The 55,943-nt window shown below is 71.4% G+C and carries 53 protein-coding genes, 2 pseudogenes and 2 riboswitches (1 of these 57 running past the window's edge); of the genes and pseudogenes, 36 read left to right on the top strand and 19 right to left on the bottom strand.

Annotated features, from left to right (window positions below; translation table 11 throughout):
- Positions 1 to 147 precede the first annotated feature (147 nt).
- From AZE13_RS30405 to AZE13_RS30455, 10 genes are all read left to right on the top strand, one after another.
- Positions 148 to 756: a CDP-alcohol phosphatidyltransferase family protein gene (locus tag AZE13_RS30405; RefSeq protein ID WP_066939172.1), complete on the top strand. Its 609-nt coding sequence runs from the start codon at positions 148 to 150 to the stop codon at positions 754 to 756.
- A 121-nt stretch (positions 757 to 877) separates the two neighbouring features.
- Positions 878 to 3,373 (top strand): mannose-1-phosphate guanyltransferase, encoded by a 2,496-nt coding sequence (locus AZE13_RS30410; RefSeq protein ID WP_066939174.1) that lies wholly within the window; start codon positions 878 to 880, stop codon positions 3,371 to 3,373.
- A gap of 75 nt (positions 3,374 to 3,448) precedes the next feature.
- The gene (locus tag AZE13_RS30415) at positions 3,449 to 4,381 is read left to right on the top strand and encodes a DUF881 domain-containing protein (RefSeq protein WP_181690498.1); all 933 of its coding nucleotides are present in this window, start codon (positions 3,449 to 3,451) and stop codon (positions 4,379 to 4,381) included.
- Positions 4,378 to 4,710: a small basic family protein gene (locus tag AZE13_RS30420; RefSeq protein WP_003984969.1), complete on the top strand. Its 333-nt coding sequence runs from the start codon at positions 4,378 to 4,380 to the stop codon at positions 4,708 to 4,710. Before AZE13_RS30415 ends, AZE13_RS30420 begins: the two co-directional genes overlap by 4 nt.
- 5 nt (positions 4,711 to 4,715) lie before the next feature.
- Positions 4,716 to 5,726 carry a DUF881 domain-containing protein gene (locus AZE13_RS30425; RefSeq protein ID WP_258528085.1) on the top strand — a complete coding sequence of 337 codons (1,011 nt, stop codon included), beginning with the start codon at positions 4,716 to 4,718 and terminating at the stop codon, positions 5,724 to 5,726.
- Between the two features lie 70 nt (positions 5,727 to 5,796).
- On the top strand, positions 5,797 to 6,693 hold the full coding sequence (locus AZE13_RS34710) for an FHA domain-containing protein (protein WP_079124533.1): 897 nt from the start codon (positions 5,797 to 5,799) through the stop codon (positions 6,691 to 6,693).
- A gap of 17 nt (positions 6,694 to 6,710) precedes the next feature.
- Positions 6,711 to 7,460: a MerR family transcriptional regulator gene (locus AZE13_RS30440; RefSeq protein WP_066939180.1), complete on the top strand. Its 750-nt coding sequence runs from the start codon at positions 6,711 to 6,713 to the stop codon at positions 7,458 to 7,460.
- A 53-nt stretch (positions 7,461 to 7,513) separates the two neighbouring features.
- On the top strand, positions 7,514 to 7,987 hold the full coding sequence (locus tag AZE13_RS30445) for a bifunctional nuclease family protein (protein WP_006606439.1): 474 nt from the start codon (positions 7,514 to 7,516) through the stop codon (positions 7,985 to 7,987).
- A 196-nt stretch (positions 7,988 to 8,183) separates the two neighbouring features.
- A complete protein-coding gene (locus tag AZE13_RS30450) occupies positions 8,184 to 8,789 on the top strand; it encodes a MerR family transcriptional regulator (RefSeq protein ID WP_066939183.1) in 606 nt (201 codons plus the stop codon).
- Positions 8,790 to 8,867: 78 nt separating this feature from the next.
- Positions 8,868 to 10,370 (top strand): DNA polymerase IV, encoded by a 1,503-nt coding sequence (locus tag AZE13_RS30455; RefSeq protein ID WP_066939186.1) that lies wholly within the window; start codon positions 8,868 to 8,870, stop codon positions 10,368 to 10,370.
- Positions 10,371 to 10,504: 134 nt separating this feature from the next.
- Here the strand turns inward: AZE13_RS30455 and AZE13_RS39385 are convergent.
- A pseudogene (locus AZE13_RS39385) lies at positions 10,505 to 10,714 on the bottom strand (PRC-barrel domain-containing protein); the annotation flags it as partial.
- 63 nt (positions 10,715 to 10,777) lie between these two features.
- A riboswitch (glycine riboswitch) is annotated at positions 10,778 to 10,875 on the top strand.
- 186 nt (positions 10,876 to 11,061) lie between these two features.
- Here AZE13_RS39385 and gcvP point away from each other — a divergent pair.
- Positions 11,062 to 13,947: an aminomethyl-transferring glycine dehydrogenase gene (gene gcvP, locus AZE13_RS30460; protein WP_066939189.1), complete on the top strand. Its 2,886-nt coding sequence runs from the start codon at positions 11,062 to 11,064 to the stop codon at positions 13,945 to 13,947.
- A gap of 117 nt (positions 13,948 to 14,064) precedes the next feature.
- Here gcvP and AZE13_RS30465 read toward each other — a convergent pair whose 3' ends face one another.
- Entirely contained in the window at positions 14,065 to 14,259 is a 195-nt protein-coding gene (locus tag AZE13_RS30465) for a DUF5999 family protein (RefSeq protein ID WP_066939193.1), read from the bottom strand.
- Between the two features lie 337 nt (positions 14,260 to 14,596).
- Complete coding sequence (locus AZE13_RS30470; RefSeq protein WP_066939196.1) at positions 14,597 to 15,184, bottom strand: hypothetical protein; 588 nt, start codon at positions 15,182 to 15,184, stop codon at positions 14,597 to 14,599.
- Positions 15,185 to 15,791: 607 nt separating this feature from the next.
- Between AZE13_RS30470 and AZE13_RS30475 the strand changes: the two genes are divergently transcribed.
- Both AZE13_RS30475 and AZE13_RS30480 read left to right on the top strand, forming a co-directional pair.
- Entirely contained in the window at positions 15,792 to 17,348 is a 1,557-nt protein-coding gene (locus tag AZE13_RS30475; protein ID WP_066939199.1) for a glutamate-cysteine ligase family protein, read from the top strand.
- 214 nt (positions 17,349 to 17,562) lie between these two features.
- Positions 17,563 to 18,420 carry a CPBP family intramembrane glutamic endopeptidase gene (locus AZE13_RS30480; RefSeq protein ID WP_079124534.1) on the top strand — a complete coding sequence of 286 codons (858 nt, stop codon included), beginning with the start codon at positions 17,563 to 17,565 and terminating at the stop codon, positions 18,418 to 18,420.
- A gap of 51 nt (positions 18,421 to 18,471) precedes the next feature.
- On the opposite strand, the gene AZE13_RS30485 is transcribed toward AZE13_RS30480, so the two are convergent.
- A complete protein-coding gene (locus AZE13_RS30485) occupies positions 18,472 to 19,293 on the bottom strand; it encodes a PhzF family phenazine biosynthesis protein (RefSeq protein WP_066939202.1) in 822 nt (273 codons plus the stop codon).
- Between the two features lie 187 nt (positions 19,294 to 19,480).
- Here AZE13_RS30485 and AZE13_RS30490 point away from each other — a divergent pair, with 187 nt between their 5' ends.
- Positions 19,481 to 20,119, top strand: a complete 639-nt coding sequence (locus AZE13_RS30490) for a PadR family transcriptional regulator (RefSeq protein ID WP_066939205.1) — start codon at positions 19,481 to 19,483, stop codon at positions 20,117 to 20,119.
- Positions 20,120 to 20,388: 269 nt separating this feature from the next.
- Positions 20,389 to 20,919 (top strand): Clp protease N-terminal domain-containing protein, encoded by a 531-nt coding sequence (locus tag AZE13_RS30495; protein ID WP_066939208.1) that lies wholly within the window; start codon positions 20,389 to 20,391, stop codon positions 20,917 to 20,919.
- A gap of 75 nt (positions 20,920 to 20,994) precedes the next feature.
- Here the strand turns inward: AZE13_RS30495 and AZE13_RS30500 are convergent, their stop codons facing one another.
- The gene (locus tag AZE13_RS30500) at positions 20,995 to 21,657 is read right to left on the bottom strand and encodes a pyridoxamine 5'-phosphate oxidase family protein (RefSeq protein WP_066939210.1); all 663 of its coding nucleotides are present in this window, start codon (positions 21,655 to 21,657) and stop codon (positions 20,995 to 20,997) included.
- A 35-nt stretch (positions 21,658 to 21,692) separates the two neighbouring features.
- Between AZE13_RS30500 and AZE13_RS30505 the strand changes: the two genes are divergently transcribed.
- The gene (locus tag AZE13_RS30505) at positions 21,693 to 23,024 is read left to right on the top strand and encodes an aminotransferase class I/II-fold pyridoxal phosphate-dependent enzyme (protein ID WP_066939213.1); all 1,332 of its coding nucleotides are present in this window, start codon (positions 21,693 to 21,695) and stop codon (positions 23,022 to 23,024) included.
- 134 nt (positions 23,025 to 23,158) lie between these two features.
- On the opposite strand, the gene AZE13_RS30510 is transcribed toward AZE13_RS30505, so the two are convergent.
- A complete protein-coding gene (locus tag AZE13_RS30510; protein WP_066939216.1) occupies positions 23,159 to 23,581 on the bottom strand; it encodes a MarR family winged helix-turn-helix transcriptional regulator in 423 nt (140 codons plus the stop codon).
- 210 nt (positions 23,582 to 23,791) lie between these two features.
- On the opposite strand from AZE13_RS30510, the gene eno reads away from it, so the two are divergent.
- Positions 23,792 to 25,108 carry a phosphopyruvate hydratase gene (gene eno / locus AZE13_RS30515; protein ID WP_066939219.1) on the top strand — a complete coding sequence of 439 codons (1,317 nt, stop codon included), beginning with the start codon at positions 23,792 to 23,794 and terminating at the stop codon, positions 25,106 to 25,108.
- On the opposite strand, the pseudogene AZE13_RS30520 reads toward eno, so the two are convergent.
- From AZE13_RS30520 to AZE13_RS30530, 3 genes and pseudogenes are all read right to left on the bottom strand, one after another.
- Positions 25,095 to 25,921, bottom strand: a pseudogene (locus AZE13_RS30520) (APH(3'') family aminoglycoside O-phosphotransferase). The gene eno and the pseudogene AZE13_RS30520 sit on opposite strands and share 14 nt — an antisense overlap.
- A gap of 9 nt (positions 25,922 to 25,930) precedes the next feature.
- Entirely contained in the window at positions 25,931 to 27,391 is a 1,461-nt protein-coding gene (locus AZE13_RS30525) for an acyl-CoA synthetase (protein ID WP_066939225.1), read from the bottom strand.
- Positions 27,392 to 27,609: 218 nt separating this feature from the next.
- A complete protein-coding gene (locus AZE13_RS30530) occupies positions 27,610 to 28,089 on the bottom strand; it encodes a pyridoxamine 5'-phosphate oxidase family protein (RefSeq protein ID WP_066939228.1) in 480 nt (159 codons plus the stop codon).
- Between the two features lie 140 nt (positions 28,090 to 28,229).
- Here AZE13_RS30530 and AZE13_RS30535 point away from each other — a divergent pair, with 140 nt between their 5' ends.
- Positions 28,230 to 28,904, top strand: a complete 675-nt coding sequence (locus tag AZE13_RS30535) for a cysteine hydrolase (RefSeq protein ID WP_066939231.1) — start codon at positions 28,230 to 28,232, stop codon at positions 28,902 to 28,904.
- Between the two features lie 108 nt (positions 28,905 to 29,012).
- Here the strand turns inward: AZE13_RS30535 and AZE13_RS30540 are convergent, their stop codons facing one another.
- On the bottom strand, positions 29,013 to 31,232 hold the full coding sequence (locus AZE13_RS30540; RefSeq protein ID WP_258528088.1) for a prolyl oligopeptidase family serine peptidase: 2,220 nt from the start codon (positions 31,230 to 31,232) through the stop codon (positions 29,013 to 29,015).
- Positions 31,233 to 31,584: 352 nt separating this feature from the next.
- Between AZE13_RS30540 and fabG the strand changes: the two genes are divergently transcribed.
- The 5 genes from fabG to AZE13_RS30565 all read left to right on the top strand — a co-directional run bounded on the left by fabG (position 31,585) and on the right by AZE13_RS30565 (position 35,788).
- On the top strand, positions 31,585 to 32,346 hold the full coding sequence (gene fabG / locus AZE13_RS30545; protein WP_066939237.1) for a 3-oxoacyl-ACP reductase FabG: 762 nt from the start codon (positions 31,585 to 31,587) through the stop codon (positions 32,344 to 32,346).
- Positions 32,347 to 32,376: 30 nt separating this feature from the next.
- Positions 32,377 to 33,147, top strand: coding sequence for an SDR family oxidoreductase (locus AZE13_RS30550; RefSeq protein ID WP_066939239.1), 771 nt, complete (start codon positions 32,377 to 32,379; stop codon positions 33,145 to 33,147).
- A 148-nt stretch (positions 33,148 to 33,295) separates the two neighbouring features.
- Positions 33,296 to 33,976, top strand: coding sequence for a uracil-DNA glycosylase (locus AZE13_RS30555; RefSeq protein ID WP_398780266.1), 681 nt, complete (start codon positions 33,296 to 33,298; stop codon positions 33,974 to 33,976).
- A gap of 283 nt (positions 33,977 to 34,259) precedes the next feature.
- A complete protein-coding gene (locus tag AZE13_RS30560) occupies positions 34,260 to 34,736 on the top strand; it encodes a hypothetical protein (RefSeq protein WP_258528095.1) in 477 nt (158 codons plus the stop codon).
- A gap of 143 nt (positions 34,737 to 34,879) precedes the next feature.
- A complete protein-coding gene (locus AZE13_RS30565) occupies positions 34,880 to 35,788 on the top strand; it encodes a Gfo/Idh/MocA family protein (RefSeq protein ID WP_066939242.1) in 909 nt (302 codons plus the stop codon).
- On the opposite strand, the gene lnt is transcribed toward AZE13_RS30565, so the two are convergent.
- The 4 genes from lnt to AZE13_RS30585 all read right to left on the bottom strand — a co-directional run bounded on the left by lnt (position 35,757) and on the right by AZE13_RS30585 (position 41,747).
- Positions 35,757 to 37,319 carry an apolipoprotein N-acyltransferase gene (gene lnt, locus AZE13_RS30570; RefSeq protein WP_066939245.1) on the bottom strand — a complete coding sequence of 521 codons (1,563 nt, stop codon included), beginning with the start codon at positions 37,317 to 37,319 and terminating at the stop codon, positions 35,757 to 35,759. The genes AZE13_RS30565 and lnt overlap by 32 nt on opposite strands.
- A gap of 125 nt (positions 37,320 to 37,444) precedes the next feature.
- On the bottom strand, positions 37,445 to 37,930 hold the full coding sequence (locus AZE13_RS30575; RefSeq protein ID WP_066939248.1) for a nuclear transport factor 2 family protein: 486 nt from the start codon (positions 37,928 to 37,930) through the stop codon (positions 37,445 to 37,447).
- A 97-nt stretch (positions 37,931 to 38,027) separates the two neighbouring features.
- Entirely contained in the window at positions 38,028 to 39,968 is a 1,941-nt protein-coding gene (locus tag AZE13_RS30580) for an ABC transporter ATP-binding protein (protein WP_066939251.1), read from the bottom strand.
- A gap of 180 nt (positions 39,969 to 40,148) precedes the next feature.
- The gene (locus tag AZE13_RS30585; protein WP_309302248.1) at positions 40,149 to 41,747 is read right to left on the bottom strand and encodes a GAF domain-containing protein; all 1,599 of its coding nucleotides are present in this window, start codon (positions 41,745 to 41,747) and stop codon (positions 40,149 to 40,151) included.
- A gap of 290 nt (positions 41,748 to 42,037) precedes the next feature.
- On the opposite strand from AZE13_RS30585, the gene AZE13_RS30590 reads away from it, so the two are divergent.
- Positions 42,038 to 42,379: an STAS domain-containing protein gene (locus AZE13_RS30590; RefSeq protein WP_309302249.1), complete on the top strand. Its 342-nt coding sequence runs from the start codon at positions 42,038 to 42,040 to the stop codon at positions 42,377 to 42,379.
- Between the two features lie 76 nt (positions 42,380 to 42,455).
- Here the strand turns inward: AZE13_RS30590 and AZE13_RS30595 are convergent, their stop codons facing one another.
- On the bottom strand, positions 42,456 to 44,093 hold the full coding sequence (locus AZE13_RS30595) for an FAD-dependent oxidoreductase (protein ID WP_066939254.1): 1,638 nt from the start codon (positions 44,091 to 44,093) through the stop codon (positions 42,456 to 42,458).
- A 271-nt stretch (positions 44,094 to 44,364) separates the two neighbouring features.
- Here AZE13_RS30595 and AZE13_RS30600 point away from each other — a divergent pair, with 271 nt between their 5' ends.
- The 7 genes from AZE13_RS30600 to AZE13_RS30630 all read left to right on the top strand — a co-directional run bounded on the left by AZE13_RS30600 (position 44,365) and on the right by AZE13_RS30630 (position 49,698).
- Positions 44,365 to 45,477, top strand: a complete 1,113-nt coding sequence (locus AZE13_RS30600) for a SchA/CurD-like domain-containing protein (protein WP_079124539.1) — start codon at positions 44,365 to 44,367, stop codon at positions 45,475 to 45,477.
- A gap of 77 nt (positions 45,478 to 45,554) precedes the next feature.
- Positions 45,555 to 45,989 carry a cupin domain-containing protein gene (locus AZE13_RS30605; RefSeq protein WP_066939259.1) on the top strand — a complete coding sequence of 145 codons (435 nt, stop codon included), beginning with the start codon at positions 45,555 to 45,557 and terminating at the stop codon, positions 45,987 to 45,989.
- Positions 45,986 to 47,254, top strand: a complete 1,269-nt coding sequence (locus AZE13_RS30610) for a beta-ketoacyl-[acyl-carrier-protein] synthase family protein (protein ID WP_066939262.1) — start codon at positions 45,986 to 45,988, stop codon at positions 47,252 to 47,254. The genes AZE13_RS30605 and AZE13_RS30610 overlap by 4 nt, the downstream gene beginning before the upstream one ends.
- Entirely contained in the window at positions 47,251 to 48,501 is a 1,251-nt protein-coding gene (locus AZE13_RS30615) for a ketosynthase chain-length factor (RefSeq protein ID WP_066939265.1), read from the top strand. The genes AZE13_RS30610 and AZE13_RS30615 overlap by 4 nt, the downstream gene beginning before the upstream one ends.
- Before the next feature lie 15 nt (positions 48,502 to 48,516).
- Positions 48,517 to 48,801, top strand: coding sequence for an acyl carrier protein (locus AZE13_RS30620; RefSeq protein WP_066939268.1), 285 nt, complete (start codon positions 48,517 to 48,519; stop codon positions 48,799 to 48,801).
- Position 48,802: 1 nt separating this feature from the next.
- Complete coding sequence (locus tag AZE13_RS30625) at positions 48,803 to 49,276, top strand: SRPBCC family protein (protein WP_066939270.1); 474 nt, start codon at positions 48,803 to 48,805, stop codon at positions 49,274 to 49,276.
- Between the two features lie 95 nt (positions 49,277 to 49,371).
- Positions 49,372 to 49,698: a TcmI family type II polyketide cyclase gene (locus AZE13_RS30630; RefSeq protein WP_066939273.1), complete on the top strand. Its 327-nt coding sequence runs from the start codon at positions 49,372 to 49,374 to the stop codon at positions 49,696 to 49,698.
- Positions 49,699 to 49,780: 82 nt separating this feature from the next.
- Here the strand turns inward: AZE13_RS30630 and AZE13_RS30635 are convergent, their stop codons facing one another.
- Entirely contained in the window at positions 49,781 to 50,809 is a 1,029-nt protein-coding gene (locus AZE13_RS30635) for a methyltransferase (protein WP_066939276.1), read from the bottom strand.
- 35 nt (positions 50,810 to 50,844) lie between these two features.
- Positions 50,845 to 51,915 carry a nitrous oxide reductase family maturation protein NosD gene (locus AZE13_RS30640; RefSeq protein ID WP_066939349.1) on the bottom strand — a complete coding sequence of 357 codons (1,071 nt, stop codon included), beginning with the start codon at positions 51,913 to 51,915 and terminating at the stop codon, positions 50,845 to 50,847.
- Positions 51,916 to 52,296: 381 nt separating this feature from the next.
- Here AZE13_RS30640 and AZE13_RS30645 point away from each other — a divergent pair, with 381 nt between their 5' ends.
- A complete protein-coding gene (locus AZE13_RS30645; protein WP_258528090.1) occupies positions 52,297 to 52,557 on the top strand; it encodes a hypothetical protein in 261 nt (86 codons plus the stop codon).
- Between the two features lie 31 nt (positions 52,558 to 52,588).
- The gene (locus tag AZE13_RS30650; RefSeq protein WP_066939280.1) at positions 52,589 to 53,038 is read left to right on the top strand and encodes a GNAT family N-acetyltransferase; all 450 of its coding nucleotides are present in this window, start codon (positions 52,589 to 52,591) and stop codon (positions 53,036 to 53,038) included.
- A 133-nt stretch (positions 53,039 to 53,171) separates the two neighbouring features.
- Here the strand turns inward: AZE13_RS30650 and AZE13_RS30655 are convergent, their stop codons facing one another.
- Together AZE13_RS30655 and AZE13_RS30660 are read right to left on the bottom strand one after the other, a co-directional pair.
- Positions 53,172 to 53,927 (bottom strand): CbtA family protein, encoded by a 756-nt coding sequence (locus AZE13_RS30655; protein WP_066939283.1) that lies wholly within the window; start codon positions 53,925 to 53,927, stop codon positions 53,172 to 53,174.
- Between the two features lie 14 nt (positions 53,928 to 53,941).
- Positions 53,942 to 54,157, bottom strand: coding sequence for a CbtB domain-containing protein (locus tag AZE13_RS30660; RefSeq protein WP_066939286.1), 216 nt, complete (start codon positions 54,155 to 54,157; stop codon positions 53,942 to 53,944).
- 63 nt (positions 54,158 to 54,220) lie between these two features.
- A riboswitch (cobalamin riboswitch) is annotated at positions 54,221 to 54,306 on the bottom strand.
- 157 nt (positions 54,307 to 54,463) lie between these two features.
- On the opposite strand from AZE13_RS30660, the gene AZE13_RS30665 reads away from it, so the two are divergent.
- The 3 genes from AZE13_RS30665 to AZE13_RS30675 form a co-directional block, all read left to right on the top strand.
- Positions 54,464 to 55,036: a histidine phosphatase family protein gene (locus tag AZE13_RS30665; RefSeq protein WP_066939290.1), complete on the top strand. Its 573-nt coding sequence runs from the start codon at positions 54,464 to 54,466 to the stop codon at positions 55,034 to 55,036.
- Positions 55,037 to 55,170: 134 nt separating this feature from the next.
- Positions 55,171 to 55,614, top strand: coding sequence for an SPW repeat protein (locus AZE13_RS30670; RefSeq protein WP_066939293.1), 444 nt, complete (start codon positions 55,171 to 55,173; stop codon positions 55,612 to 55,614).
- Positions 55,615 to 55,842: 228 nt separating this feature from the next.
- Positions 55,843 to 55,943 carry the start of an alkyl/aryl-sulfatase gene (locus AZE13_RS30675; protein WP_066939296.1) on the top strand. The gene runs 1,744 nt beyond the window's last position, so only the first 101 of its 1,845 coding nucleotides appear in the window; its start codon is at positions 55,843 to 55,845; its stop codon lies beyond the right edge, outside the window.

The raw sequence follows: 55,943 nt of genomic DNA on the forward strand, positions 1-55,943 counted from the left end.
AAATTTTGAGAGAAGCCCTGTGGGAATGTCAGTTCCCACAGGGCTTCTCTGCGTTGTGGGGATCTTGGGACCCCCGGCGCGGCGCGGTCGGCGGGGCGGGTAAGGTCGAGGGACATCGTAGGCACATTTCCCACAGGAGGCCCCCGCGTGGAGGTCCAGGAGACGCGGGTCCAGACGGATCGAGTTCTCACCATCCCCAATATCCTGAGCATGGCTCGCCTGGCCGGCGTACCGCTGTTCCTGTGGTTGATCCTCTGGCCGAAATTCGGTGGTCCGAATGCGGACGGCTGGGCCCTGTTGGTACTCGCGCTGAGCGGCGTGAGCGACTACCTGGACGGTAAGCTCGCCCGCCGCTGGAACCAGATCAGCAGTCTGGGACGGATCCTCGACCCGGCGGCCGACCGCCTGTACATCCTGTCCACCCTGGTCGGTCTCACCTGGCGCGAGATTCTTCCGCTCTGGCTCACCGCGGCCCTGCTGGCGCGCGAACTGATGCTGCTGATCGCGGTGGGATTCCTCGGCCGTCACGGATACGGTCCTCCCCAGGTGAACTTCCTGGGCAAAGCGGCTACGTTCAACTTGATGTACGCCTTCCCGTTGCTCCTCCTGAGCGGCGGGGACAGCTGGCTTCGTATGCTCGCTACTGTTTTCGGATGGGCGTTCGCCGGATGGGGTACAGCGCTGTACTGGTGGGCAGGGATCCTCTACGTGGTCCAGGTCCGCCGGATCATCAAGGCGGACACCACAGCCGACTGAACTCTCCGAACCGGCATGTTCTGCCAAGGCCCATCGCCTGTAGGTGAGAACCGGAACAGTGGGCGATCTGGATAGGTGAAGTCGGCAAGACCGTCGTCTCCCAGAGGAGGACGCTTCCGACATGAAGGCCGTCGTGATGGCCGGCGGCGAAGGAACACGCCTTCGCCCCATGACGTCCAGCATGCCCAAGCCGCTGCTTCCCGTCGCCAATAGACCGATCATGGAGCATGTCCTGCGGCTGCTGAAACGGCATGGTCTCAACGAGACCGTCGTGACCGTGCAGTTCCTTGCCTCGCTCGTCAAGAACTATTTCGGTGACGGGGAAGAGCTCGGCATGGAGCTCACCTACGCAAATGAGGAAAAGCCGCTCGGCACCGCCGGGAGCGTCAAGAACGCCGAGGAGGCCCTCAAGGATGACGCCTTCCTCGTCATCTCCGGTGATGCCCTCACGGACTTCGATCTCACCGACCTGATCCGGTTCCACAAGGAGAAGGGCGCACTCGTCACGGTGTGCCTGACGCGGGTACCCAATCCGCTCGAGTTCGGCATCACCATCGTCGACGAGGGTGGCCGGGTCGAACGTTTTCTGGAAAAGCCCACCTGGGGCCAGGTCTTCTCGGACACCGTCAATACCGGCATCTACGTCATGGAGCCGGAGGTCTTCGACTACTTCGAGCCCGATGTCCCGGTGGACTGGTCCGGTGATGTCTTTCCGCAGCTCATGAAGGAAGGCAAGCCGATCTACGGCTATGTCGCCGAGGGCTACTGGGAGGACGTCGGCACCCACGAGAGCTATGTGAAGGCCCAGGCCGATGTGCTCGAAGGCAAGGTCGATGTGGAAATCGACGGCTTCGAGATCTCGCCGGGCGTGTGGGTCGCCGAGGGCGCCGAGGTCCACCCCGACGCTGTGCTGCGCGGGCCGCTGTACATCGGCGACTACGCCAAGGTCGAAGCGGGTGTGGAGATGCGTGAGCACACCGTGGTCGGCTCCAATGTCGTGGTGAAGAGCGGGGCTTTCCTGCACCGGGCCGTGATCCACGACAATGTCTATCTCGGCCAGCAGAGCAATCTGCGCGGCTGTGTGATCGGCAAGAACACCGATGTCATGCGGGCCGCCCGGATCGAGGACGGCGCGGTGATCGGCGATGAATGCCTCATCGGTGAGGAGTCGATCGTCCAGGGCAACGTCCGGGTCTATCCCTTCAAGACCATCGAGGCCGGCGCGTTCGTCAATACCTCGGTGATCTGGGAATCCCGTGGCCAGGCACATCTGTTCGGTGCCCGGGGCGTGTCCGGAATCCTCAATGTGGAGATCACCCCGGAACTCGCCGTACGGCTCGCGGGCGCGTACGCCACCACGCTCAAGAAGGGCTCCACGGTCACCACCGCGCGCGACCACTCCCGAGGCGCGCGGGCGCTCAAGCGCGCGGTGATCTCCGCGCTGCAGGCCAGCGCCATCGACGTACGCGACCTGGAGAACGTCCCACTGCCCGTCGCCCGCCAGCAGACCGCCCGGGGCAGCGCCGGCGGCATCATGCTGCGGACGACGCCCGGAGTGCCGGACTCCGTCGACATCATGTTCTTCGACGAACGCGGCGCCGACCTCTCGCAGGCGGGGCAGCGCAAGCTCGACCGGGTCTACGCCCGGCAGGAGTACCGGCGCGCCTTCCCCGGAGAGATCGGCGATCTGCGCTTCCCGGCCAGCGTCTTCGACTCGTACACCGGAGCGCTGCTGCGAGCCATGGACACCACGGGCATCGGCCAAGCAGGGCTGAAGGTCGTCGTGGACGCCTCCAACGGCAGCGCGGGCCTGGTGCTGCCCAGCCTTCTGGGGCGGCTCGGTGTCGACTCGCTGACGATCAACCCCGGGCTCGACGAATCCCGCCCGACCGAGACCGCCGACGCCCGGCGCTCCGGGCTGGTCCGGCTCGGGGAGATGGTGGCCTCCGCGCGGGCCGCCTTCGGGGTGCGCTTCGACCCCGTGGGCGAGCGGCTCTCCCTCGTGGACGAGCGGGGCCGGATCATCGAGGACGACCGTGCGCTGCTCGTCCTGCTGGATCTGATCGCGGCCGAGCGGCGCACCGGGCGGGTGGCGCTGCCGGTGACCACGACCAGGATCGCCGAGCAGGTGGCGGCGTACCACGGCACGCAGGTGGAGTGGACGACGACCTCGCCGGACGATCTGACCCGGGTGGGGCGTCAGGAAGGCACGGTCTTCGGCGGCGACGGCCGGGGCGGATTCATCATCCCGGAGTTCAGCAGCGTCTTCGACGGCGCGGCCGCGTTCGTCCGGCTGATCGGCCTGGTGGCCCGTACCCAGCTCACCCTCAGCCAGATCGACGCCCGGATCCCGCGGGCGCATGTCCTGCGCCGGGACCTGGCCACCCCCTGGGCCGTCAAGGGCCTGGTCATGCGGCATGTCGTCGAGGCGGCCGGCGACCGGGAGGTCGACACCACCGACGGCGTGCGGGTGGTGGAGGCCGACGGCCGCTGGGTCCTGGTGCTGCCGGACCCGGCCGAGGCGGTCACCCACTTGTGGGCGGAGGGGCCGGACGAGGCCTCCGCCCAGCAGCTGCTGGACGAGTGGTCGGCCGTGGTCGACAGCGCGGGGCGCTGACCCGGATCCCACCGGCGGGCCGCTGATCGGCACGCCGGTGGGGCCATTGGGAGACCGCGCGGCCGACGTGGGACGATGTGCGGCATGTCGCAGCAGCGCCCCGACCGGAGCACCCCGAACACGTCGGCCGCGCGTCCCGATGCGTCCATGTCGCTGCTGACCAACGTGATGGATCACAGCCTCGACGATGGGTATGCCGAGGCAGCCGCGCGGAAGGCCGAGGCCGGCGTACGGGGTCTGCCGCGTACCCTTCGGGCGAAGTTGGGCCTCGCGGCCGGTCTGGTGCTGGCCGCGCTCGTGGTGACGGTGGGGGCGGCCCAGGCGCAGAAGTCCGCACCGACGCTCGCCAAGGAGCGGGAAGAGCTGATCAACCGTATCCAGAAGGGCACCGGGGAGGCGGACCGGCAGCAGCAGCGGGTCGACGCCCTCCGGGACGACGTCAGCCGGATGCAGCGAGAGGCGCTGCGGGAGGACGGCGCCGGCAAGGCCGAACTGCTCGCCCTGCTCGCCGGTTCGACGCAGGTCACCGGGCCCGGTGTGAAACTCGTCGTGGACGACGCCAAGGGCGCGGAGTCCCACGGCGGCGGGCCGCGCGAGGGGAGCGGCTTCTCGGACACCGGACGGGTCCGCGACCGGGACATGCAGCGTGTGATCAACGGCCTGTGGGAGTCCGGCGCGGAGGCCGTCGCCGTCAATGGGCAGCGGCTCACGTCGCTCTCGGCGATCAGGGCCGCGGGAGACGCCATACTGGTCGACAACAAGCCACTGGCGCCGCCCTACACGGTGCTGGCGGTGGGGGACGGGCAACGGCTGAGCACCGCGTTCCAGGGCAGTGCCGACGGCCGGTATCTGCACGGACTGCAGGAGAACTTCGGGATCAGCACCAGGATTTCCGCCGAGAGCGAGGTCACGCTGCCGCCCGCGCCGAGTTTGATCGTACGTACCGCAAAGCCGCAGACCGGTCCCGCCACGTCGGGCGGCGCCGACAAGGGGAAGGGCACATCGTGATCGCCGTACTGGGCCTCATCGTGGGAGTCGTGGTCGGACTTGTCGTCCGACCCGTGGTGCCGACGGTGGTCGAGCCCTACCTGCCGATCGCTGTCGTGGCGGCGCTGGACGCCGTGTTCGGCGGACTGCGGGCCATGCTGGACGGGATCTTCGACGACAAGGTCTTCGTGGTCTCCTTCCTGTCCAACGTCGTCGTCGCCGCGCTGATCGTCTTCCTGGGCGACAAGTTGGGCGTCGGCGCTCAGCTCTCCACCGGCGTGGTCGTGGTGCTGGGCATTCGGATCTTCTCCAACGCCGCGGCGATCCGTCGGCATGTCTTCAGGGCGTGAGGCGGATGGCGACGGACGAGACCCCCGAGCCCAGGACGGCACCGGAGCCCGAGCGGAAGCCGGAGCGGGAGCAGCGGCCGGACCGGCCGGAGCAGCCGGAGCCGGGCCCGGCCGGGCGGCGGCCGATGCCGCCGGAGAGCCCGCGCGTCGCTGAGCGGGTGCCGTCGGCGGACCGGGCCGAAACCGGAACCCCGGAACCGGACAGCGCTGGACAGAAGCCCCGTAAAGCGGCAGACTCCTCGGCCCCGGACGTGGTCGTCGGTGACGGGAGCGGCAAGGGAAATGACGAACGCCCGAAGACGGGTCGGGAGCGGCTCGTCGCGAGCCTGTGGCCGCCGCGGCTGACGCGGGCTCAACTGATTGTCGCGCTGCTCCTGTTCATCCTCGGCCTCGGCCTGGCGATTCAGGTACGTTCCACAAGTGACAGCAGTGCGCTGCGGGGTGCGCGCCAGGAGGATCTGGTACGCATTCTGGACGAGCTGGACAACCGCTCCCAGCGGTTGACGGATGAACAGCGGCGCCTGGAAGGGCAGAAGACCGAGCTGGAGAACAGCTCGGACCAGGCCGAGGAGGCCCGTAAGCAGACCGTGGAGAAGGAACAGCAGCTGGGCGTGCTGGCCGGGACCGTCGCGGCACAAGGGCCCGGCATCAACCTGACCATCGACGACCCGACGCACTCCGTGAAGGCGGACAAGCTGTTGGACGCCATCCAGGAACTGCGTGCGGCCGGCGCCGAGGCCATCCAGGTCAATGATGTCCGGGTGGTCGCGAGCAGTTACCTCTCGGATGTCCAGGGCGGAGTGGAGATCGACGGCAGGCGCGTCGCGCAGCCGTACCGCTTCAAGGTCATCGGTAAGCCCCGGGACCTGGAGCCGGCGCTGAACATCCCTGGCGGAGTGGTCCAGACACTGGAAAAGGAGCAGGCCAAGGTGTCTGTGGCCCGTGAGGAGAAGATCATTGTGGATGCCTTGCGGGAGACGAAGCGGCCTGACTACGCTCGGTCGTCATCGCAGTGAGGCGTCCAGGTATGGCGAATGCCCGGAGAGGGCATGAGGTAGCGGGGGGTCGACGCACCGTGCGTGTGGTGTGTGGTGGAAACTGTCTGAAGGCCACGGACGTTCACAGGATGTCCGGACTGGCCGGTGTGTGCATCGAGGGTTCGTCCTGCCCCACGGGCGGGTCTGTTTCGTTCAAGGGGAATCGCCCGTGAAGTTGTTTGCAAAGCTGTTCGGCAAGCGCGCACGCCAGGAGGGCGGCAGCGGCACCGCACGGCACCGTGCTCCGCGCCAGCCCGCCGAGAGCGGTGCCGCGCAGGAGCGTCCGCTCTTCCGTGATGAGGTCGGCGGTCCGTCCGAGGGGCACGGCGCGGGTTCCGTTGACCGCTCCGGTTCAGGCCCCATAGGTTCTCAGGGACCGTCGGCCTCGGACACGGCTGGAGGGCAGGCCCTGCCGGTGTGTACGAGGTGTGGGCACCGGAACGCCGAGGCGAGCCGGTTCTGCTCCAACTGCGGTACGCCGCTGCGCGCGGGGGCCCAGGCCGAGCGGGCGTCCGAGACGACCTCGACGATCTCCATTTCGGGGCTGGAGGCCTACGACTCGGAGACGACGGGCCAGACTCCGTTGCCGTCGCTGTCCCCGGAGGCCCAGGCGGCGGTGGACGCCCTCCCGCTGGGTTCGGCGCTGCTGGTCGTCCGCCGGGGTCCGAACTCGGGCAGCCGCTTCCTGCTGGACGGCGAGCTGACCACCGCGGGCCGGCATCCGCAGGGCGACATCTTCCTCGACGATGTGACGGTCTCGCGTCGGCATGTGGAGTTCCGCCGCGGCCCGGACGGACTCTTCACGGTCGCCGATGTCGGCAGTCTGAACGGCACCTACGTCAATCGTGAGCGGATCGACTCCGTCGTGCTCGCGAACGGTGACGAGGTGCAGATCGGCAAGTACCGCCTGGTCTTCTACGCGAGCCAGCGAGGCGCCGGGATCTGATCGGCCAGGGAAGGCATATGTGCCATACACCGAAAGGCGGTGCCGGTGCCGCCGGCGCCGCCTCCTCGGGCGGCAAGCCGGTGAGTATCGGCACGGTGCTCAACGCGCTGCGTGAGGAGTTTCCCGAGGTCACCATCTCCAAGATCCGTTTCCTGGAGGCCGAGGGGCTGGTCGAGCCGAAGCGCACGTCTTCCGGATACCGGAAATTCACCCCGGCCGACGTCGAGCGGCTCGCCAGCGTCCTGCGCATGCAGCGGGACCACTACCTTCCGTTGAAGGTCATCCGGGAGCATCTGGACGCCGTGGAGCGGGGGGAACAGGTACCGCTGCCCGCCCCGGCCGCGCCCTCCGGGGAGCTGGTCGACGCCGTGCCCGGCCTCTGTGAGGACCACCCGGCGGCCGCCCGGATCGGCCGGGCCGAGCTGCTGGCCGCCGCGGAGGTGGACGAGGCGGCGCTCGCCGACTGGGAGTCGTACGGTCTCATCGTCCCTCATGCGGACGGCGCATACGACATCGAGGCCGTCACGGTCGCCAAACTCGTCGCGGACCTGGGCCGCTTCGGTCTGGAGCCGCGGCATCTGCGCGTGGTGAAGGCGGCCGCCGAACGCGAGGCGGACCTGGTCGAACAGGTCCTGGCACCCCTTCGGCGGCACCGTAACCCGCAGACCAGGGCACATGCCGAGGGCACTGCCAAGGAGCTGGGGACCCTGACCGTCCGGCTGCACGCGGCGCTGCTCCAGGGCGCTCTGCGGGGCCGGCCTCAGTGAGCAAACGAGTGCCCGACTACCCAAACCTGCCGGGCACGTCCTAGGGTTGCTGTGTGAACGAGCTCGACGTCGTGGGTGTCCGGGTGGAAATGCCTTCCAGCCAGCCGATCGTGCTCCTGCGGGAGGTGGGAGGCGATCGCTACCTGCCCATTTGGATCGGGCCGGGGGAGGCCACGGCCATTGCCTTTGCCCAGCAGGGCATGGTCCCCGCCCGGCCGCTGACGCACGACCTTTTCAAGGACGTGCTGGAGGCGGTCGGCCAGGAGCTGACGCAGGTCCGGATCACGGACCTGCGCGAGGGGGTTTTCTACGCCGAACTGGTCTTCGCCAGCGGGGTCGAGGTCAGCGCCCGTCCGTCCGACGCGATAGCGCTGGCGCTGCGCACCGGAACGCCGATCTTCGGTACCGACGGGGTGCTGGACGACGCGGGGATCGCCATCCCGGACGAGCAGGAGGACGAGGTGGAGAAGTTCCGCGAGTTCCTCGACCAGATCTCGCCCGAGGATTTCGGTACCAACAGCCAGTAGCGTGCGGCGCCGGGCCAGACGGAGCGAATGATTCCAGCCAAACTTCTGAGACATTCCCCGCGCGAGGTCACGAGAAACCACTCGTAGGGTGATTATCACTCGGCGTGGCGAGCGCGGCGATCGTTGACGCACCCCGAGCGACTGCATACCGTCGATGTGGCAGGTCCCGTCCGGGACGTGGAGGACGGAGGGCGGCGTGGCAATCACCGGCGACGGTACGGCGGCGGAAGGGGCGTTGCCGCTCCACACGAGCACAGCAGCGCACCGCGCACCGGCACCGGCCGCGGCGGCGCCGGGGGACCGCGAGGCCCAGAACATCGGCTACCGCGGCCCGACCGCCTGTGCGGCAGCGGGCATCACCTACCGGCAGCTCGACTACTGGGCCCGTACAGGCCTGGTCGAGCCCAGCATCCGGCCCGCGTACGGTTCCGGCACCCAGCGGCTCTACAGCTTCCGGGACGTCGTCGTCCTGAAGATCGTCAAGCGGCTGCTGGACACCGGGGTCTCTCTGCAGAACATCCGCACCGCCGTCCAGCACCTCCGCTCGCGCGGGCTGGCGGACCTGACGCGGATGACGCTGATGAGCGATGGCGCCACGGTCTACGAGTGCACCTCGCCCGATCAGGTCGTCGACCTGCTCCAGGGGGGCCAGGGGGTCTTCGGTATCGCCATCGGCGTGGTGTGGCGGGACGTGGAGAGCGCTCTGTCACAGCTCCATGGAGAGCGCGTGGACACCGGCGAGACACTGATCGGGCAGAACCCGCACGACGAGCTGGCCCGGCGGCGCAACCGCGCCGGCTGATCCGCACGACGCGCGGGCATCCGCGGCCCCGGCCCGGCGGCGGGCCGGTTGTCAGTGCCATGCGGCAGCATCGGAGATGTGAGACCCGCCCCGACGATCCTGCATCTGGACATGGATGCGTTCTACGCGGCCGCCGAGCAGGCGGCCAAGCCGAGCCTGCGCGGGAAGCCGGTGATCGTCGGCGGGATCGGGCCGCGCGGGGTGGTCGCCACGGCGTCGTACGAGGCCCGGGTTTTCGGCGTCCGCTCCGCGATGCCCACGGCCCAGGCGCGCAGGCTGTGCCCCAATGCCGCCTATCTCAGTCCTCGTTTCACCCTGTACCGCCAAGTGAGTGACACGGTGATGGATCTGCTGCGCGCGCTGTCGCCCCTGGTGGAGCCGCTCAGCCTGGACGAGGCGTTCGTGGACCTGGAAGCGGGCGGCGTACCGGCCGAGACGGCCGCCGCACGGGCCGTGGGGGAGCGGCTGCGGCGTGACATCCGGGAGGCGACTGGGCTGACGGGCTCGGTGGGGCTCGCCGGCGCCAAGATGCTGGCGAAGATCGCCTCCGAGGCGGCCAAGCCGGACGGCCTGGTGGTGATCGAGCCCGGCACGGAACGGGAGCTGCTGGGGCCGATGCCGGTACGGACACTGCCCGGTGTGGGGCCGGCGACGGCCGAGACGCTGCGCAGGGCGGGGATCCACACCGTGGCGGAGACCGCGGAGGCCGGTGAGGCCGAGCTGGTGCGGCTGCTGGGCAAGGCTCACGGCACGGGGATCCACGCCATGGCGCTGGGCCAGGACGACCGCCCTGTGGTGGCCGAGCGGGACGCGAAGTCCATCTCGGTCGAGGACACCTTCGAGGTCGATCTGACCGACCGGACGCGGGTACGGACCGAGCTGCTGCGGCTGGCCGACCGCTGCGTCCAGCGGCTGCGGGAGTCCGGGCGCTCCGGGCGCACGGTAGTGATCAAGGTCCGTAACTACGACTTCTCGACGCTGACGCGCTCCGAGACGCTCCGCGGGCCCACGGACGACCCTGTGGTCATACGGGAGGCCGCGGTACGCCTGCTCGACATGGTGGACACCACGGGCGGGGTGCGGCTGCTGGGTGTGGGGGTCAGCGGGCTGGCCGACTTCACACAGGAGGATCTCTTCGCCCAGTTCGCGACGGAGCGGGAGGCCGCGGAGCCGGCCGGGCCGGAGCCCGAGACGGACGGGGGCGAGACCGGCGGGGACCGTCCCGAGGACGAGCGGCCGCGGCGCTGGCATCCGGGCCTGGACGTGGTGCACGACGAGTTCGGCGCCGGGTGGGTGCAGGGGAGCGGGGTGGGGCGAGTGACCGTACGCTTCGAGACGCCATGGTCCGCACCGGGCAGGGTGCGGACCTTCGCCGTCGACGACCCGGCGCTGCGGCCGGGGGAGCCCCTGCCGCTGGTCGGCGGGGGACCGGAAGGCGCTCAGTCCTCCGAGCCGGCGATCTTGCCGAAGTCCTTGTCGCCGGAGCGGGAGCCGGAGCCGGGGCGGGAACCCCGGCCGGAGCCGCCCGTGTCGTCGGAAGGCAGCGATTCCACGTCCGGGGAGGCGATGTCCAGCCGGTAGTGGTGGTAGAGCTGGAGCTCCTGTTCGGGGGAGAGGTGGCGGCCCACGCCGAAGTCCGGGGCGTCCTTGATCAGCTTGCGGTCGTACGGGATGTGCAGGGCATCACCGACCATCTTGCTGGGCTCCAAGGGGACGAACGCGTCCCGGCTGAAGATTCCGGTGCGCACGGCTGCCCACTCCGGTTCCCCCGTCGCGTCGTCCAGGTACACCTCGTCGATCGTGCCTATCTTCGTGCCGTTCCGGTCGAACGCTTTGCGGCCGATCAGGCTTCGGGGATCGATGTCGGTTTGCACGGCCCCTCCAATTGGTCGCAACTGCCCCGTGACAACTACCAAACGGCACATTTCCCGCCCTGGCCACTCGAAGGCTCCTTCGAGTGGTGCGCTGGTAGGCTGGCCAATGGCCGCTGAATCCGTGCGGGAGAGTCCTTTGTCGTTCGCGACCAGGGCGCCGAAGGAGCAAATCCTCCCCGGAATCTCTCAGGCACACGTACCGCACGGACGAGGTCACTCTGGAAAGCAGGGCGGGCCACGGACAGGCACCACGCCGGGACCCCTCCTCACCGACGGTGAAAGCCGGGCCGTCCGCGGGCCGGTGAAGCTCTCAGGTTGAGATGACAGAGGGGGAGGCCGTCCGGGCACCCGTGCCGTGGTGCCCCTCGCAGGTCGTACTGACCAGGAGGCCCCCGCAGATGACCACCCATCGCATCTCCCTGACCGAGCTGGAACGCGGTATCCCCTTCGAACGGCGGCATATCGGCCCCGACCGCGAGGCACAGGCCAAGATGCTCGCGCAGGTCGGCTTCGGTTCGCTGGACGAGCTCACCGCCGCCGCGGTCCCCGATGTGATCAAGAGCGTGGAGGCGCTCGGCCTCCCGGAGGCCCGTACCGAGGCCGAGGTGCTCCAGGAGCTGCGTGGTCTCGCGGAGCGCAACCAGGTGCTCACTTCCATGATCGGCCTGGGCTACTACGGCACGTTCACCCCGCCGGTGATCCTGCGCAACGTCATGGAGAACCCCGCCTGGTACACCGCGTACACGCCCTACCAGCCGGAGATCTCGCAGGGGCGTCTGGAAGCGCTGCTGAACTTCCAGACCATGGTCGCCGACCTGACCGGCCTGCGCACCTCCGGTGCCTCCCTGCTGGACGAGGGCACCGCCGCCGCCGAGGCGATGGCCCTCTCCCGCCGGGTCGGCAAGGTCAAGCAGGGCGTCTTCCTGGTGGACGCCGACTGCCTGCCGCAGACCATCGCCGTGATCCGGACCCGTGCCGAGCCGACCGGCGTCGAGGTCGTCGTCGCGGACCTGTCCGACGGCATCCCCGACGGGATCGCCGAACGCGGTGTCTTCGGCGTGCTGCTGCAGTACCCGGGCGCCTCCGGTGCGGTCCGTGACCCCCGGGCGCTCATCGAGCAGGCCCATGAGCTGGGTGCCGTCGTCACCGTCGCCGCCGATCTGCTCGCCCTGACGCTGCTCACCTCGCCCGGTGAACTCGGCGCGGACATCGCCGTCGGCACCAGCCAGCGCTTCGGCGTGCCGATGGGCTTCGGCGGGCCGCACGCCGGCTTCATGGCCGTCCGCGATCAGTTCGCCCGCAGCCTGCCCGGCCGCCTGGTGGGCGTCTCCGTCGACGCCGACGGCACCAAGGCCTACCGCCTCGCGCTGCAGACCCGCGAGCAGCACATCCGCCGCGAGAAGGCCACCAGCAACATCTGTACCGCGCAGGTGCTGCTCGCGGTCATGGCCGGGATGTACGCCGTCCACCACGGCCCCGAGGGCCTGCGGACCATCGCCCGCCGTACCCACCGCTACGCCACCATCCTGGCCGAGGGCCTGCGGGCCGGTGGTGTGGAGATAGTCCACGACGCGTACTTCGACACCCTGACCGCCCGGGTCCCCGGCCGGGCCGCCGAAGTCGTCGCCACCGCCCGCGAGGCCGGGATCAACCTGTGGCAGATCGACGCCGACCTGGTCGGTATCGCCTGCGACGAGACCACCGGACGCGCGCAGCTGACCGGCGTCTGGGGCGCCTTCGGCGTGACGGGCGACATCGAGCGGCTGGACGCCACCGCGGCCGACACGCTGCCGGGGACGCTGCTGCGCACCGACGAGTACCTCACCCACCCGGTCTTCCACCGGCACCGCTCCGAGACCGCGATGCTGCGCTACCTGCGCTCCCTCGCCGACAAGGACTACGCGCTGGACCGTGGCATGATCCCACTCGGCTCCTGCACGATGAAGCTCAACGCCACCACCGAGATGGAGCCGGTCACCTGGCCCGCCTTCGGCCAGCTGCACCCCTTCGCGCCGGCCGACCAGGCCGAGGGCTACCTCACACTGATCCAGGAGCTGGCGGACCGGCTGGCCGTCATCACCGGCTATGACAAGGTCTCCCTCCAGCCGAACGCCGGATCGCAGGGCGAGCTGGCCGGACTGCTCGCCGTACGCGCCTACCACCGTGCCAACGGCGACGAGCAGCGCACGGTCTGCCTGATCCCGTCCTCGGCGCACGGCACCAACGCCGCCAGCGCCGTGATGGCCGGGATGAAGGTGGTCGTCGTCAAGACCGGCGAGGACGGCGAGGTCGACGCCGACGACCTGCACGCCAAGATCGAGAAGCACCGTGACGAACTCGCGGTCCTCATGGTCACCTACCCGTCCACGCATGGCGTGTTCGAGGAGCACATCACCCAGATCTGCGCGGCGGTGCACGAAGCCGGCGGCCAGGTCTACGTGGACGGCGCCAACCTCAACGCACTGGTCGGCCTCGCCGAGCCCGGAGCGTTCGGCGGCGACGTCTCGCACCTCAACCTGCACAAGACCTTCTGCATCCCGCACGGTGGCGGCGGCCCCGGCGTCGGCCCGGTCGCGGTACGCGCCCACCTGGCGCCGTACCTGCCCAACCACCCGCTGCAGCCCACCGCCGGTCCGGAGACCGGCGTCGGGCCGGTCTCCGCGGCCCCCTGGGGCTCGGCCGGCATCCTGCCGATCTCCTGGGCCTACCTCCGCCTGATGGGCGGCGAGGGCCTCAAGCGCGCCACCCAGGTCGCGGTCCTCAGCGCCAACTACATCGCCAAGCGCCTGGAGCCGCACTACCCGGTGCTCTACACCGGCCCCGGCGGCCTGGTCGCGCACGAGTGCATCATCGACGTCCGGCCGCTCACCAAGGCCACCGGTGTGAGCATCGACGACGTCGCCAAGCGGCTCATCGACTACGGCTTCCACGCGCCGACGATGTCCTTCCCGGTGGCCGGAACGCTGATGATCGAGCCGACCGAGAGCGAGGACCTCGGCGAGCTGGACCGGTTCTGCGACGCGATGATCGCCATCCGCGCGGAGATCGAGAAGGTCGGCTCGGGGGGGTGGGACAAGGACGACAACCCGCTGCGCAACGCCCCGCACACCGCGGCCGCGCTCGGCGGCGAGTGGGCCCACCCGTACAGCCGCGAGGAGGCGGTCTTCCCGGCCGGCGTCGCCGCGGCGGAGAAGTACTGGCCGCCGGTGCGCCGGATCGACGGCGCCTTCGGTGACCGGAACCTCGTCTGCTCCTGCCCGCCGCTGGACGAGTACGACAGCTGACCGTCAACCGGTCCGGCTGACCGTCATCGGTCCGCCGGTCCGTCCGTCCGGGCAACAGCAAGGGCCCTCGGCAGTTCTTCTGCCGGGGGCCCTGGTGGTACGTGCCGGGCGCGCGGGTCAGGCCGCTGCGGTGATCCGGTCCCGGTGCGGGGCGATGACCTGCCCGTCAGGCAGCAGTTCGCCGGTGTCCTCGAAGAGCAGGACGCCGTTGCAGAGCAGGCTCCAGCCCTGCTCGGGGTGGTGCGCCACAAGGTGTGCGGCCTCCCGGTCGCTGGAGTCTGCGGACGGGCAAGGCGGTTGGTGCTGACACATGGAAGTTGTCTTTCGCTGCGGTGTGGTAATCGATGTGCGGCTCGACGTGCTCGATGAGGTGGTCATGGCCGCTCCCCCGTTCCAGTGGTCGGTTCCAGTGTTGCCCTACGGACCGGATTCCGCAGGGATTTCGCAGCAGCGGTACTCACTCGGTATCGACGCATCACCCGTGCGGGCGGTTGCTTTCAATTGTGCTCCTCCCCAAGGTGGTTGGGAGTGGTATCGGTGGGCTAGCCCGCGTGGGTGAGCACGGCAGAGCGCCCCGCGGCCGACAGGGCTCGCGGGGCACGCTCTTGCGGGACGGCGTGCGCCGGCGCGTGGCGCGGCGCGGCACCGGTCAGGCGGGTTCGCGCAGCAGCGGGGCGGGGGTGAGGCGCAGGGTGAGCCGGGGGAGCAGGTCGGCGACGCGGTGCGGACGGTGCGCGGCGATCCCCGGCGGGGCCGGGGCCAGCGGAACCAGCAGGTCGGCGGGGGCGGGCAGCCCTTCGGCGCCATCGGCGGCCAGGTCGTTGTGCAGCCACAGGGTGAGCATGTACAGCTCGGGTACGGACAGCAGCCGTGGCTGGTACGGCGCGGTGAGCGCCTCGGCCTGCACGAGGGCCTGCTCGGTCGCGGCCACGTAGGGGCCGCCGCAGAAGCGGGCGAACGCCCAGCCGTCCGCGGTGGGCGTCGCCTCGGCGGTGGCCACCGCCCCGTCGCCGCCGCGGACCAGGAAGCTCCACCCGGCCGGCCGGGTGTGCGGTGTCCCGCCGGCCTGGCTGACGTCGTCCCATACGTGGAGGGGCAGCGGATGATCGGGGCTGAGCGGGCCCTGGTGGGTGCGCAGCGCGGGTACCGGGGCGGCGCGGAGGATGCCGGGCGAGCCGAGGGCGGCGAGAACGCTGCGCAGGGCGGGCGCGGGGGCGGGGGCAGGGTGCAGCGGCATGGTGGGTCGCCTCTCACTTCGGAGACACGGTGGAGCGTGGAGGTGCAGACAGCGCTGTCTGCGTCCGGGGCATGGCCGGCGTGGGGCCCGGGGCCGTGTCGGAAGTCCCGCCTGCCGTGGGAGCGCCGCGGGTCTGCCCCGGGCAGGCGGCGGGAATGTGGCGACCGGGCCCAGGGCCCGCCCGGCGCCGACGGGAACTCCGCGGCGCCGGGCGTCAACTCTCTGCCTCGTTACCGGAGTTTATACGACGTATGTTCTGAAAGTGTTTCGGCTACCGGCCTCGCGGATTTCTGGCAAGGCGGAATCCGGACCCTTGCCCGAGGTGTTTTATGCCGCTTTGTGCGGGGCTTTCGCCGGGCCGCCTCGTCATTCGTTCCCGGTGCGGTAGGCCGGATCACGCCGGTGTTTCTCGGACGGAAATGTGAACGGCCATCGCCACCGAGATATGCCCTTGGGTGATGCCGGACCCGGTACCACTTCGAGCCTATCGGTACCGGCCCGCTTCCGAGGCGTTATCGATCAGATTGCCGGGGCATCATCGACCGTAGCGCGAGCCCCGGCGTGCAGCCCGTGGTCGCAGGCCGTTCACAGGAGGAGGGACCCGTCGATGGGGGAGAAGGTCGCCGTGGGCGGGACCGACCTGGCGGACCGGGAGCGATACCGAAGAAAGCTCCACGAGTGCCTCGAGGCGTTAGGGAGGCTCCTGGCGGAGAAGCGGTTCGACCGGCCCAGGAATCTCATGGGCCTGGAGATCGAACTCAATCTCGCCGGCGCCGACGGGCTGCCCCGCATGATGAACTCCCAAGTTCTCGAACGCATCGCCAGCTGTGATTTCCAGACCGAACTCGCCCAGTGCAATCTGGAAGTCAACATCCTGCCGCACCAATTGTCCGGACGCGTCCTGGACCAGCTCGCCGAAGAACTCCGCACCGGACTCGGCTACGCCGAACGGAAGGCTCGCGAGGTCGCCGCCAGAATCGTGATGATCGGCATTCTGCCGACCCTGCACGCCACCGACCTCACCGCCGCCAGCATCTCCGCGAACGACCGCTACGCGCTGCTCGACGAACAGATGCGGGCGGCCCGCGGCGAGGACTTCGCGCTCGACATCCAGGGCGTCGAGCACCTGGCCGCCCGGTCGCCGTCGATCGCTCCGGAGGCCGCCTGCACCTCCGTCCAGCTGCACCTCCAGGTGACCCCCGGCCGCTTCGCCGCCGTCTGGAACGCGGCCCAGGCCATCGCCGCGGTACAGATCGCGGTCGGTGCCAACTCGCCGTTCCTGTTCGGCCGTGAGCTGTGGCGGGAGTCGCGGCCGCCGGTCTTCCAGCAGGCCACCGACACCCGCGCCCCCGAGCTGCAGGCCCAGGGCGTACGGCCTCGCACCTGGTTCGGCGAGCGATGGATCGATTCGGCCTACGACCTCTTCGAGGAGAACCTGCGCTACTTCCCGCCGCTGCTGCCGCTGTGCGGCCCGCAGGAGCCGCTCCGGGTCCTCGACGAGGGCGGCGTGCCGGACCTGGCCGAACTGGCGCTGCACAACGGCACGGTCTACCGCTGGAACCGCCCCGTCTACGCGGTCGCCAACGGCGTCGCGCACCTCAGGGTCGAGAACCGCGTACTGCCGGCCGGCCCCACCGTCGCGGATGTCATCGCCAACACCGCCTTCTACTACGGCCTGGTACGGGCCCTGGCCGAAGAGCCACGCCCCCTGTGGACGCGCCTCCCGTTCGCCGCCGCCGCGCACAACTTCGACACCGCCTGCCGGTACGGCATCGACGCCACCTTGCGCTGGCCCCGTCCGGGCCGGAACGCCGGCTCGCTCACCGAGATCCCGGCCGTACGGCTGGTGCGCCAGGAACTCCTGCCGCTGGCCGCCCGCGGGCTGGACGCCTGGGGCGTGGAACCGGCCGACCGGGACCACTATCTGGCCATCGTCGAGGAGCGCTGCCGTCGCCGGGTGAACGGCGCCTCCTGGCAGGCCACCGCGTTCCACCACGCGCGCAGCCAGGGCCTGGACCGGGACAGTGCGCTGGCCGCGATGACCCGGCGCTACAGCGAGCTGATGCACACCGGGCAGCCGGTCCACACCTGGCCGGTCGCCTGGGCCGTCGGCCGCCGGCCGGCCGTACCGGGGCCGCGGGAGGAGGCGGCGGAGGGGGCGTAGGGGCGTACGGGGGCGTGAGGGGGCGGGGGCGTGGGGGCCACGCCTGGGCCCCTGTGTGCTGCGCCGCTGCGCCGTCGGGCAGGCTGGCGAGGGGGCAGGCGCTGCCTGGACGTCAGCCGTCCCCCGGCTTGTCGTGCGCGATCTTCGTACCTGTTGTCGAGACCCTGGCGGGGCGGTGGTGGCGAAGAGGCGGTAGTGCGGAACTGGAGGAAGTGTGCAGTCGGATACAAGTCCCCTGGCCGATCCGGACTTTCCGGGACGAGACTCTGGAGCCGGGGCGGGTACGGGGAGGGCGGGGAAGCCCTCCCGGAGCCTGGTGCGGAGCGAGACGCTGATCGTGCTGGCCCTGTCGCTGGGCGCCAGCGCGGTGTCGGCGCTGATCAGCTTCATCGGGTCGGTGACCAAGCCCGGCGGCCTCAAGGACCAGGCGGCCACTCTCAATGCCTCCCATGCGCCCGGCCGGCCGTGGCTGGATCTCGCCTGGCAGCTGTTCGGGATCGCGACCGCGCTGGTGCCGGTGGTGCTGGTGGCGCATCTGCTGCTGCGCGAGGCGCCTGCCGGGCAGCGGGGGACCGGACTCCGGACGATCGGTTTCGACCGGCGGCGCCCCGGCTTCGACCTCAGCCGTGGGGTGGGGCTCGCGGCGGCCATCGGCGGCAGCGGCCTGCTGCTCTATCTGGGCGCGCGGGCGACCGGAGCCAATCTGACGGTCGTCCCCGAGGCGCTGCCCGAGGTGTGGTGGAAGATCCCGGTACTGATCGCCTCCGCGGTGCAGAACGCCGTCCTGGAGGAGGTCATCGTCGTCGGGTATCTGCTGCGCAGGCTGGGACAGTTGGGCTGGACGCCGATGGCCGCGCTCGCGGCCAGTTCGGCGCTGCGTGGGGTGTACCACCTCTACCAGGGCGTCGGCGGCTTCTTCGGCAACATGGTGATGGGCGTGATCTTCGTCCTCCTCTATCGGCGATGGGGCCGGGTCGGCCCGCTGGTCGCCGCCCACGCGGTCATCGACATCGTCGCGTTCGTCGGCTACGCCCTGCTGGCGGGGCGGGTGGGGTGGCTGCCCACGGGGTGACGCCGCGGGGGCTGCTCCCACACAGGTCCACCCGCCCCGGAGCAGCCCGGTTCAGCCGGCGGCCAGTAGCTCGCCGTCGATGACGGTGACCGCCGAGCCGGTCAGCAATGTACGGTCGCCGCGGAGTTCGGTCCGTACGAAGCCGGTACGGCCTGCTCCCTGCCGGCCGACGAGTGCGTCACGGCCCAGCCGCGCCGACCAGAAGGGGGCGAGCGCCGTGTGCGCGCTGCCTGTTACCGGGTCCTCGTCGATGCCCACCGCCGGGAAGAAGCAGCGCGAGACCAAGTCGTAGTCGCCGTCGGGGTTCTCGGCGCGGGCCGTGGCGATCACGCCCCGGCCGCCGCGCCCGGCCAGCGCCTTGAGGTCCGGGGACAGGGTACGTACGGACTTCTCGTCGGCCAGCTCGACCAGCAGTTCGCCGACATCGTGGCCGGTGTCGTACGCCGAGCGGACCTCGGTGCCCAGCGCTGCCGCGACGACCGGCGGTACCTCCACGGGAGTCAGTGGCGCGGTCGGGAAGTCCATGGTGATCGTCCCGTCGTCGCCGACGGCTGTGATCAGCACCCCGCTGCGGGTGGTGAAGCGGACCGTTCCGGTGGCCGTCCCGGTGGTGTGCAGGACATGCGCGGTGGCCAATGTGGCATGCCCGCACATGTTCACCTCGGCGGTCGGGGTGAGCCAGCGCAGTGCCCAGTCGGCGTCGCCGCCCTTGGGCAGAGGGTGCGCGAAGGCGGTCTCGGAGAGGTTGACCTCGGTGGCGACCTGCTGGAGCCAGGCCGTGTCGGGGAACGTGTCGGAGTCGAGGAGAACGACTCCCGCCGGGTTGCCGGAGAACGGACGCGCACTGAAGGCGTCGACGATGCGGATCCTCATGGCCGCGAGCCTAGAGGCGCCACGAAGCCGCAGGCCAAGGCCAATCCCGAGGAATTGGCCACGCTGGGGCGCGCGCCGGTCGCCCGCGGATGCAGGTCGGGGTCTTGCTTCGCCGAACAGTTCCGATATATCGTTGAAGCATCGCGAAAGGGTCGTGATCAGTCAGTGAGTGAAGGAGAGTGTCATCGTGCGTTCGCAAGGACAAGGACCTGGACACGAGCACGGGCATGAGCATCGGTATGAGCAGTGCGGACCCTGGCGCCGTGGCGGCCGGGGCGACTTCGCGGGGGGCGGGGAGCGGCGGCGCTCGCCCTTCGGCCCGTTCGGCCCTCCGTTCGGGGGCCCGCCCTTCGGCGGCGGCCGGGGGCGCGGCGGGCCGCGCGGCCGGGCGCGCCGCGGTGATGTGCGTGCCTCGATACTGGCGCTGCTCAAGGACCGCCCGATGCACGGTTACGAAATGATCCAGGAGATCGCCGAGCGCAGCGGCGGGGCCTGGAAGCCCAGCCCCGGCTCGGTGTATCCGACGCTGCAGCTCCTGGAGGACGAGGGGCTCATCGCCAGTGCCAGCGAGGGCGGCAAGAAGCTGTTCTCGCTGACCGACGCCGGGCGTGCCGAGGCCGACAGTGGCTCGGATGCTCCTTGGGAGGACGCCGGCCGCGGAGTCGACTGGGAGGCGATGAACGAGATACGCAAGGCGGGCAGCGGCCTGGTCGAGGCGTTCCGGCAGGTGTGGGCCACCGGCACGCCCGAGCAGCGGGAGAAGGCCATGGCAGTGGTCAACAAGGCTCGCAAGGAGCTCTATCTCATCCTCGCCGAGGAGGACTGAGCGAGGACTGAGCGTGGATGTTCCTTGACGGGTCCGGTGCCGTGGCGCGCAGTACCGTGATGCGCGGTGCTGTGGTGCGCGGTGCGCGGTCGTGCGCGCTGTCGGATTCGCTGCGACGATGTCCGATCTTCACAATTCCCGCGCAGGAACTCCATCTCATCTCCTCCGTAAGGAGGAGGTCTCCCGCGCGTATCCCCAACCAGCGTCGGATGCGTAAATGCTTCCCGCCGGGGATGTTCCGGCGCTCAGGGGCTGGTGGGGTGGAGGCTGTGCAAAACCGTACTGCGTACAGCGGCGGCGACCTCCCCGCCCCGGAGGACCTCGGCGCACAGCTCACTGTCGAGCTCGCGTCGGTGGTCTCCGCCGCGCGCAGGCGGGCGACCCGCGACGGTGACCAGCAGGTCGACACCGCCCATCTGCTGCACGGGCTGCTGGAATCGGACCCCGCCGTCCGCGATGCCTTCGACGGCGGGCCCCAGGTCGCGCGACTGCTCGGCTACCTCGTCCAGCGCAGCATCGGTTACGGACTTCAGTGGCACGGCACCGTCGAGGACTCTGGCGCCGTCCCGGTGGTCACCGAGGGCGGTGTCCCCGGATGGTCCCCGGCCGCGGCCGCGGCCATGGACGGCGCCTTGGACCGCGCGCACGCCCGTTACGCCCTCCGCGCGGGCTGCCTCGATCTGCTGGCTGCGCTCGTGGACGACCCCGAATCCCGCGCCGTCGAGGTCCTGCGCCGGGCATCCGTCGATATCGCCCTGCTCACCGCACGGCTGGACGGGGAGCGCTCCGGCCGGGACTGACCAGGGCGGCCCCGGCCTCGTACGGGCGGCGGCGTCGGGCGGGGTGACCCAGTGGTGGATCGGCGCGGTGGCTCTTCAGTGGACCGAGAGGTACGCGGGCTCGGGGATGCCGGGCGCGAGGTCGTCGGACGGTATGGGGGCGCCGTACGCCGGCGTCACAGGAAGGACGCCGCTCCAGTACGGCAGTGCGAGGTCCTCCGGCTCGTCGTTGGGGCCGCCGGTACGGATCTTGGCGGAGACCTCGCGCAGGTCGAGCCGGAGTACGGCGGTGGCGGCCAGCTCCTTGGCGTTGCCGGGGCGGGAGTCCGCGGCGCGCCCGGACAGGACGTGGTCGACGAGCGCGTCGAGAGCGGCCTTCTTCTCCTCCTGGTCGGTCACCTGATACGCCGTGCCGTGCACGACGACACAGCGGTAGTTGATGGAGTGGTGGAAGGCGGACCTGGCCAGGACGAGGCCGTCGACATGGGTGACCGTGACGCAGACCTCCAGGCCGGGGTCCGAGACGTCACCGGCCATCCGCAGTGGGCGGGACCCGGTCGAGCCGTGCAGGTAGAGGCGGTCGCCGACGCGGCCGTACAGCGTCGGCAGGACGACCGGGGAACCGTCGCGGACGAAGCCCAGATGACAGACGTAGGCCGTGTCGAGGATCGCGTGCACGGTTTCGTGGTCGTAGGCGGCGCGTTCGCGGGCGCGGGTGGGGGTGGTGCGGGCGGTCGCTGCGTACTCGGCTCGGGCCATTGCGATCTCCATTGCACTAGTGCATAATCTGCTTTGTGCTAGGAGAGTATCGGATCGAAGGGCGGCGCGCATCGGAGATTGCCGCCAGTGTCGAGCGAGCCGTCGGTGCGGGTGAGCTCCAACCGGGTGAAGTCCTGCCCCCACTCCGGGAGTTGGCCGTCTATCTCGAGGTCAATCCCAATACGGTCGCGGCCGCGTACCGCACGCTCCGCGATCGCGGAGTGATCGAAACGGCGGGTCGGCGCGGCAGCCGTGTGCGCCCCCGTCCCGCGAGCACCTCGCGCGAGGCGATAGCGGTGGAGGTGCCGCCGGGCGTCCGGGATGCCTCCGACGGCAACCCCGATACGTCGCTGCTGCCCCCGCTGGAGCGGGCGCTGGCCGAGGCCGCGGCGCGCAGCGCGCGGCGGCCCGTGCTCTACGGCGCACCGGCCGTCGACGACGAACTGGCGGCGCTGGCCCGCTCGGCCTTCGCGGCCGACGGTGTCGCGGAGGGGCCGATCGCCGTCACCAGCGGTTCGCTGGACGCGATAGAGCGCGTGCTGGCCGCCCATCTGCGCCCCGGGGACACCGTGGCTGTGGAGGACCCGGGCTGGGGCAGTCTGCTGGATCTCATTCCCGCCCTCGGACTGCGTCCGGCCCCGGTCGGCGTGGACGACGAGGGCCCGCTGCCCGAGCAGCTGGCCCGCGCGCTCCAGGACGGCGCCCGCGCCGCCGTCATCACCGACCGGGCGCAGAACCCGACCGGTGCCGCCGTCAGCCGCGCCCGCGCGGCACAGCTCCGTACACTCCTGTCCGGCCACCCCGGCACCCTGCTCATCGAGGACGACCACGGGCATGGCATCGTCGACCTGCCGCTTCACCCCCTCTCCGGCGCCACCGACCACTGGGCCCTGGTCCGGTCGACCGCCAAGGCCTACGGTCCGGACCTACGCCTCGCGGTGCTGACCGGCGACCCGGTGACCGTCGACCGGGTGCGGGGCCGGCAGCGCCTCGGCCCCGGCTGGATCAGCCATCTGCTCCAGGTCACGGTCGCCCATCTGTGGCGTACCTCCGCGGTCGACCCGGAGGAGGTGGCCGGAGCGTACGGAAGGCGTCGGGAGTCGCTGATACAGGCCCTGGCCGAGCGCGGAGTGCGGGCGCGGGGCCGCAGCGGGATGAATGTCTGGGTGCCGGTCCCGGACGAGACCGGCGCGGTGGCCCGGCTCCTGCACGCCGGCTGGGCGGTCGCCCCCGGTGCCCGCTTCCGCCTGCACTCCCCGCCCGGCATCCGCATCACCGTCTCCGGCCTCTCCGACGGCGACATCATCCCCGTGGCCGAGGCCGTCGCCGCAGCGACGGGAGTGGGTGAGGCGCGTCGCTACGAATGAGGCCGGCGACCGGCCGAACCTCTGGCTCGCGTCACTGGCCAGGGGCTGTCCGACGGGGCAACGCGGGGGCGTTGGGGCAGCCGGCGCGGGACCATCAACGAGATCCCGTGCCGGAACCGGACCGGGGGCACGGCCTAGTGCGCTGCGAGTCTCTCCACCAGGCCAATCCCTCGCGCCAGCAACTGCCGTTCCTCCCCCGTCAGTTCTGCCTCGATCGCCCGCGCAAGCCAATCCGCCCTGCGTCCCCGCTCCTCTTCCAGTAGTGCCTGTCCGGCAGGGGAGAGGTCGACCAGGCTCTTGCGGCCGTCGGTCGGATGCGCCCGGCGTGTGATCAGCCCCTGCTCCATGAGCAGTCCCACGGCTCGGGCCATGGACTGCGGGCGCACCCGCTGATCGGCTGCCAGTTCGCTGGTTGTCATCGCGCCGGCGCGGTCCAGCGCGCCGAGGACGGCTACCTGACCGAGCGGCATCTGGTCCTCGAGCTTCACGCGCCGCGTGAGCTTTCCCATCGCGGTGCGCAGTTCGGCTGCGACGGCGGCGGATTGCGGAAGGGGCATACCGAATTTTAACGCAGCACGGCTGCACAGTGGAACTGCGCAGCAGGACTGGGCAGTAAGGCTGGACAGGGGGGGGCTGAACAGGCTGGCTTAGCAGCACAGCTGAACAGTGAAACTGTGCAGCATTGCTGTAGAGTGTGTGGCGCCGGGGTCAGCGTCACCGTTGCCGCAGCTGGACGTCGGCACGCATGCGACAGCGGGAGGAATCCCATGACCGCCATCAGCTCCGTCACCGGCCGCCGCGTCCTCGACAGCAGGGGTAATCCCACCGTCGAAGTGGATGTGGAACTGGCGGACGGGTCCATCGGCCGGGCCGCAGTCCCCTCCGGCGCTTCGACCGGTGCCCGTGAGGCCGTCGAGCTCCGCGACGGGGACCCCGCCCGCTGGCACGGCAAGGGCGTCGACCACGCGGTACGCCACGTCAACACGGAGCTCGCAGCGGCCGTCACCGGTCGCGAGGCCGAGGACCAGGCCGGCCTCGACGCCGCCCTCGTCGCCACGGACGGCACCCCCGCCAAGTCCAGGCTCGGCGCCAACGCGATCCTCGGGGTCTCCCTGGCCACCGCCAGGGCCGCAGCCGCCGCCCACCGCCTGCCGCTCTACCGCTACCTCGGCGGCTCCGACGCCCGGCTGCTGCCCGTACCGATGATGAACATCGTCAACGGGGGCGCCCACGCCGACAATCCCCTGGACTTCCAGGAGTTCATGATCGCCCCGATCGGCGCGGAGACCTTTGCCGAGGCCGTGCGGATGGGGTCCGAGATCTTCCACACCCTGCGCCGCGACCTCCTAGCCGCCGGGCACTCCACGGGCGTGGGCGACGAAGGCGGTTTCGCACCCGCCCTGCGCACCGCCGAGGAGGCCCTCGACTTCGTGGTGGCCGCCGTCGAGCGCACGGGATACCGGCCGGGCACGGACATCGGCCTGGTCATGGACCCGGCGTCGTCCGAGTTCTTCCGTGAAGGCGTCTACGACTACGCCGGGGAAGGGGTGCGGCGCATACCCGCCGAACACGCCGACTACCTGATCAAGTTGATCGACGCCTACCCGATCGTGTCGATCGAGGACCCGATGGCCGAGGACGACCTGACGGGGTGGCGGGACCTGACCGCACGGGTCGGTGCGCGCTGCCAGCTCACCGGTGACGATGTGTTCTGCACAAACCAGACCCTCCTGCGCGAGGGTATCGACTCCGGCGTCGCCAACTCGGTCCTGGTGAAGGTCAATCAGATCGGCACCCTGACGGAGGCCCTGGCCACCGTCAGCGCCGCCCACCGGGCGGGCTACACCGTCGTCATGTCGCACCGCTCGGGAGAGACGGAGGACACGACGATCGCGGACCTGGCGGTGGCCACGGGCTGTGGCCAGATCAAGACCGGATCACTGTCCCGCTCCGACCGAACCGCCAAGTACAACCAACTCATCCGCATCGAGGAACAGTTGGGCGCCGGCGCCCAGTACGCGGGCGCGGAAGCGCTGCGCCACTGGGCGGGCGCGAGTTCGACGACACGGCCTAGCCCCAGGTGAGGGGGTCGAGGTGGAGGTAGAAGCGCAGGCGGTGGTGGTCGAGGGGGATGCCGTAGCGCTCGGCGAAGGCTGTGTCCGCGGTCTGCGCCTGCTCCTCGTCCTGCCACGTCTCCCGCGCGTTGGTGAGCAGCAGCGCCAGGTCGGCGTAGCGGTCGGCCAGCCCGAGGCGGCCCAGATCGAGGAAGCCCGACACGTCCAGGGTTCGCGGGTCGAGAACGATGTTGGGCAGGCACAGGTCGCCGTGGCAGACAACGGTTTCGGCGGCCTCCTGCTCCCGTCGTCGCCCGAGCTGGGGGAGGAGACGGGACAGCAGCTCCGTGGCCGGTGTGTGCTGCTGTTCGACCGGGAGGAACTCCGGGTTCACCGCGTTGCGGGCGACGACGTCGCGTGCCCGGGCGATCATCTCGTCCACGTCCCGGCGGAACGGGCACTGCCGTACGGGCACCTCGTGCAGCCGGCGAACCGCGTCCGCGATGCGGTCCCAGGCGGCTCGCAGGTCCTCGGCGGACACCTGGTCGGCGGGGACTCCGGCGACAGCGGCGGTTACCAGGCAAGCGCCCGCGTTCCCGGAGTGCCAGCCGAGTACCCGTGGCCCCGGGACGCCTTGGTCGCTGAGCCACGCGACCCGGTCGCGCTCGGCCTTCAGGTCGGCTGCCTCCGCGGCGGCCACGCACTTGGCATACCGGGTGCCGTCCGCGCTGCGGAAGACCGCGGCTCCTGACTCACCCGTGGTGACCGGCACCCAGTCACGGTCGCCGCCGCCGGCCCCGAGGAGCGCCGGTGACACCGCCCGAGGGCGGGGTGATCGCTCATGGCCGTCGATCATGCGTGCAGCTCCCGTTTCATGACCTTGCCCATGTCGTTGCGGGGCAGGGCGTCCAGGAAGTGCACCGTACGGGGGCGCTTATGGGGCGCGAGCTGCCGGGCGACATGGTCGGCGAGCTCTTCCCCGGACGGTGGCGGGCCGGCGTCCGGGCCGCTCTCCGGTACGACCCAGGCGACGATCCGCTCGCCGAGGTCCTCGTCCGGGATACCGGTCACCGCCGCCTCGGCGACCCCGGGGTGGGCCAGCAGCGCGTTCTCGATCTCGCCCGCGCCGATCTTGTAACCGCCGCTCTTGATCAGATCCGTGGCCTTGCGGCCGACGATGCGGTAGTTCCCGGACGTGTCACGGATCGCCATGTCGCCCGTGCGGAACCATGCGCCGTCGAAGGCCGCGGCCGTCGCGTCGGGGCGGTTCAGATACTCGGTGAAGAGGTTCGGACCGCGGACCTGGATCTCGCCCACGGTCTCGTCGTCACTCGTCTCGATGGTCCGCCCCGCCTCGTCGACCAGCCGGATCCCCACCCCCGGCAGCGGCACCCCGACCGTCCCCACGGCATCCGGGCCGTCCGCCCGCACGCTGGTGTTCATCAGCGTCTCCGTCATGCCGTACCGCTCGATCACCCGCCGCCCGGAGGCCGCGGTGATCCGTTCATGATCCGTCAGCGGCAGCGCGGCCGACCCGGACACCAGCAACCGGGCCGCGGCCAGCGCCTTGGCCAGCGCCGGATCGTGGCCGGCCGCGGCGGCCAGGCGGTGGTACATCGTCGGTACGCCGAACAGCATCGTGCCGTCCCCGGACAGCTCCCGGGTGACCGCGTCGGTGCTGAAGCGGCCCAGGTGATGGACGCTGCCGCCGCGCCGCAGCGGCCCGAGGACGCCGAGGATCAGACCGTGGACGTGGAACAGCGGGAGGGCGTGGACGAGGACGTCGTCGGCGGTCCAACGCCAGGCGTCCTGAAGGGCGTCGAGGGTGTGGGCGAGGGCACGGCGGGGGAGGACCACACCCTTGGGCGGGCCCGTGGTGCCGGAGGTGTAGACGATCAGGGCCGGTGTCCCGTCGCCCGGTTCGAACGGCGGCGGAGGCGGTTGCGTCGCCTCGGGCGGCGCGGCGGCCGCCACATCGATACGGGGCAGGTCCGCGAGCGGTCCCGGCAACTCGGCGCCCGGCTCCGCCAGGACGACCGAGGGCGCGCTGTCCCGCACGATGTGCGCCAGCTCGCTCTCACCGATCTTCGGGTTCACCGGTACGGCGGCGACCCCGGCGAGCAGCGCGGCCACCACCGCGACCGAGGTCTCTATCGTGGGCGTCGCCCAGACGGCGATCCGGGTCTCGCCGGCGATCCGTTCGGCCAGCGCACCGGCCACCGACGCCAACTGGCGGTAGCTCAGCGCGCGGTCGCCGAAGCGCAGCGCGGGTGCGGTCGACGCGTCGCGCAGTGCGGGGAAGAGCACGGTCACCGGATCTCCTTGGTCCTCGTCGGCGCCCGGCCCGGCGGTACGACCGGGCCGCCCCGCTCGCACCCCCTGCGCGGGCATGGAACGGGCTGCCGCCCCGCGCGGGTGTGGAACAGGCTGACACCACTGTCGCAGAGACCACTGACAACGCGGCCGGGGTGGGTGGGAGAAGCGCTGTGCCTCCGTGTCCGCCGGCCGCTGTGACCGTCGTGCCCCGGTTTTCACTGTGGAATCTTGCGGAAGTCCCACGACACGACGGTCTCCGGCACGAGCCGCAGCCACGCGTGCCGCCCGTCGTGCGGCATCTCGGCCATCCCGAAGTACTTCTCCGCGAACATCCGCTCCGGGGCGTCCAGTCCGGCGTACGGCTCGCCGGTGCGCGGTGCCTCGCCGACGGGCTCCGCGCGGCCTGCCAGCTCGGCGCCGCGCAGCTCGCCGTACGCGTGCCCGTCGTCGACGACCACCGCGATCCGCGGGTCCGCGCGCAGCTGGGCCCACCGCTTGCTGCGGATGAGCGAATACAGCCACAGCGCCGCTCCGTCCCAGGCGAACCACAGCGCCCCGACGTGGGGCGCGCCGTCGCCGTCGACTGTTGCGACCCGGCAGGTGCGCTGTTCGGTGAGGAAGGTGTCCAGCTCACCCCGGGTCATCATGATCCGGCGCCCGCGCCGCTGTGTGTCGGCCCTCTCTGTGCCGGCCATCCGTCATCGCCTCCGCTGGCTTTCGCCGACCCATCATTTCTGACTTTGCGTCAGAAATAATGCGGGCCCTTCCTGGCGGAACGCAATGCCCGCTACGCTCGCCCGCCTCGAAGACGACGTCACGGAGAGGGGAACGAACCATGGCACCGGACACCGCACGGCTCGGCGAACAACTGGACCCGGCCTCGACGGTGCTGCTCACCGTCGAGTGCCAGCGCGGTGTGGTCGGCCCGGACGGCGCGCTGCCCGAACTGGCGGCGACGGTGCGAAAATCGGGTGCGCTGGCGAATATCGCCCGCCTGGTGGCGGCCGCGCACGACGCCGACGTCCAGGTGCTGCACGCGGTCGCCGAGCGCCGCCCCGACGGCCGCGGCGCGAGCCGCAACGCCCGCCTGTTCAAGGCCACCGAGCGGCTGCCCGTCCAGCAGGTCATCGGCTCCACCGCGGTACGCATCGCGGAGCCGATACCGGTGACCGAGGACGACCTGGTGGTGCGCAGGCTGCACGGCCTCTCGCCGGTCGCCGGCACCGGTGTGGACGCGCTGCTGCGCAACTTCGGGTGCCGGACGCTGGTCGTCACCGGGGTGTCGGCGAACGTGGCGATCCCCAACGCCGTCTTCGACGCGGTCAACCTCGGTTACACGGCCGTGGTGCCCGCGGACGCCATCGCCGGAGTGCCGGCCGACTACACCCCGGCGATGGTCCGCCACACGCTGGCCCTGGTCGCCACCGTCACCACCACCGATGACATCCTGAACAGCTGGCGGCGTCCCCAACGCCCGCACCGCCCCCAACGCCCCCACCGCGCCCGCTGACCGTGCCGTGCGCCCGCTGACCGTGCCGTGCGCCCGTTGATCGTGCCGTGGGGCCGCTGCCGTGCCGTGCGGCCGCTGATCCGGGCAGAGCCGCCGCCGTCATCACCGTCAGCCTTTCAGGGCGTTCAGCAGGAAGTCCCGCTGGAGGTGGAGAAGTTGTTCGTTGACCGTGTCATCGGCCGGTGAGTGGGTGGCGCCCGGCAGCGGCAGTACGCTGTGCGGCCTGCCCGCGGCGAGCAGTTCCGCCGAGAACCGCAGGGTATGCGCGGCCGCCACATTGTCGTCCGCGAGCCCGTGGACGAGCAGCAGCGGACGGCTCAGCAGATGGCCATGGCCGGCCAGGGAGGAGCGTGCGTAATTCTCCGGCCGCTCCTGAGGGTGGCCCAGAAACCGTTCCTTCCAATGGGTGTCGTACAGCCGCTGGTCCGTGGGCGGGGCACCGGCTACCGCCGCGTGGAAGACGTCGGGACGGTGCAGTACCGCGGCCGCGGCCAGGAAGCCGCCGAACGACCAGCCGCGGATCGCCACCCGCGTCAGGTCGAGATCACCGAAGCGCGCGGCGGCCGCCCGCAGGCCGTCCACCTGGTCCTCCAGCGCCGGGGTGAGCTGGTCGCCGTGCACGGCCTTCTCCCAGGCCGGACCGCGTCCCGGCGTCCCGCGCCCGTCGACGACGAGTACCGCGAAGCCCTGCTCCGCGAACCACTGCGACACGCAGGTGAACCAGCCACGCGCCCGTCCCACCACCTGTAGACCGGGCCCGCCGTACGGATCGAGCAGTACCGGCAGCGCCGCCGCGCCCTCCTGGTGCCATGACGGCAGGAAGAGGGCGCCCCGCAGCTCCCGTTCGCCGAGGGTGAGATGGACCGGCTCGGGGGTGACCGCCGGCTCCTCGGCGAGCGAGGCGAGGGCCCCGAAGAGCCGGTACGGCCCGGGCCCGTCCTCCGGTGCGCCACTGCCCTCCGGGGCGTCCTTGTGCTGTGAAGTGTTCTCCTGCGCGTCCTGTACTTCCCGTACTTCCCGGATATCCCGTACGTCACGTACCAGGGACACCTCGGCGCCCCGAGGGGTCACTCCCGCCAGGACGACCGTGCCGCCCCGCCCCGCACCGGTGTACCTGCCGGGGCCCCGGCTCAGCCGGCGGACGCCGTGGCCCGGATCATGGCACCACACATGGGTTTCCAACGGGTCCTCGCTCGCGGTGAACAGCACCCGTTCGCCCTCGGTCCCCAGGACCTCCCGTAGGTGCAGTCCCGCCGGGGTGACCCGTCGGCCGCCGACGGTCAGATACCGGGTGCCGTCGCTGTCCTCCGGGAGTACCAGCGCGCCGGACGCCGTACGGGCCGGGGTGCCGGGCACCAGCTCCACCCACGCCGGGTCGGTCTGCTCGTGCCGCACTTCGGTGGCCCCGGTTGCCGGATCGACCGCCAGCGTCCGCACCGTACGCTGATCCCGGCTCTGCACGGCGAGGAACGGGCCGTGTGCGTCCCAGCCCGCGTCGACGAGGTACTCGTAGGCCCTGTGGTCCCACACCACCTCCACTCGTTCGCCCTCCAGGGAGAGCAGGTGCACGGTGACCTCGGCGTTGGGCGTACCGGCCGCCGGATACGCGATGATCTGCGGCGGCTTCGCCGGGTCGGCCGGATCGCTGAGGTAACGCCGGGCCACGGGACCGGTGTCGACCCTGGCCACCAGGAGCCGGCGGCTGTCCGGTGCCCACCAGTAGCCGCGCATCCGGTGCATCGACTCGGCCGCCACATATTCGGCCAGCCCGTAGGAGATCTCCGGTCCTTCCGCCCGCGCCAGCTGCCGGTCGCCGCCGGCGAGGCCGACGACGTGGAGGGAGCGGCCGCTCACGTAGGCGATGTACCGGCCGTCGGGGGAGGGGCGAGGGTCGACCACCGGGCCGGCCGCCGGCACGGAGAACGGCGCACCGCCGTCCGTACGTACCGCCCAGAGGGCCCCGGACAGCGCGAACGCCACCAGCTGGGCGGCCGAGTCGGCCGCGTACGACACCACCCCGGCCGACTGCTCGCGGGCCCGTTCCCGGCGCAGCCGTTCCTCCTCGGGGACCGCTTCGGCCGAGCCCGCTATCAGGAGCCCAGGATCGGCCAACAGCCGTTCCCTACCGTCCTCGTACTGCCAGAGCCGGCCTACGGGGTCGGTGCCGGAGCCGGTACGGACGAAGAGCACCCGGCGGCCGTCGGGGGAGAGGGTGAACTGCCGGGGGACTCCGAGGCAGAAGCGGCGGCTGCGGGCGAATTGCCGCGGAAATTCAACGGAGTTCGTGGCGGAGTTCAGGGCGGAGCTCGTGGTGGTGTCGCTGTCCAAGGTGCTGTCCTCCAGTGGTCGTGCGGTCGGACACGAGACGGTCCGAGCCGGGTTCGAGCCGGATTCCGAGCCGGGTTCCGGTGTCGGGAACGTGGCCAGACGCTACGGGGTGCCGCCCGGGTCCGCTGGTCAATAAGAAGACGGCCCTGTTGGCGGGGGCGGCGCGGTGGTGGGGCGTTGACAGCGCCCTGCCGGGCTTCTAGCGTCAGCCCTGGTCAGGCTACTAAGCGGTTGCTCACCCGCAGGGCCGCTGCGGCGGACCGCTTGTCGAGCCGCCGAACCGCCGAACCGCCGAGTGTCGTGGTTTCGAAGTTCCGAAGGTTACGAAGTTCCGAAGGTGAGGAGAACCCGCATGTCCACCACCGAGCAGCGCGTCGCCATCGTGACGGGCGCGGCCCGCGGCATCGGCGCGGCCACCGCCGTACGGCTGGCCGCCGAGGGCCGTGCCGTCGCCGTACTCGACCTCGACGAGGCGGCCTGCAAGGACACCGTCGAGAAGATCACCGCGGCCGGCGGCAAGGCCGTCGCGGTCGGCTGTGACGTCTCGGACGCCGAGCAGGTGGAGGCGGCCGTCGAGCGGGTCACGAGCGAGCTGGGCGCGCCGACTGTCCTCGTCAACAACGCCGGTGTGCTCCGCGACAACCTGCTCTTCAAGATGAGCGAGGGCGACTGGGACACGGTCATGAACGTGCATCTGCGGGGTGCGTTCCTGATGTCCCGCGCCTGTCAGAAGCACATGGTCGACGCCGGGTTCGGCCGGATCGTCAACCTCTCCTCCAGCTCCGCGCTCGGCAACCGGGGCCAGGCCAACTACTCGGCCGCCAAGGCCGGTCTGCAGGGCTTCACCAAGACCCTCGCCATCGAGCTCGGCAAGTTCGGCGTCACCGCCAACGCCGTCGCTCCGGGCTTCATCGCCACCGACATGACCGCCGCCACCGCCGAGCGGGTCGGCATGGGCTTCGAGGACTTCCAGGCCGCGGCCGCCGCCCAGATCCCGGTGCAGCGCGTCGGCCGGCCGGAGGACATCGCCAACGCGATCGCCTTCTTCACGGGCGACGCGGCGGGCTTCGTCTCCGGCCAGGTCATGTACGTCGCCGGCGGCCCGCTCAGCTGACCGCCCCCACCGAATCCAGGAGGACGAGACATGACCGAGCGGGACAGCGGGCTCCCCGCGCTCTCCGGCAAGGTGGCGCTGGTCACCGGAGCCAGCCGTGGCATCGGCTACGGCATCGCCCAGGCCCTGGTCGCCCGCGGCGACCGGGTCGTCATCACCGGCCGTAACGAGGACACCCTCAAGGAGGCCGCCGAGAAGCTGGGCACGGACCGGGTGATCGGCGTCCCCGGAAAGGCGCACGACGAGGCGCACCAGGCCGTCGTCGTCGAGCGTGCGATGGAGGCCTTCGGCCGGATCGACTACCTCGTCAACAACGCCGGTACGAACCCGGTGTTCGGCCCGATCGCCGACCTGGATCTCAATGTGCTGCGCAAGGTGTTCGAGATCAATGTCGTCTCGGCGCTCGGCTTCGCGCAGCGCACCTGGCACGCCTGGCAGAAGGACAACGGCGGCGCGATCGTCAACATCGCCTCGATCGCCGGGCTCAACGCCTCGCCCTTCGTCGGTGCGTACGGGGTCAGCAAGGCCGCGTTGGTGAACCTGACGTTGCAGCTCGCGCACGAGTTCGCGCCGGTGGCGCGGGTCAACACCATCGCGCCCGCGGTGATCAAGACCAAGTTCGCGGCCGCGCTCTACGAGAACCGCGAGGAGGAGGTGGCGGCGGGCTACCCGATGGCGCGGCTGGGCGTCCCGGAGGACATCGGCGGGGCGGCGGCCTTCCTGCTCTCCGAGGCCTCGGGCTGGATCACCGGGCAGACGCTCGTCGTCGACGGCGGCCTGTTCCTCAACGCCGGGGTCTGAAACGCCGGGGTCTGAGGCGCCGGGGTCTGAGGCGCCCAGGCTTGAGGCGCCCCAGGCCTGAGGCACAGGCCCGTGGGCGGCGTTGTCAGTGGTCGCCGGTAGGTTTTGTGAGGGAGAGAGAACGCAATGCACACCGGAGGATGCTGACGTGCTGACCGACACGCTGCCCGAGTCCTGGCGCGGGGTACTCGGCGAGGAGCTGGAGAAGCCCTACTTCAAGGAGCTCACCGACTTCGTCGAGCAGGAGCGGGCCCAGGGCCCGGTCTACCCGCCCCGTGAGCAGGTCTTCGCGGCGCTGGAGGCGACGCCGTACGAGCAGGTGAAGGTGCTCATCCTCGGCCAGGACCCGTACCACGGCGCGGGGCAGGGGCACGGCCTGTGCTTCTCGGTGCGGCCCGGCGTGAAGACGCCGCCGTCGCTGCGGAACATCTACAAGGAGATGAAGGAGGAGCTGGGCCACCCGGTTCCGGACAACGGCTATCTGATGCCCTGGGCCCAGCAGGGTGTGCTGCTGCTGAACGCCGTCCTGACGGTCCGCGAGGCCGAGCCCAATTCGCACAAGGGCAAGGGGTGGGAGAAGGTGACGGACGCGGTGATCCGCGCCGTGGCCGCCCGGCCCGACCCGGCGGTCTTCGTCCTCTGGGGAAACTACGCCAAGAAGAAGCTGCCGCTGATCGACCAGGACCGGCACGCCGTGGTGCAGGGCGCGCACCCCTCCCCGCTGTCGGCGAAGAAGTTCTTCGGCTCCCGCCCCTTCACCCAGATCAACGCCGCGGTCGCCGCCCAGGGCCATGCCCCGATCGACTGGCGCATCCCTGACCTGGGCTGAGTCACCGGACCGAGCCGGCCGCCCAGGGCAGGGGGGACCTGCCCCGGGCCGCCGCACGGCCGGTACCACCCGGCGCGTCGCGTACACCGCGCGAAGGTCTTCCACGGCGGTTAGGGTCCTTCTGATGGATCTCCGCGGTCCCACGGAGATCCATCAGAAGGACCCTGGCGTCGAGGACACGGCACGGACGGTGGCCAGCGAATACGGGGAGTGCGCGGTGACGGACAAGCTGCGGGAGGCGACGCCGGAGGACCGTGTGCTGACCCGGATCGGCCAAGCGATCATGCTGCATCGCGCCGGGGACCGGGAAGAGGCGCGTAACCGTCTGTCGGAGCTGTGGTACGAGATCGGGCCTCAGGGCGACGCCTTCCACCGCTGCGCCCTCGCCCATTACATGGCCGACACCCAGGACGATCCCCGGGACGAGCTCGACTGGGACCTCAGGGCCCTGGAGGCGGCCGAGCACTTCGTCACCGAGCGGCCCGACGGCTGCGGAGCGGGCCACAGGGAGCCGGGCATCGCCGGCGGTCCCGGCCCCCGCCACCCCCTCGTCGCCCTCCGGGCCTTCTTCCCCTCGCTGCACCTCAATATCGCCGCCGACTACGCCGCCCTCGACCGGCCCGCGGACGCCCGCGCCCAGCTCCGGCGGGCCCGGGCGTCGGCCAGTGCGCTCGCCGACGGCGAGTACCGCCAGAGCCTCCGGGACGCGATCGACCAGCTACAGCTGCGCATCGACGGCGCGGCCGGACAGCCGCCGTGATCCGGATGCCGCTGCCCGTCCCCCTACCCCTCCCTGTCCCCGTCCCCTGCCCGTCCCCGTCCCCCTCTGCTCGCCGCCGACGGTCCCCCGTATGCTGCCGGGACGCCGGGCATCAGGGCCCCGGCTCCGGGTGAGGAGGACGAGTGAGGGTCGGCTGCATCGGACTCGGTGATATCGCGCAGAAGGCGTACCTGCCCGTACTGGGCGTGCAACCCGGGCTCGAACTGCACCTGCAGACCCGTACCCCGGCCACGCTCCAACGGGTCGGCGCCGCCCATCACCTGACCGGCGACCGGCTCCACACCGACCTGGACTCGCTGCTCGCCACGGGCCTGGACGCGGCCTTCGTGCACGCGGCGACCTCGGCCCACGCCGAGATCGTGACCCGTCTGATCGACGCCGGTGTGCCGACCTACGTCGACAAGCCGATCTCGTACGAACTCGCCGAGTCCCGGCGGATCGTCGCACTCGCCGAGGAGCGCGGGGTGGGCCTCGCCGTCGGCTTCAACCGCCGCTTCGCGCCCGCCTACGCGCAGTGCCACGAGCACTCCCGCGACCTGATCCTGATGCAGAAGAACCGGGTCGGGCTGCCCGAGGACCCCCGCCCCCTGGTGCTGGACGACTTCATCCACGTCGTCGACACCCTGCGGTTCCTCGCCCCCGGCGAGATCGACCACATCGACGTCCGCGCCCGGATCCGTGACGGGCTGATGCAGCATGTGGTGCTGCAGCTGTCCGGCGACGGCTTCACGGCCATCGGCACCATGAACCGCCTCAGCGGCTCCGTGGAGGAGATCCTCGACGTCTCCGGGCAGGACGCCCGGCGACAGGTCGTCAACCTCGCCGAGGTCATCGACCACAAGGGGCAGCCCACCGTCCGGCGCCGCGGCGACTGGGTGCCGGTCGCCCGCCAGCGCGGTATCGAGCAGATCGTGCTGGCGTTCCTGGACGACGTACGGGCCGGCCGGCGGCCGTCCGCCCAGGACGCGCTGCGCACCCATGAGCTGTGCGAACGGGTGGTCACCGAGGCGCTGTCGCAGGCCGCTCGCTGAGTCCGCCGTCTCCCGCGGGCCGCCGGCCGAGCGCGCGGATGCCGACGTACGCGCCGGCGAGCACCAGCGCGCCCAGCGCCCCGTGGACCGCCCAGTCACCGAACCGGACATACGGGCTGGTGCCCGCGGCGAGCGGCAGGTCGTAGACGGCGGCGGCGCTGCGGTCGGTGCCGAGCCGTGCACCGAGCCGCTCGCCCCGGGGGCCGTACACCGCGCTGACGCCGGTGAGCGTGGCGTGCACCATCGGACGCCAGGTCTCCGCGGCGCGCAGCGCCCCCAGGGAGGCGTGCTGCCCGGGCGCCCAGCTCTCCTGGAACGTCGAGGTCGACGACTGGGCGACCACCACCCGCGCGCCACTCCGCGCCAGATGGCGGCTCATGTCGGGGAAGGCGCTCTCGAAGCACACCAGCGGGCCGATGCGCAGTCCGCCCGCAGCGGCGACCGGCATCACCACCGGGTGGGGGCCGCGTATCCGGTCGGTCGCGGCTGCTTTGCCCACCTTCGTCGCCCAGCCCAGTACGGACCGCAGCGGTATGTACTCGCCGAACGGGACCAGCCGCATCTTGGCGTAGCGGTCGCCGGTCGGCCCGGCCGGACCGATCAGCTCGGCGCTCTTGTAGATGCCCGGTCCGCCGTTGCGTGGTGCGTCGGCGTTGACCAGCAGCATGGCACCCGTCCGCCGGGACAGCGCGGCCAGCCGGGCGGCGAGCGCCGGGTGGTCGGCCGGGTCCTGATAGAGGCTGCTCTCGCCCCAGACGACCAGCCGTACGCCGCGCCCCGCGACCGACCGGGTCAGCTCCTCGCTGCGGGCGAGCCGTTCCGTCGGGGTGCCGGTGAGGCCCGGCTGGACGACCGCGATCCGCACCGTGCCGGCGGGGCGGGGGACCGGTGCCCAGAACCACACCGCGGTGCCGGCCAGTGCGCACACCAGCAGACCCGCGACGGCGGGCAGCCGGGCCTGCGGGCAGGCGAGCAATTCGGCCAGCGCGGTGTTCACCACCACGATCAGCAGGCTGACCAGCCACACCCCGCCGATCGAGGCCAGCCGCAGCGCGGGCGGCACCTGCCACTGGCTCGCGCCCAGCAGCCCCCAGGGCCCGCCCAAGTACTCCCAGGAACGGACCAGTTCGACCATCATCCAGCCCGACGGCACCAGCACCAGCGCGGCGGCGCACCTCCCGGCGCCCGGCGCGCCGCCCAGCAACGCCCGCACCAGCAGCCCCCAGGGCGCCCACAGCGCACCCAGCAGCAGGGCGAGCACCAGGATGAACACATGCAGGTTCGGCAGGAGCCAGTGGTGCACGGCCAGCATGAACCCGGTGCCGCCCAGCCAGCCGTCCAGCGCCGCGCGCCGGTACGTCGGTGCCGACCGCACCAGCAGCAGCCAGGGCACCAGGGCGAGGAACGCCAGCCACCACCACGACGGAGCGGGGAAGGTGAGGGCCGGCACCGCCCCGGCGAGCACCACGGCGGTGCCGCGCCCCCAGGGGGAGGCGAGCCATCGCGCCCGGGGAACGGGCGAGCTGTCCATACGGCCTCCCTGGTGCCGGTTCCGGCCGGCCGGACGATCAGTGGACGGTCAGTCTGCGCGGTGGGGCCGGCCGGGGGAAGAGGGCGTGGCCGGACGGCCGGTACGGGCGTCGGCCGGGACCGCGGTCAGCCGCCGGGGGACCGTACCTGCCGCCACTTCTCGTGCACCACGACCCGGGTCAGCCGCCAGCCCTCCCAGGTGCGGTGGGCGGTGAACTCGTAGCGGCCGGCGCAGGTGTAGTTGGGGGCGGTGGGGCCGCCCCCGGCATCGTCCGCGGGGCCGGCCAGCCGCATCGGGTTGAGGTAGTCGGCCTGGACCGTCGCGGCGTCGCCGGGCGCGCCGCCGTCCCGCCGGGACAGCGTGATCCGGCGGTTGAGGATCAGATGCTGCCGGATCGAGAAGTGCCGCAGCATCTCCGCGAGCCAGGCCGCGATCTCCTCGATACTGCCTTCGATACCGCCGGCGGAGCGGTAGTCGGCCCGGCCGTCCGGGGCGAACAGGGCCCGGTAGCCCGACCAGTCGCCGTCGTCCACGGCGATGGCGTAGCCGGTGATCAGATCGTCGATGGCGAGGCGGTCCATGACCATGGCGTGTTCCGCGCGCTGCGTCATCTCTTCAGTCTTCGGCATGCGGAAGGCCCCCGCCAAGGCGCGGGGGCCTGTTTGGTGCGGTCTCGTCGTGCGGACGGCGAGGCGCCGGGCGTGCGCGTCAGTTCACCAGCGCCGATGCCGATGCCGATGCCGACGTCGCAGTCGCAGCCGCTGTGGCCCCGGGCTCCCGCCTGTTCTCGGAGTCCGTGAACTGCGTCCGGTACAGCTCCGCGTACCGCCCGTCGGCCGCCAGCAGCGTCTCGTGCGTCCCCCGCTCGACGATCCGCCCGTCCTCGACGACCAGGATCAGATCCGCGGCCCGTACGGTCGACAGCCGGTGCGCGATGACCAGGGCCGTACGGCCTTCCAGGGCCTCGGTGAGCGCCTCCTGCACCGCCGCCTCGGAGGTGTTGTCCAGGTGGGCGGTGGCCTCGTCGAGGATCACCACCCGGGGGTGGGCGAGCAGGAGCCGGGCGATGGTCAGCCGCTGCCGCTCGCCGCCCGAGAGGCGGTAGCCGCGCTCGCCGACCACGGTGTCCAGGCCGTCCGGCAGCCCGGCGATCAGCCCGTCCAGGCGGGCCCGGCGCAGGGCCGACCAGAGCTCCTCCTCGGTCGCCTCCGGATCGGCCAGCAGCAGGTTCTCGCGGATCGAGTCGTGGAAGAGGTGCCCGTCCTGGGTGACCATGCCGAGGGTGTCGCGCAGCGAGGCGGCGGTCAGCTCGCGGACGTCCACGCCGGCGAGCCGCACCGCCCCCGCGTCGGCGTCGTACAGCCGCGGCAGCAGCTGGGCGACGGTCGACTTGCCGGCGCCCGACGAGCCGACCAGGGCGACCATCTGGCCGGGTTCGGCGCGGAAGGAGATGCCGTGCAGCACCTCCTCGCCGCCGCGGGTGTCGAGGGTGGCGACCTCCTCCAGGGAGGCCAGCGAGACCTTGTCGGCGGACGGGTAGCCGAAGCGTACGGAGTCGAACTCCACCGACACCGGGCCTTCGGGCACCGCGCGGGCGTCCGGCTTCTCGGTGATCAGCGGTTCGAGGTCGAGCACCTCGAAGACCCGCTCGAAGCTGACCAGGGCGCTCATCACCTCGATGTGCGCACCGGACAGCGCGGTCAGCGGTGCGTAGAGCCGGGTGAGCAGCAGGGCGAGGGAGACGATCGCGCCCGCCTCCAGCTGTCCGCGCAGGGCGAGGAAGCCGCCCAGGCCGTAGACCACGGCCAGCGCCAGCGCGGAAACCAGGGTGAGCGCGGTGACGAAGTACGTCTGCACCATCGCCGAGCGGACGCCGATGTCCCGCACCCGGCGGGCCCGGGCGGCGAACTCCGCGGACTCCCGGGACGGGCGGCCCATCAGCTTGACGAGGGTGGCGCCGGGCGCGGAGAACCGTTCGGTCATCTGCGTGCCCATGGCCGCGTTGTGGTCGGCGCCCTCCCGGCGCAGCTGCGCCAGCCGCCGTCCGACCCGGCGGGCCGGGAGTACGAAGACCGGCAGCAGCACCAGCGCGATCAGCGTGACCTGCCAGGACAGCGTGAGCATCACACCGAGCGTGAGCAGGAGCGTCACGATGTTGCTGACCACCCCGGACAGGGTGTCGCTGAACGCCCGCTGGGCGCCGATGACGTCGTTGTTCAGCCGGCTGACCAGCGCTCCGGTGCGGGTGCGGGTGAAGAACGCGATCGGCATCCGCTGGACGTGGTCGTAGACGGTCCGGCGCAGATCCAGGATCAGCCCTTCCCCGATGCTCGCCGACAGCCACCGGGTCAGCAGCCCCAGCCCGGCCTCCGCGATCGCGATCACCGCGATCAGCCCGGACAGCCCGACGACGAGCGCGGCCGAGTCGCCGCCCACGATCGCGTCCACCACCCGCCCGGCGAGCAGCGGCGTCGCCACGGCGAGCATCGCCGTGACCGTGCTCAGTACGAGGAACCACACCAGGTGCCGCCGGTGCGGCCGGGCGAACGCCATGATCCGGCGCAGTGTGGCGCGGGAGAACCGCCGCCGGTCCTGCTCTGCCCTCATCGTGCTGTGCAGCGAATGCCAGGCGGTGACTTCCATGTCCATGGTGGCCTCCTGTCGTCGGGATCGTCACGGGATCGCCGTGCGTGACCGGCGACACAAAAGGAACCTAGGACCTCAACCAACATTGAGGTCAAGGGATTCCCGTACGGTCACCCGCGGGGGCGTATGGCGGGAGGTACCGGGCCCTGCCCATCGGACGGGCCCCAGGGCGCTGCCGACGGCCTAGAGGGGGTGTTCCCAGGTCACGGGCTCGCTGGCGGAGTCCGGGCGGGCGACCGTCAGGCGTACGGCGGGGCGGCCGTCCGGGAGGCTGGTGGCGGCGTCCACGACGATCTCGGTACGGGCCGGGCGGGGGCCCGCCGCAGGGGAGGAGGCGTTCGCCGGCGCCGGCCCGGCTGCGGGCGGGGACGCCGGCGCCACCGGCACCACCGACGCCAGCGCTCTGCGGAGGGCGGTCAGCAGTCCCCGGGCGGTCTCGTCGTCGACGCGGGCGTCGACCGGGCCGACGAACTGCACGGAGGGACGGGCACCGAGCGCCTCGGCCGCCGTGCCGGCCTCGTGCAGGACGCGGGTCCGCAGACCGGGTGGTGCCTCCGGCGGGCCCTGCTGCAGCGCGATGATGGCCGTCCTGATCTCCTGGATGGTCGCGTCCAGCTCGTCGACCGCCTGGCTGACGCCCGCCCGCACCTCCGGCGCCACCTCCTTGCGCTGGGCGCTCTCCAGCAGCATCCCGGTGGCGAAGAGCCGCTGGATGACCAGGTCATGGAGGTCGCGGGCGATCCGGTCGCGGTCCTCGTACACCGCGAGCCGCCGGCGGTTGCGGTGCCGGTCGGCGAGGACCAGCGCCAGCGCCGCCTGTGCGGCGAACTGTGCGCCCAGGGTGCGTTCGGTCGGGCTGAAAGGGCGGTCACCGGACATCCGGCCCAGGGCCAGGGCGCCGAGCACCCGGCCGTTGCTGCTCAGCGGCAGCAGCATCGTCGGGCCGTAGTGGCGGGACAGCGGGGAGATCGACCGGGGGTCGGTGGCGAAGTCGTCGGCGAAGACCGCGTGTCCGGCGTTGATCTGGTGGAGGACCGGGCTCTCCGGCGGGATCCGGCCGCGGTACGTCTCGGAGTGCACCTCGTCGGACAGCTCGGTGGAGATCGCCACCACCTCCATCCCGCCCTCGGCGTGCGGCAGCAGCACCGCCGCGGTGGCCGCCTCGGCCAGCTCGCGCCCCTTCTCCGCGACGACGGTGAGCGCGTTCGCGGCCGTCGAATGGGCCTCGGGTCCGGCCAGGAGCGCCGTGGTGACGGAGGCCGCGCCGTCGATCCAGCGGGTGCGCTGCCGGGCGGCGGCCCGCATCCGGGCGTTGCCCATCACGATGCCGGCCTCCGTGGCCAGCACCTGTACCAGGCGCAGATCCTCTTCGCCGAACCGCTCACCGTCCCGCTTCCCGGCGAGGCGGAGCGCGCCGAAGGCCTTTCCGTGGAAGGTGATGGGCACGTCCATGGTGACCTCCTCGGCCGGCCGGCCCGCGGGTGCGGGGGAGCCGTCGTGGGTGATCACCTCGCCGGTCCGCTCGCCCTCTTCGGGGTGGAGGACGATGGCGGCGTGGCGCGCCCCGGTGAGGGAGGCGGTGGTCTCGGCGATACGGGCCAGGGCACGGTGCAGGTCGTGGTCGGAGCCGACGGCGGCCATCGCCTCCAGCAGCTGCGGAAGCCGGGAGGCCGGCCGGCCGGCCGGTCCGTGCGGACTCCGCTCGGCGCGCTTGGCGGGATCTGTGGTGGCGCCGGCGGTCGGCTCGGCTGCCGGGTCGGGCGACTTCAGGACACACCTCACTCTTACCGGCGCTTCGGACAGGGTCTTTTGCCGTGAAGAGGGTTATGTGAGGGGGTTGGTTCCATCGGAAGGGGCGTACGGCCACATGGACAAGGGGTGACTTTCAGCCAACCTGCGGATGTGGCGGGCCCGGCGACTCGCGGTGGCGGTCCGTGGGTAAGCCGTAGTCAACTACGGCCGCCGGGGACGCGTGGCCCAGTCCCGCGCCTCGGCAGGAAAGTGGGTCGGGGCCGATGGACAAAGGTCAGTACTACCCGAGACTTGTGGGTCCCTGCCGTGCCGCGGACGGCGTGACCGTACTCGAACTCCGCGGTGACCTGGACATTCTCGCCGTTTCGGTGCTGTCCGGCCGACTGGACGACATCACCGGCGCCCAGGGCGTCGATCTCGTCATCGACCTGCGGGCGGTGACCTTCATCGACTGCGCGGGGCTGTCCCTGCTCAGCCGCGCCCGCCACCGGACACGGCAGCGTGGTGGCCGGCTCCGGCTGACCGGCGTCGCCGCCGGCGGGAGCGTCGCCCGGCTGCTGCGGATCACGGGACTGACCGGCGCCTTCGAAACCGTGGCGGACGACGTCACGGCCCGCGAAACCGGTGCGGCGGCGCCGGCCGCGGACATCGTCGTGGCGTGACGCCCGCCCGCAGATGCCCCTGCGCTGATGACGGGCAGAAGGTGTGTTCCCCGCGTGGTGTTCCGGGGCGGGCGGGTCAGTCGCGGCAGAGCAGCGCCTCGAAGACCTCCGTGAGTGCCGCCTCCGGGTCGATCACCCGGCCCTCCGCCCGCCACGCCACATAGCCGTCGGGCCGTACCAGCACCGCGCCCTCGGGCGTCGTGCCGTGCTGCGCGGCCCAGTCGGCGCCCGCCTCGGGCACCAGGTCGTCGTCCGGACCGGTGCCGACCAGCCAGCAGTCCAGGCGTACCGAGAAGCGCTGCACGGCCCCCTTGGCGGCGGTGCGCCACATCTCGCCGTCCGAGCCGCTCAGCAGGACGAACGAGGTCTCGTACAGGTCGAGGGTCGAGCGGCGTCGGCCGTCCCGGTCGCGCAGCCACATGTGCGGGGCGCGGGTGCCCGGCTCGCCCGTCAGCCGCAGCTGTTCGGGCACCACCGGCAGGGCGGGGTCGGCGCCGATGACCGCACCAGACGGGTAGCAGTAGCCGAGGGCGACGTTGAGGATGCCGCGCTGCCGGCCGCCGCCCGCGCCGGGCCCGGGGACGTACCCGGGATGGCTGTGCTCGGCGGAGCGGGCCGAGGCGCGGGCGCTGGTCTCGCGGGCCACCGGCTGCCGCTCCTCCTCGTACGTCGCCAGCAGCCCGGGGTCCGCCGCGCCGTCCAGCACCGCCGCGAGCTTCCAGGCGAGGTTGTGGGCGTCCTGGATGCCGGTGTTGGAGCCGAACGCCCCGGTGGGGGACATCTCGTGTGCCGCGTCGCCGGCGAGGAAGACCCGGCCGGCCGCATAGCGCTCCGCGACCCGTTCGGCGGCGTGCCACGGCGCCTTGCCGGTGATCTCCACGGCCATGTCCGGTACGCCGGTCGCCCGGCGGATGTGGTCGACGCACCGCTCGTCGGTGAAGTCCTCCAGGGTCTCGCCCCGGTCGGGGTGCCAGGGCGCGTGGAAGACCCAGTCCCGCTCGTTGTCCACCGGCAGCAGCGCGCCGTCGGCTTCGGGGTGGGTCAAGTAGCAGGCGATGAAGCGGCGTTCGCCCACCACCCCGGCCAGCTGAGGGGCGCGGAAGGTGATGCTCACGTTGTGGAACAGATCGCCGGGCCCGGTCCGGCCGATGCCCAGCCGCTCGCGGACCGGGCTGCGGGGGCCGTCGGCCGCGACGAGGTAGTCCGCCCGTACGGCCGACCGCTCGCCGGTCCGCCGGTCCTCCAGGAGCGCCCGCACGCCCCGGGCGTCCTGTTCGAAGGACACCAGCTCAGTGGAGAACCGCAGGTCACCGCCGAGTTCGCGGGCACAGCGCAGCAGCACCGGCTCCAGGTCGTTCTGGCTGCACAGGCACCACCCGGACGGGCTGATCCGGGCCAGCGCGCCGCCCGGGTCGATCTCCCTGAACAGCCACTCCTGGTCGTCACCGGTGAGCGAACGCGCCTGCAGGATGCCGTGGTTGCCCGCCAGCACCGACGCCGCCGCCCGGATCCGCCGTTCCGCCCCGGCGACCCGGTACAGCTCCATCGTGCGGACGTTGTTCCCGCGCCCGCGCGGATGGTGCGAGGTGTCCGGGTGCTTCTCGACCAGCAGGTGCCGCACGCCCAGACGTCCGAGGAACAGCGAGGCGGACAGACCTACGAGGGACCCGCCGACGACGAGTACCGGAACGTGGTCTTCGGCGGTGGCGTTCATGGGCTCTCCAGTTCCAATCCGGTGCCAGGGGCGCAGTGAGGGCAGATGGATCACGAATGCCCTGATCCGGCCGTGTTCGATCACGGTTCACCTGCATGGCTCACAGATCTCGCGCCACCGGCGGGCCGCCCCCACGATCGATTCCGGGAACGCGCCCCCACCGGCACACCGGCCAGGCCGCCCCACCACCCGGCTCAGTCACCCGGACCGCACCGGAACTGACGACGCACCACTGGAGCGCCCCTCGGGCCCCGAAGGAGATGCGCAGATGATGACCACGCTGTCGGAACGAATATCCCAGTCAGCCTTCGACGGCTCCCGGCTCAGGGTCGTCCTGCTCCTGGAACTCCACGACGGAGCCCAGCAGCGTTTCCTGGAAGCCTACGAGCACCTGCGCAACCAGGTCGCGTCCGTGCCCGGGCACATCACCGACCAGCTGTGCCAGTCCATCGAGAACCCCTCCCAATGGCTCATCACCAGCGAATGGGAGAGCGCCCCGCCCTTCCTCGCCTGGGTCAACAGTGAGGAACACGTCAAGATGGTCCAGCCGCTGCACTCCTGCGTCCGCGACACCCGCTCGCTGCGCTTCAGCGTCCTGCGCGAGACCTCGAACGCCGCCACCGTCGCGCCCGATGCCCCCAAGGGCCGGCTGCAGGCCCGCCCCCGCGTCGGCGACGGTGTGGTCCGGCACGCGCTGACCTTCACCGTCAAGCCCGGCAGCGAGGAGAAGGTCGCCGAGATCCTCGCCGGCTACTCCTCTCCGGAGGCCCGGGTCGACGAGGTCACCAGGCTGCGCCGCACCACCCTGTTCATGCACGGCAACCGCGTCGTACGGGCCGTCGAGGTACAGGGCGACCTGGTCGCCGCGCTGCGCCACATCTCCCGGCAGCCCGAGGTCCGGGCCGTCGAGGAGGCCATCAACCCCTACCTGGAGCAGGACCGCGACCTCAGCGACCCCAACTCCGCCCGGGTGTTCTTCACCCGCGCCGCCCTGCCCGCCGTCCACCACGTGCACGGCGCGGCGCCCGAGGGCGTACGGCGGCACGCGCTGCTCTACCCCGTCCGTGAAGGCTGCGGGCTGGCGCTGGCCCGGATGCTGGCCCGCCAGGACGAGCTGACCGCCGACGACCCGTCCTGCCCTGTTGTGGGCAGCACCATCTTCCAGCGCGACGACATCGTCGTCCGGCTCATCGATCTGAAGATCCCCCTCGACACCGACCCCCTGCTGGCGCTCGGCGCACGCGGCCCCCGCAAGACGGCCGTCCTCCGGCGTCTCCTCGACACCGAGGTGACCGGCGGGCTGTCCACCGACCGTGAGCTGGCGAGCCTCCTCGCCCGCTCCGACATGACCCTGATCACCGACCGCCGGGCCGCGGACGCCTGACCGCGTCCGCCTCGCCCGCCGCGCCACCCGTCCCCCGCCCGCCCAACCGCCCGCCCACGCCACTGGAGGAATCAGCCATGACCACGCACCGCCCACGCATCGTGGACCTCAGCGAGACCAAGCCCAACCGCCGGCGCGGAGGCGACCTGCGCGCCATGCTGACCCCCGGCGCGGTGGGCGCCACGAGCGGCTTCATGGGCATGGCCCTCGTCCAGCCCGGTGAGCGCATCGGCGAGCACTACCACCCGTACTCCGAGGAGTTCGTCTACGTCGTCCAGGGCTCGCTCGAAGTGGACCTGGACGGGGAGACGTACCCGCTGCGCCCGGACCAGGGGCTGATGATCCCGCCGTACATGCGGCACCGCTTCCGCAACGTGGGAGACGTGGAGGCCCGGATGGTCTTCCACCTCGGCCCGCTGGCCCCGCGTCCCGAACTGGGCCACGTCGACACCGAGGCCACGGAGGACAGCACCCCGGCCGCGCCTCCCGAACGTACGGAGCCGGTGTCATGACCCGCCGCGTGGCGGTCACCGGGATCGGGATCGTCGCGCCCGGCGGTGTGGGAGTACCGGCCTTCTGGGACCTGCTGTCCGCAGGCCGGACGGCGACCCGTGGCATCACCCTCTTCGACCCGGAGGGGTTCCGCTCACGTATCGCCGCCGAGTGCGACTTCGATCCCTCGGAGCACGGGCTGTCCCAGGACAAGATCGCCCGCTCCGACCGGTACATCCAGTTCGCCATGGTCGCCGCGGCCGAGGCGCTGCGCGACGCCGGACTGGACACCGGGCAGGAGGACCCCTGGCGCATCGGGGTGTCCCTGGGCACCGCGGTCGGCGGCACCACCCGCCTCGAACACGACTATGTCGCCGTCAGCGACCACGGCAGTCGGTGGGACGTCGACCACCGCCCGGCCGGCCGCTACCTGGAGCGGGCGTTCTCCCCCAGCTCGCTCGCCTCCGCGGTGGCCGAACAGGTCGGCGCCCACGGCCCGGTGCAGACCGTCTCCACGGGCTGTACCTCCGGCCTCGACGCCATCGGCTACGCCTTCCACTCGATCGAGGAGGGCCGGGTCGACATCTGCATCGCGGGCGCGTCCGACTCGCCGATCTCCCCGATCACCGTGGCCTGCTTCGACGCCATCAAGGCGACCTCCGCGAACAACGACGACCCCGCCCACGCCTCCCGCCCGTTCGACGCCCACCGCGACGGTTTCGTCATGGGCGAGGGCGGCGCCGTCGTCATCCTGGAGGAACTGGAACACGCCCGCGCCCGCGGCGCGACCGTCCACTGCGAGATCCGCGGCTACGCCACCTTCGGCAACGCCTACCACATGACCGGGCTCACCCAGGAGGGCCTGGAAATGGCCGAGGCGATCAACAACGCCCTCGCCCATGCCCGGCTCGACCCCGCCCAGGTCGACTACGTCAACGCGCACGGCTCGGGCACCCAGCAGAACGACCGGCACGAGACGGCCGCGGTCAAGCGGTCGTTGGGCGCCCGTGCCCACGACGTGCCGATGAGCTCCATCAAATCCATGGTGGGCCACTCGCTCGGCGCGATCGGCGCCATCGAGATCGTCGCCTGTGTGCTGGCACTGACCCACCAGGTCGTGCCGCCCACGGCCAACTACGAGACCCCGGACCCGGAGTGCGACCTCGACTACGTGCCCAGGACGGCACGGGAGGTGCCGATGCGTTCGGTGCTCTCGGTCGGCAGCGGATTCGGCGGATTCCAGTCAGCGGTCGTGCTGACCCGGCAAGGCGGGAGGGCGCGATGAACTCCCCGGCAGAACGGCGTTCGGTCGTCACCGGCATCGGCGTGATCGCCCCCAACGGCGTGAACACCGAGGCCTTCTGGAAAGCGACCGCGGACGGCATCAGCGTCCTGGACCGGGTGACCCGCGAGGGCTGCGAGCACCTGCCGCTCAAGGTCGCCGGTGAGGTCCGCGACTTCCACCCGGGGGATCTGATCGAGGAGCGCTACCTCGTCCAGACCGACCGGTTCACCCACTTCGCCATGGCGGCGGCCAACCTGGCGCTGGACGACGCCCGGCTCGGCCGTGCCGATTACAACGACTCGCCGTTCGCGGTGGGCGTCGTCACGGCCGCCGGCTCCGGCGGCGGCGAGTTCGGCCAGCGCGAGCTGCAACGGCTCTGGGGCCAGGGCTCCCGCCATGTCGGCCCGTACCAGTCCATCGCCTGGTTCTATGCCGCCAGCACCGGACAGATCTCCATCCGCGGCGGATTCAAGGGCCCCTGCGGCGTCGTGGCCAGCGACGAGGCGGGCGGCCTGGACGCCCTGGCGCACGCCTGCCGCACCATACGGCGCGGCACGGACGCCGTCGTCGTGGGCGCCGCCGAGGCACCGCTGGCCCCCTACTCGATCGTCTGCCAGCTCGGCTACGAGGATCTGAGCACGGTCGACGACCCGCATCGCGCCTACCGTCCGTTCACCGGCGGCGCCTGCGGATTCGTGCCCGCCGAGGGCGGCGCGATGCTGGTCGTCGAGGAGGCCGCCGCGGCCGTGCGGCGCGGTGCTCCGGTCCGGGCCGTGCTCTCCGGGCACGCCGCGACGTTCACCGGGGCCTCGCTGTGGCAGGAGTCCCGCGACGGGCTCGCCCACGCCATCCGCGGGGCGCTGGAGGACTCCCGGTGCGAACCGGAGGAGATCGACGTGGTGTTCGCCGATGCCCTCGGCGTCCCCTCCGCCGACCGGGCCGAGGCCCTGGCCATCGTGGACGCCCTGGGCCGGCACGCGGCGAGGGTCCCGGTCACCGCGCCCAAGACCGGCACCGGCCGGGCGTACTGCGGTGCCCCCGTCCTGGACATCGCGGCGGCGGTGCTCGCCATGGAGCACGGTCTGGTGCCGCCCACCCCCAACGTCGTCGATGTGTGCCACGACATCGACGTGGTGACCGGCCGGGCCCGCCGCGGCGAACTGCGCACGGCGCTGGTGCTGAGCCGGGGACTGATGGGCTCGAACGCGGCGATGGTGCTGCGGCACGGCCCGACGTCCCCCTCGTGAGAAGGAGATCCCGTCATGACCGCTCAACTGACGCTCGACGAGCTGGCGGCGCTGATGAAGTCGGCCGCCGGCCTCACCATCGACCCGCAGGACCTGACCAACCGCGCCGATACGCCGTTCGCCGAGTTCGGCCTCGACTCGCTCGGCCTGCTCGGCATCGTCGGCGAGCTGGAGAACCGGCAGGGCCGGCCGATGCCGACCGACGCGGAGCGCTGCAAGACGCCGCGTGACTTCCTCGACCTCGTCAACACCGAATACGCCGGCGCCGAAAAGGCGGCGGTGCCTACGACAGGAGCCTGATATGCCCGGCCACACCGAGAACGACATCACCATCGCCGCGCCGCTCGACCTCGTCTGGGACATCACCAACGACATCGAGGACTGGCCGCAGTTGTTCAGCGAGTACGCCGCCGTCGAAGTGCTGTCCCGCGAGGGCGACAAGACCACCTTCCGGCTGACGATGCACCCGGACGACAACGGCACCGTCTGGAGCTGGGTCTCCGAGCGCGTCATCGACCGCCGGAACCGCAGTGTCCGCGCCCGCCGGGTGGAGACCGGCCCGTTCGAGCACATGGACATCCACTGGCGGTACACCGAGATCCCCGGCGGCACGTCCATGCACTGGACCCAGGACTTCGCCATGAAGCCCCAGGCCCCGGTCGACGACAAGGGCATGACCGAGCTCATCAACCGCAACTCCCGGATCCAGATGGAGCTCATCCGGGACAAGATCGAACAGCGGGACCGCGAGCTGCGGACCACCACCGTCAGCTGACGCCCCGCCGGACCGCGTCCGGACCGTCCACCGGCGGCAGCGGACCGTCCACCGGAGGCGGACCGCCCACCGGCGGCAACGAAGGGAAACCCCCGATGCATCACGCTCTGATCGTCGCCCGTATGAAACCCGGCTCGGCTCCGGACATCGCCGAGGTCTTCTCGGCCTCCGACCGTACGGAGCTGCCGCACCTGGTCGGCGTCTCGCGACGGGCCCTCTTCCAGTTCGGCGAGGTGTATCTGCACCTCATCGAGTCCGACCGGCCCCCGGGACCGGAGATCGCCAAGGTCACCGGGCACCCCGAGTTCCGCGCGGTGAGCGAGAAGCTGTCCGCCTACGTCAGCGCGTACGACCCGGAGACCTGGCGCAGCCCCAAGGACGCCATGGCCCACGAGTTCTATCGCTGGGAGCGCGACGGCTGACGGGTACGCGGCCGCCCGGCCGGGAGGAGGCTCCTCACCGGGCGGCCCGCCGCGCACGCGTTTCCTCATGACCCGGACCGCCTCACCCCGGGACGGTGCACTCGAAGGCGTGCAGATACGGGTTGACGACCAGGATCTCGCCGACCTCCAGCCCGGCCTGGGTCATCCGGCTGACCAGGCTCTCCTTGGAGTGCTTGGCGCCGCCGACGTTCAGGAGCAGAAGCAGGTCCATGGCGGTGGTGAACTTCATCGAGGGGCTGTCGTCGACCAGGTTCTCGATGATCACCACGCGGGCGCCCGGCCGGGCGGCCCTGATGACGTTGGCCAGCGTCCGGCGGGTGCTCTCGTCGTCCCACTCCAGGATGTTCTTGATGATGTAGACATCGGCCCGGACGGGGATGTCGTCGCGGCAGTCGCCGGGCACCAGCCGTACCCGTGAGGCGAGCGCACCGCCGGCGCGCAGCCGGGGGTCCGGGTTCGCCACGACCGTGGGCAGGTCGAGCAGCGTGCCCTCCAGGGCGGGGTACTTCTCCAGCAGGCTGGCCAGGACGTGCCCCTGGCCGCCGCCGATGTCCGCCACCGACGACACCCCGGTGAGGTCGAGCAGCCCCGCGATATCGTCGGCCGACTGCCGGCTTGACGTGGTCATGGCCCGGTCGAAGACCTCGGCGGACTCCGCCGCGTCCTCGTGGAGATAGTCGAAGAAGCCCTTGCCGTACAGACCGTCGAAGACATCGCGGCCCGAACGCACCGCCTCGTCGAGCCGGGGCCAGGCCTCCCAGGTCCACGGCTCGGTGCACCACAGGGAGATGTAGCGCAGGCTGTGCGGGGTGTCCTCGCGCAGCAACCGGGACATCTCGGTATGGGTGTACCGTCCGTCGTCGGTCTCCGCGAAGATCCCGTAGCAGGACAGCGCGCGCAGCAGCCGCCGCAGCGGGCCCGGCTCGGTGTGGACCGCCACGGCCAGTTCCTCGGCCGTGGCGGGCCGGTCACCGAGGGCGTCGGCGACGCCGAGCCGCGCCGCGGCCCGCACGGCCGCCGCGCACGCGGCTCCGAAGATCAGCTCGCGCAGCCGCATGGCCGGCTGGGGGGTGGGACTTACGGTGGTCATTCCGTCTCTCCGACTCTCCGACTCGCCAGGGCTGTCTAGGACTTGCCGCACAGACCGGCCGGCTTCGACGTCCGGCAGTAATTGCGGCTGAACCGGTTCCCCTTGCCCTTGGTGTCCCCGTTGACCAGATCGGCCGGCTCGTTGTCCGTCAGGGTGTTGTCGAGGACGTCGTTGTTCTCGCTGAGCGCCTTGACGAAGCTCTGGAAGACCACGACACCGCCGGAGAGCGGGGACTTGCCCGCATTGCCCTGGATCCGGTTGTTCACCACCCGCGCCTTCTCGGTGCCGGTGAGGACGATGCCGGAGCCCTGGAGGGCCGGCAGCCGCTTGGTGGCGGGACACTGCTTGTTGTTCCGGGAGATGTCGTTGTCGCGCACGGTCAGCTCGCCGGCCCGGGGGCGCGACTCGTCGCCGACGATGAAGAGGCCGCCGCAGTTCCCGGTCATGCTGTTGTGGGCGACCGTGAGGTTCCTGACCCGGCGGACCGTCAGGCCGATCCGGTTGTTCCACATACGGTTGTGCTCGATCCGGGTGCCCCCGAGGTCCGGGGCGCCGCCCTCCTCGGTGACCGTGTTCGCCACGAAGACGCCGGCGTCGCCGTTCTCGGTGACGTCGTTGCCCTTGATCACACCGCGGGTGGACTTCTGCTGGGCGATGCCCCACACACCGTTCTTCCGCGCGGCCACATCGATGACGGAGAGCCGCTCGGTGTCGGACGCCCAGATGCCGTTGCGCGCGAACCCCTCGACGGTCAGCCCACGGAGGGTGACGTCACGGACCGGGCGGTCCTTGCGGCCGACGACACAGATGCCGCTGCCGCTCTGCGCACCGCAGGCGTCCCGCGCCCGGGTGCCGGGCGGTCTGATCACCACCTTCCCGGATCCGACCAGGTGGAGCCCGGATTTGTCGATCACCACGTTCTCCCGGTACTCACCGGGCCTGATCTTGATGGTGTCGCCCGGCCGCGCCGCGTCCACCGCCCGCTGGATGGATTCGCCGGAGTGGACGACCAGCCGTCCCGTGGCGTCGCTCGGAGTGGCCGCGCCCAGTCCGCCGGCCATCACCGCGGCGACGCATCCCATGTATGTCATCTGTCGTAGCGCCATGAGGCCGAAGCTATGGTCGATCACCACCGCTCGCCACACGGGGTAACCCAACGGCGAAGGTGCGTGCAGCGGCCACCTGTCGACACGCCGTCAGCTCCGCTGCCCGGGATCCTCCTCCCGCTCGCCGGGAGGCCGGTCCCCGGCACCGGCCTTGGGGGAAGGCATTACAGTTGCAGGCAACGTGAGGGCCGCTCGGCCGGAACGCGGAGAACAGGCGTGGGCGCTATCGCCGGTCCGGCGGCCGGGGCAGGGTGATCGTGGATGACCGGCGTACCGAGGCGGAAGGGGCCGCCGCCCTGGCGGGCGGTCCGTTCGCGCACCTGCATACCCTCGCCCTCCGGGCCGTGCCGGGGCCGGTCTCCCGGACGGGGACCGCTCCGCGTGGTCCGCGGACACGGCCGCCGCTGCCCGGAGGCCACCGTTCGCTGCCGAGGCTCAGCACGCTGCGGTGTCCGGCGGGCCCGTACCACCGCGGTCCGGCCCGGGGCCCAGCTGGCGCGGCTGCCGGGCGCGATACTGGTCGGCCCCCGCACGCCCCGGCGCAGCCGGTGGCGGCAGGTGCTGCTCTCCATCATCGTCACGCATCTGGTGCTGGTCTTCCTGGCACTCGTCATCTACCTGGGGCGGCACGCGGGCACATAGGGGCATGGGGCCCACGCCTACACTGCGACGGATGCATTCCATAACGATCAGGCGCGCAGTTGGGCAGGACGCGGAGCGCCTCACCACACTGATCCAGGAATCCGGCGCCTACCAGGGGGAGTACGCCTCGATCATCGCCGATTACCGGGTCACCGCCGACTACATCGCCCGGCACCAGGTTTTCGTGGCCGTCGACGCGGTCGGGCAACTGCTGGGCTTCTACGCCCTGGTGCTGGAGCCACCGGAGTTGGACCTGGCCTTCGTGGCGGACAGCGCGCAGGGAAGGGGCGTCGGCCGACTCCTCATCGCGCACATGATCGGCCAGGCCAGGGAGGCCGGCCTGACCGACGTCCGTGTGGTCTCCCATCCCCCGGCCGAGGAGTTCTACCGGCGCTTGGGCGCCGAGCGGGTGGGGACGGTCGCCCCGACGCCGCCGAAGATTGCGTGGGGACGCCCGGAGTTGCGGTTCACCACCATCTGATGTTGCTGAAGGGGCCCCGCGCATCTGATTCTGCTGAAGGGCCCCGCGCGGAGAACTTCCGCTGTTGGCACGCCAATGGGAGAAGGGCCCGCGGCGCATGGCCGCGGGCCCTTCTCTCCTCAGGGTGCCTGGGTCAGGATGCGACGGGTGCCGCTTCCTCGACCGCGGGCGCCTCCTGACGCGCCGGGACGACGCGCTCCGCCAGATGACCGAAGACCAGCCCGAAGGCGGTCCACAGCACCAGCTGGACGGCGAGCGTCGAGAGCCGGAACTGCCAGAGCAGCGTGCCGGGGAACCCGTGCGGCACATTGTCGTAGGCCGGGAGGAAGGCGTACGCGATCCCGATGGCGACCACGAACGCGGCGCCGCCCGCCACCGTGGCGTACCAGTTGCCCAGCCGGGGAGCGAGTCGCCGGCCGAGGAGCGTCGCGCCGACGGCCAGCAGGATGCCGAGCAGCATCATCAGGAAGTACAGGGCCGTCCGTTGGCCGATGGTGTCGGGGTCGCCGACGGCCGGTGGGTTGGCCGGGTACTTCAGGAACGGTACGAGGTAGACCAGCAGCGCCCCCGCGGCGAGCAGCGCGGCCGTGGCCCGGGTGCTGAACCGGCCGATCCGCCCCAGCAGGAAGCAGAAGACCAGCGCGGCGATACCGCCCAGCGCCACGCCGTAGACCAGGATGCCGGTGGCCAGCCCCGCGGTGGACTGCATGGCGCGGCTGACGACCTCCACCTCGTCCCCGTGGGCGTGGCTGTGGGCCTCCTCGAACGCGATGGCGGCGTCCACGTGCGGCTCGCCGAGCAGATAGGCGGTGACGAGGGCCGGGAGACCGGCGGCCAGACCGGCGAGCATCCCGCGCACCAGGAGGTTTCTGACGGTGACGGAGTTCATGGTGCGGCGTCCGATCAGTGGCAGGGGAAGCCGAGCAGGTGGCGCCCGTCGTGGACCCACTCGTGGACGTCCGTACCGGACAGCAGAGAGGTGGCGCCCTGCTCGGCGCCGACGAAGTACAGCAGAACCAGCATCAGGACGCCGACGAACAGTGCCCACGGGGCGATCGTCTTGAGGGGGAGCGGAGCGGGGGCGGCGCCGGCGGCCGGGGGTGCGATGGTCTGAGCCATGGCAGAACCTCCTGTGAGGGGAACTCGCGTCCCTGTTCGGTGGAGTGCGTGACGACATGCCGGGTCTGGCTTATCCGGCCCCGGCCCCGATGGGCTGGTCATAACCGGACATACAGTGGCGCGACCGCGCCGGGATCCCACCGGCTTCCGTCATGTCGCCGTCAATATCATCGGGAAGGTACCGCGCCCCGGTTCCCGGGCCAAGGCCATGGAGGGGGCGGAGAGGCGCAGGGCAGGGCGCGTCGTCCGGGCAACTCCCCTGTACGTACGGTCGGTTGGCGGACGGCGCAGAGTGAGGGAGTGGGCATGACAACTCGGGTGATGTTGGTCTCACCGGCCGCGGGGGAGGCGCAGTGCGAGGTGCGCTTCGACGACGGCGGCCCGCTGAGCGCGGCGGGGCTGCGCCGTGCCCGGGCCGTCGCCGGGTCGCTGCCGGCCGCCGGCCGGGTCCTCGCCTCGCCCTCCGTCCGGTGCCGGGACACCGCCGTGGCGCTCGGGCTGTCCGCCCGGTCCGCGCCGGAGCTGGCGGGCTGCGCGATGGGCGGCTGGCGCGGCCGGACTCTGGCCGAGGTCGCCGACGCCGAACCGGCGGCGGTCTCCGCCTGGCTCTCCGACCCGGACTTCGACGGGCATGGCGGGCAGTCGCTGCGACGGCTGTGCGGCCGGATCGGCGACTGGCTGTCCGCTGCGGCCCGGGAGCCGGGCCGGGTGCTGGCGGTGGTCGAGCCGGATGTCGTACGGGCCGTGGCGGTGTGTGCGCTGGGGGTTCCGGTGGACGCGTTCTGGCGCCTGGATGTGGCGCCGCTGACCGTGACCGAGCTGAGTGGCCGGGGCGGACGCTGGAACCTGGGGCTGGGGAGGGCGCTGGACCGCGGGTGAGCCGGGCGTGGCCGGGACACTTCCCCGCGTTTTCGCCTCATCTATCCATAAAGGAGACATAAGGGCAAAATAAAGATGTGCGGCCCGATGCCGCGCGATAACGGCCGGACTTGCGAACGAAGGAGGCGAGTCGCATGGCCGACGTCTCACACCACAGGGGAGATCTCGCAGGTCACCCCGACGCATCTGAGATGCAGGCTCGGTACGAGCGGGTTCTCGGCGGACGTGACGTGGTACTCGTCGACGGACCGGTGTTCCTGGTCGGCCTGTACTGCGCCGCTTCTCCGTGGATCGTCCACTTCTCGGCCTCCCAGCCCGCGCTCACGACGCACAACCTCATCCTCGGTGTCGCGATCGCCCTGCTGGCGATCGGTTTCACCGTGACCCCCGAGCGGATGTACGGCCTGAGCGGCGCGATGTGCGCGATCGGTGCCTGGCTGGTCATCTCGCCATGGATCGTCGGCGCCGGCCCGGACGCCGGTGTCGTCTGGAACAACGTCGTCATCGGTGCCCTGACATTCCTGCTGGGCGCCCTGTGTGTGGCCGTGGCAGCCAAGAGCCGCCGCACCCCCACGTGACGCATGCTCCCCGTGGCGGGGGAGTGTGACCCGGCGCCGGCCCGCTCGCCCCACCTGGTGTGGTGGGCGGGTCGGCGGCTGCGGTCGCCGAGGGTGGCCTGCGGACGTCCGTATCCACGTATGCGCCCACCTCCTAAAATGGGATAAACCGGTCTCATGGGGGCTGGGGTATGGGGTGTGCGGTACGGGGTGTGGCTCCGGTCGACCGCCCCGGAGAGGTGGCGTCCTGTGACCGCTCTGCCCGTGGATGATCACGAAGACTTCGCCGACGCCGACCGCGGCTTCATCGCCCCGCTCGACCCGCCCGAGGTCACCACGGACGACGGCCG

The organism is Streptomyces sp. NBRC 110611 (assembly GCF_001590865.1).
GTDB lineage: Bacteria > Actinomycetota > Actinomycetes > Streptomycetales > Streptomycetaceae > Streptomyces.

What these genes read in the sequence shown, in the direction of transcription:
- AZE13_RS30575 (WP_066939248.1), bottom strand. Translation starts at nt 37,930, where the DNA reads ATGACGCAGCGCGCGGAACACGCCATGGTCATGGACCGCCTCGCCATC.
- AZE13_RS30500 (WP_066939210.1), bottom strand. Translation starts at nt 21,657, where the DNA reads ATGGCCCGAGCCGAGTACGCAGCGACCGCCCGCACCACCCCCACCCGC.
- AZE13_RS30600 (WP_079124539.1), top strand. Translation starts at nt 44,365, where the DNA reads ATGACCACGCTGTCGGAACGAATATCCCAGTCAGCCTTCGACGGCTCC.
- AZE13_RS30635 (WP_066939276.1), bottom strand. Translation starts at nt 50,809, where the DNA reads ATGACCACCGTAAGTCCCACCCCCCAGCCGGCCATGCGGCTGCGCGAG.
- AZE13_RS30610 (WP_066939262.1), top strand. Translation starts at nt 45,986, where the DNA reads ATGACCCGCCGCGTGGCGGTCACCGGGATCGGGATCGTCGCGCCCGGC.
- AZE13_RS30550 (WP_066939239.1), top strand. Translation starts at nt 32,377, where the DNA reads ATGACCGAGCGGGACAGCGGGCTCCCCGCGCTCTCCGGCAAGGTGGCG.
- AZE13_RS30530 (WP_066939228.1), bottom strand. Translation starts at nt 28,089, where the DNA reads ATGGCCGGCACAGAGAGGGCCGACACACAGCGGCGCGGGCGCCGGATC.
- AZE13_RS30415 (WP_181690498.1), top strand. Translation starts at nt 3,449, where the DNA reads ATGTGCGGCATGTCGCAGCAGCGCCCCGACCGGAGCACCCCGAACACG.
- AZE13_RS30605 (WP_066939259.1), top strand. Translation starts at nt 45,555, where the DNA reads ATGACCACGCACCGCCCACGCATCGTGGACCTCAGCGAGACCAAGCCC.
- AZE13_RS30670 (WP_066939293.1), top strand. Translation starts at nt 55,171, where the DNA reads ATGGCCGACGTCTCACACCACAGGGGAGATCTCGCAGGTCACCCCGAC.
- AZE13_RS30595 (WP_066939254.1), bottom strand. Translation starts at nt 44,093, where the DNA reads ATGAACGCCACCGCCGAAGACCACGTTCCGGTACTCGTCGTCGGCGGG.
- AZE13_RS30580 (WP_066939251.1), bottom strand. Translation starts at nt 39,968, where the DNA reads ATGGACATGGAAGTCACCGCCTGGCATTCGCTGCACAGCACGATGAGG.
- gcvP (WP_066939189.1), top strand. Translation starts at nt 11,062, where the DNA reads ATGACCACCCATCGCATCTCCCTGACCGAGCTGGAACGCGGTATCCCC.
- AZE13_RS30615 (WP_066939265.1), top strand. Translation starts at nt 47,251, where the DNA reads ATGAACTCCCCGGCAGAACGGCGTTCGGTCGTCACCGGCATCGGCGTG.
- AZE13_RS30535 (WP_066939231.1), top strand. Translation starts at nt 28,230, where the DNA reads ATGGCACCGGACACCGCACGGCTCGGCGAACAACTGGACCCGGCCTCG.
- AZE13_RS30475 (WP_066939199.1), top strand. Translation starts at nt 15,792, where the DNA reads ATGGGGGAGAAGGTCGCCGTGGGCGGGACCGACCTGGCGGACCGGGAG.
- AZE13_RS30470 (WP_066939196.1), bottom strand. Translation starts at nt 15,184, where the DNA reads ATGCCGCTGCACCCTGCCCCCGCCCCCGCGCCCGCCCTGCGCAGCGTT.
- AZE13_RS30665 (WP_066939290.1), top strand. Translation starts at nt 54,464, where the DNA reads ATGACAACTCGGGTGATGTTGGTCTCACCGGCCGCGGGGGAGGCGCAG.
- AZE13_RS30650 (WP_066939280.1), top strand. Translation starts at nt 52,589, where the DNA reads ATGCATTCCATAACGATCAGGCGCGCAGTTGGGCAGGACGCGGAGCGC.
- AZE13_RS30630 (WP_066939273.1), top strand. Translation starts at nt 49,372, where the DNA reads ATGCATCACGCTCTGATCGTCGCCCGTATGAAACCCGGCTCGGCTCCG.
- lnt (WP_066939245.1), bottom strand. Translation starts at nt 37,319, where the DNA reads ATGGACAGCTCGCCCGTTCCCCGGGCGCGATGGCTCGCCTCCCCCTGG.
- AZE13_RS30410 (WP_066939174.1), top strand. Translation starts at nt 878, where the DNA reads ATGAAGGCCGTCGTGATGGCCGGCGGCGAAGGAACACGCCTTCGCCCC.
- eno (WP_066939219.1), top strand. Translation starts at nt 23,792, where the DNA reads ATGACCGCCATCAGCTCCGTCACCGGCCGCCGCGTCCTCGACAGCAGG.
- AZE13_RS30425 (WP_258528085.1), top strand. Translation starts at nt 4,716, where the DNA reads ATGGCGACGGACGAGACCCCCGAGCCCAGGACGGCACCGGAGCCCGAG.
- fabG (WP_066939237.1), top strand. Translation starts at nt 31,585, where the DNA reads ATGTCCACCACCGAGCAGCGCGTCGCCATCGTGACGGGCGCGGCCCGC.
- AZE13_RS30560 (WP_258528095.1), top strand. Translation starts at nt 34,260, where the DNA reads ATGCTGCATCGCGCCGGGGACCGGGAAGAGGCGCGTAACCGTCTGTCG.
- AZE13_RS30440 (WP_066939180.1), top strand. Translation starts at nt 6,711, where the DNA reads ATGTGCCATACACCGAAAGGCGGTGCCGGTGCCGCCGGCGCCGCCTCC.
- AZE13_RS30465 (WP_066939193.1), bottom strand. Translation starts at nt 14,259, where the DNA reads ATGTGTCAGCACCAACCGCCTTGCCCGTCCGCAGACTCCAGCGACCGG.
- AZE13_RS30625 (WP_066939270.1), top strand. Translation starts at nt 48,803, where the DNA reads ATGCCCGGCCACACCGAGAACGACATCACCATCGCCGCGCCGCTCGAC.
- AZE13_RS30485 (WP_066939202.1), bottom strand. Translation starts at nt 19,293, where the DNA reads ATGAGGATCCGCATCGTCGACGCCTTCAGTGCGCGTCCGTTCTCCGGC.
- AZE13_RS30620 (WP_066939268.1), top strand. Translation starts at nt 48,517, where the DNA reads ATGACCGCTCAACTGACGCTCGACGAGCTGGCGGCGCTGATGAAGTCG.
- AZE13_RS30660 (WP_066939286.1), bottom strand. Translation starts at nt 54,157, where the DNA reads ATGGCTCAGACCATCGCACCCCCGGCCGCCGGCGCCGCCCCCGCTCCG.
- AZE13_RS30510 (WP_066939216.1), bottom strand. Translation starts at nt 23,581, where the DNA reads ATGCCCCTTCCGCAATCCGCCGCCGTCGCAGCCGAACTGCGCACCGCG.
- AZE13_RS30640 (WP_066939349.1), bottom strand. Translation starts at nt 51,915, where the DNA reads ATGGCGCTACGACAGATGACATACATGGGATGCGTCGCCGCGGTGATG.
- AZE13_RS30655 (WP_066939283.1), bottom strand. Translation starts at nt 53,927, where the DNA reads ATGAACTCCGTCACCGTCAGAAACCTCCTGGTGCGCGGGATGCTCGCC.